53 protein-coding genes (1 of these 53 running past the window's edge) are annotated in these 57,671 nt (G+C 45.8%); 46 read left to right on the plus strand and 7 right to left on the minus strand.

Annotated elements, in window-relative coordinates; all coding sequences use genetic code 11:
* Together tnpA and MKY28_RS00010 are read left to right on the plus strand one after the other, a co-directional pair.
* The coding region (gene tnpA, locus MKY28_RS00005; protein ID WP_340934267.1) for an IS200/IS605 family transposase at window positions 1-412 on the plus strand (412 nt) is incomplete at its 5' end.
* A gap of 281 nt (window positions 413-693) precedes the next feature.
* Window positions 694-1,749 carry a serine hydrolase domain-containing protein gene (locus MKY28_RS00010; protein WP_340028323.1) on the plus strand — a complete coding sequence of 352 codons (1,056 nt, stop codon included), beginning with the start codon at window positions 694-696 and terminating at the stop codon, window positions 1,747-1,749.
* A gap of 85 nt (window positions 1,750-1,834) precedes the next feature.
* Here the strand turns inward: MKY28_RS00010 and MKY28_RS00015 are convergent, their stop codons facing one another.
* The 4 genes from MKY28_RS00015 to MKY28_RS00030 form a co-directional block, all read right to left on the minus strand.
* A complete protein-coding gene (locus MKY28_RS00015) occupies window positions 1,835-2,512 on the minus strand; it encodes a succinylglutamate desuccinylase/aspartoacylase family protein (RefSeq protein ID WP_340937783.1) in 678 nt (225 codons plus the stop codon).
* A 96-nt stretch (window positions 2,513-2,608) separates the two neighbouring features.
* A complete protein-coding gene (locus tag MKY28_RS00020; protein WP_340937784.1) occupies window positions 2,609-3,577 on the minus strand; it encodes an ABC transporter ATP-binding protein in 969 nt (322 codons plus the stop codon).
* Window positions 3,578-3,599: 22 nt separating this feature from the next.
* Window positions 3,600-4,400, minus strand: a complete 801-nt coding sequence (locus MKY28_RS00025; protein WP_047841615.1) for an ABC transporter permease — start codon at window positions 4,398-4,400, stop codon at window positions 3,600-3,602.
* Complete coding sequence (locus MKY28_RS00030; protein WP_036606839.1) at window positions 4,397-5,173, minus strand: ABC transporter permease; 777 nt, start codon at window positions 5,171-5,173, stop codon at window positions 4,397-4,399. Before MKY28_RS00030 ends, MKY28_RS00025 begins: the two co-directional genes overlap by 4 nt.
* A gap of 305 nt (window positions 5,174-5,478) precedes the next feature.
* Between MKY28_RS00030 and MKY28_RS00035 the strand changes: the two genes are divergently transcribed.
* From MKY28_RS00035 to MKY28_RS00080, 10 genes are all read left to right on the plus strand, one after another.
* Complete coding sequence (locus tag MKY28_RS00035; RefSeq protein ID WP_076319685.1) at window positions 5,479-6,330, plus strand: DegV family protein; 852 nt, start codon at window positions 5,479-5,481, stop codon at window positions 6,328-6,330.
* Window positions 6,331-6,533: 203 nt separating this feature from the next.
* A complete protein-coding gene (locus MKY28_RS00040; protein WP_370739113.1) occupies window positions 6,534-7,199 on the plus strand; it encodes a response regulator transcription factor in 666 nt (221 codons plus the stop codon).
* The gene (locus MKY28_RS00045; protein ID WP_076319683.1) at window positions 7,196-8,128 is read left to right on the plus strand and encodes a sensor histidine kinase; all 933 of its coding nucleotides are present in this window, start codon (window positions 7,196-7,198) and stop codon (window positions 8,126-8,128) included. Before MKY28_RS00040 ends, MKY28_RS00045 begins: the two co-directional genes overlap by 4 nt.
* A 127-nt stretch (window positions 8,129-8,255) precedes the next feature.
* Window positions 8,256-9,179: an ABC transporter ATP-binding protein gene (locus tag MKY28_RS00050; protein WP_076319682.1), complete on the plus strand. Its 924-nt coding sequence runs from the start codon at window positions 8,256-8,258 to the stop codon at window positions 9,177-9,179.
* Complete coding sequence (locus MKY28_RS00055) at window positions 9,172-9,870, plus strand: ABC transporter permease (protein WP_076319681.1); 699 nt, start codon at window positions 9,172-9,174, stop codon at window positions 9,868-9,870. Before MKY28_RS00050 ends, MKY28_RS00055 begins: the two co-directional genes overlap by 8 nt.
* Window positions 9,871-9,975: 105 nt before the next feature.
* On the plus strand, window positions 9,976-10,788 hold the full coding sequence (gene thiD, locus MKY28_RS00060; RefSeq protein ID WP_017692191.1) for a bifunctional hydroxymethylpyrimidine kinase/phosphomethylpyrimidine kinase: 813 nt from the start codon (window positions 9,976-9,978) through the stop codon (window positions 10,786-10,788).
* Window positions 10,789-11,037: 249 nt separating this feature from the next.
* Window positions 11,038-11,718: a response regulator transcription factor gene (locus MKY28_RS00065; RefSeq protein ID WP_036606855.1), complete on the plus strand. Its 681-nt coding sequence runs from the start codon at window positions 11,038-11,040 to the stop codon at window positions 11,716-11,718.
* Window positions 11,715-13,463, plus strand: coding sequence for a sensor histidine kinase (locus MKY28_RS00070; protein ID WP_076253553.1), 1,749 nt, complete (start codon window positions 11,715-11,717; stop codon window positions 13,461-13,463). Before MKY28_RS00065 ends, MKY28_RS00070 begins: the two co-directional genes overlap by 4 nt.
* Window positions 13,464-13,484: 21 nt before the next feature.
* The gene (gene pssA / locus MKY28_RS00075; protein WP_036606859.1) at window positions 13,485-14,030 is read left to right on the plus strand and encodes a CDP-diacylglycerol--serine O-phosphatidyltransferase; all 546 of its coding nucleotides are present in this window, start codon (window positions 13,485-13,487) and stop codon (window positions 14,028-14,030) included.
* Window positions 14,031-14,043: 13 nt separating this feature from the next.
* Entirely contained in the window at window positions 14,044-14,529 is a 486-nt protein-coding gene (locus MKY28_RS00080; protein WP_036606861.1) for a DedA family protein, read from the plus strand.
* 519 nt (window positions 14,530-15,048) lie between these two features.
* Here MKY28_RS00080 and MKY28_RS00085 read toward each other — a convergent pair.
* On the minus strand, window positions 15,049-15,702 hold the full coding sequence (locus MKY28_RS00085; RefSeq protein ID WP_076319680.1) for a transcriptional regulator: 654 nt from the start codon (window positions 15,700-15,702) through the stop codon (window positions 15,049-15,051).
* 199 nt (window positions 15,703-15,901) lie between these two features.
* The gene (locus MKY28_RS00090; protein ID WP_076319678.1) at window positions 15,902-17,092 is read right to left on the minus strand and encodes a cation:proton antiporter; all 1,191 of its coding nucleotides are present in this window, start codon (window positions 17,090-17,092) and stop codon (window positions 15,902-15,904) included.
* A gap of 375 nt (window positions 17,093-17,467) precedes the next feature.
* Here MKY28_RS00090 and MKY28_RS00095 point away from each other — a divergent pair, with 375 nt between their 5' ends.
* The 6 genes from MKY28_RS00095 to MKY28_RS00120 all read left to right on the plus strand — a co-directional run bounded on the left by MKY28_RS00095 (window position 17,468) and on the right by MKY28_RS00120 (window position 21,151).
* Window positions 17,468-18,040 carry a DUF420 domain-containing protein gene (locus tag MKY28_RS00095; protein WP_074096493.1) on the plus strand — a complete coding sequence of 191 codons (573 nt, stop codon included), beginning with the start codon at window positions 17,468-17,470 and terminating at the stop codon, window positions 18,038-18,040.
* 73 nt (window positions 18,041-18,113) lie between these two features.
* Window positions 18,114-18,857 (plus strand): 2,3-diphosphoglycerate-dependent phosphoglycerate mutase, encoded by a 744-nt coding sequence (gpmA, locus tag MKY28_RS00100; protein WP_047841607.1) that lies wholly within the window; start codon window positions 18,114-18,116, stop codon window positions 18,855-18,857.
* A 215-nt stretch (window positions 18,858-19,072) separates the two neighbouring features.
* Entirely contained in the window at window positions 19,073-19,243 is a 171-nt protein-coding gene (locus MKY28_RS00105; protein WP_339191346.1) for a hypothetical protein, read from the plus strand.
* A gap of 180 nt (window positions 19,244-19,423) precedes the next feature.
* Entirely contained in the window at window positions 19,424-20,332 is a 909-nt protein-coding gene (locus MKY28_RS00110) for an aldo/keto reductase (protein ID WP_340028332.1), read from the plus strand.
* A gap of 85 nt (window positions 20,333-20,417) precedes the next feature.
* The gene (locus MKY28_RS00115) at window positions 20,418-20,744 is read left to right on the plus strand and encodes a thioredoxin family protein (protein WP_047841605.1); all 327 of its coding nucleotides are present in this window, start codon (window positions 20,418-20,420) and stop codon (window positions 20,742-20,744) included.
* Window positions 20,745-20,968: 224 nt separating this feature from the next.
* Window positions 20,969-21,151, plus strand: a complete 183-nt coding sequence (locus MKY28_RS00120; protein ID WP_124118151.1) for a hypothetical protein — start codon at window positions 20,969-20,971, stop codon at window positions 21,149-21,151.
* Window positions 21,152-21,416: 265 nt separating this feature from the next.
* Here MKY28_RS00120 and MKY28_RS00125 read toward each other — a convergent pair whose 3' ends face one another.
* Window positions 21,417-22,226 carry an undecaprenyl-diphosphate phosphatase gene (locus tag MKY28_RS00125; protein ID WP_445670876.1) on the minus strand — a complete coding sequence of 270 codons (810 nt, stop codon included), beginning with the start codon at window positions 22,224-22,226 and terminating at the stop codon, window positions 21,417-21,419.
* A 214-nt stretch (window positions 22,227-22,440) separates the two neighbouring features.
* Here MKY28_RS00125 and MKY28_RS00130 point away from each other — a divergent pair, with 214 nt between their 5' ends.
* From MKY28_RS00130 to MKY28_RS00265, 28 genes are all read left to right on the plus strand, one after another.
* Entirely contained in the window at window positions 22,441-23,073 is a 633-nt protein-coding gene (locus MKY28_RS00130; RefSeq protein WP_124118149.1) for a TetR/AcrR family transcriptional regulator, read from the plus strand.
* 114 nt (window positions 23,074-23,187) lie between these two features.
* Window positions 23,188-24,039 (plus strand): substrate-binding periplasmic protein, encoded by an 852-nt coding sequence (locus MKY28_RS00135; protein WP_340028333.1) that lies wholly within the window; start codon window positions 23,188-23,190, stop codon window positions 24,037-24,039.
* A gap of 32 nt (window positions 24,040-24,071) precedes the next feature.
* Window positions 24,072-24,716, plus strand: a complete 645-nt coding sequence (locus MKY28_RS00140) for an amino acid ABC transporter permease (RefSeq protein ID WP_017692207.1) — start codon at window positions 24,072-24,074, stop codon at window positions 24,714-24,716.
* A gap of 16 nt (window positions 24,717-24,732) precedes the next feature.
* Entirely contained in the window at window positions 24,733-25,479 is a 747-nt protein-coding gene (locus MKY28_RS00145) for an amino acid ABC transporter ATP-binding protein (RefSeq protein ID WP_340028334.1), read from the plus strand.
* A gap of 275 nt (window positions 25,480-25,754) precedes the next feature.
* Window positions 25,755-26,177 (plus strand): OsmC family protein, encoded by a 423-nt coding sequence (locus MKY28_RS00150; protein ID WP_340028335.1) that lies wholly within the window; start codon window positions 25,755-25,757, stop codon window positions 26,175-26,177.
* Window positions 26,178-26,505: 328 nt separating this feature from the next.
* Complete coding sequence (locus MKY28_RS00155; protein ID WP_036668069.1) at window positions 26,506-28,296, plus strand: sensor histidine kinase; 1,791 nt, start codon at window positions 26,506-26,508, stop codon at window positions 28,294-28,296.
* Window positions 28,289-29,887 (plus strand): response regulator transcription factor, encoded by a 1,599-nt coding sequence (locus tag MKY28_RS00160; RefSeq protein ID WP_340028336.1) that lies wholly within the window; start codon window positions 28,289-28,291, stop codon window positions 29,885-29,887. The genes MKY28_RS00155 and MKY28_RS00160 overlap by 8 nt, the downstream gene beginning before the upstream one ends.
* 175 nt (window positions 29,888-30,062) lie before the next feature.
* Entirely contained in the window at window positions 30,063-32,972 is a 2,910-nt protein-coding gene (locus MKY28_RS00165; RefSeq protein WP_340028337.1) for a glycoside hydrolase family 2 protein, read from the plus strand.
* A 278-nt stretch (window positions 32,973-33,250) separates the two neighbouring features.
* A complete protein-coding gene (locus MKY28_RS00170; RefSeq protein WP_036606891.1) occupies window positions 33,251-34,234 on the plus strand; it encodes an ABC transporter permease in 984 nt (327 codons plus the stop codon).
* A 15-nt stretch (window positions 34,235-34,249) separates the two neighbouring features.
* On the plus strand, window positions 34,250-35,152 hold the full coding sequence (locus MKY28_RS00175; RefSeq protein WP_036606894.1) for a carbohydrate ABC transporter permease: 903 nt from the start codon (window positions 34,250-34,252) through the stop codon (window positions 35,150-35,152).
* 187 nt (window positions 35,153-35,339) lie between these two features.
* Window positions 35,340-37,028, plus strand: a complete 1,689-nt coding sequence (locus MKY28_RS00180; protein ID WP_100529848.1) for an ABC transporter substrate-binding protein — start codon at window positions 35,340-35,342, stop codon at window positions 37,026-37,028.
* Window positions 37,029-37,405: 377 nt separating this feature from the next.
* Window positions 37,406-39,109, plus strand: coding sequence for an ABC transporter substrate-binding protein (locus MKY28_RS00185; protein WP_036606898.1), 1,704 nt, complete (start codon window positions 37,406-37,408; stop codon window positions 39,107-39,109).
* A gap of 321 nt (window positions 39,110-39,430) precedes the next feature.
* Window positions 39,431-41,128: an ABC transporter substrate-binding protein gene (locus tag MKY28_RS00190; protein ID WP_405142209.1), complete on the plus strand. Its 1,698-nt coding sequence runs from the start codon at window positions 39,431-39,433 to the stop codon at window positions 41,126-41,128.
* Between the two features lie 189 nt (window positions 41,129-41,317).
* Window positions 41,318-43,699: a glycoside hydrolase family 95 protein gene (locus MKY28_RS00195; protein WP_340934280.1), complete on the plus strand. Its 2,382-nt coding sequence runs from the start codon at window positions 41,318-41,320 to the stop codon at window positions 43,697-43,699.
* Between the two features lie 16 nt (window positions 43,700-43,715).
* A complete protein-coding gene (locus MKY28_RS00200; RefSeq protein ID WP_340934282.1) occupies window positions 43,716-45,077 on the plus strand; it encodes a GH1 family beta-glucosidase in 1,362 nt (453 codons plus the stop codon).
* 360 nt (window positions 45,078-45,437) lie between these two features.
* Window positions 45,438-45,701 (plus strand): hypothetical protein, encoded by a 264-nt coding sequence (locus MKY28_RS00205; protein WP_036606904.1) that lies wholly within the window; start codon window positions 45,438-45,440, stop codon window positions 45,699-45,701.
* 318 nt (window positions 45,702-46,019) lie between these two features.
* Window positions 46,020-46,994, plus strand: coding sequence for a ubiquinol oxidase subunit II (gene cyoA / locus MKY28_RS00210; RefSeq protein WP_076253565.1), 975 nt, complete (start codon window positions 46,020-46,022; stop codon window positions 46,992-46,994).
* A 21-nt stretch (window positions 46,995-47,015) separates the two neighbouring features.
* The gene (locus MKY28_RS00215; RefSeq protein ID WP_036606909.1) at window positions 47,016-48,986 is read left to right on the plus strand and encodes a cbb3-type cytochrome c oxidase subunit I; all 1,971 of its coding nucleotides are present in this window, start codon (window positions 47,016-47,018) and stop codon (window positions 48,984-48,986) included.
* Window positions 48,987-49,607, plus strand: coding sequence for a cytochrome o ubiquinol oxidase subunit III (gene cyoC, locus MKY28_RS00220; protein WP_036606911.1), 621 nt, complete (start codon window positions 48,987-48,989; stop codon window positions 49,605-49,607). It abuts the gene before it with no gap.
* Window positions 49,608-49,937, plus strand: coding sequence for a cytochrome o ubiquinol oxidase subunit IV (cyoD, locus tag MKY28_RS00225; protein ID WP_036606914.1), 330 nt, complete (start codon window positions 49,608-49,610; stop codon window positions 49,935-49,937).
* A 224-nt stretch (window positions 49,938-50,161) separates the two neighbouring features.
* Window positions 50,162-51,145, plus strand: a complete 984-nt coding sequence (locus tag MKY28_RS00230; RefSeq protein ID WP_076319666.1) for a zinc-dependent alcohol dehydrogenase family protein — start codon at window positions 50,162-50,164, stop codon at window positions 51,143-51,145.
* A 71-nt stretch (window positions 51,146-51,216) separates the two neighbouring features.
* Window positions 51,217-51,789, plus strand: a complete 573-nt coding sequence (locus MKY28_RS00235) for a biotin transporter BioY (protein ID WP_036668056.1) — start codon at window positions 51,217-51,219, stop codon at window positions 51,787-51,789.
* Window positions 51,790-51,866: 77 nt separating this feature from the next.
* Window positions 51,867-52,676 (plus strand): energy-coupling factor transporter ATPase, encoded by an 810-nt coding sequence (locus MKY28_RS00240; RefSeq protein WP_036668055.1) that lies wholly within the window; start codon window positions 51,867-51,869, stop codon window positions 52,674-52,676.
* Window positions 52,661-53,524: an energy-coupling factor transporter ATPase gene (locus MKY28_RS00245; RefSeq protein ID WP_036668054.1), complete on the plus strand. Its 864-nt coding sequence runs from the start codon at window positions 52,661-52,663 to the stop codon at window positions 53,522-53,524. The genes MKY28_RS00240 and MKY28_RS00245 overlap by 16 nt, the downstream gene beginning before the upstream one ends.
* A 2-nt stretch (window positions 53,525-53,526) precedes the next feature.
* On the plus strand, window positions 53,527-54,330 hold the full coding sequence (locus tag MKY28_RS00250) for an energy-coupling factor transporter transmembrane component T family protein (RefSeq protein ID WP_036668053.1): 804 nt from the start codon (window positions 53,527-53,529) through the stop codon (window positions 54,328-54,330).
* Between the two features lie 83 nt (window positions 54,331-54,413).
* Window positions 54,414-56,078 carry an adenine deaminase C-terminal domain-containing protein gene (locus tag MKY28_RS00255; protein WP_340934290.1) on the plus strand — a complete coding sequence of 555 codons (1,665 nt, stop codon included), beginning with the start codon at window positions 54,414-54,416 and terminating at the stop codon, window positions 56,076-56,078.
* Window positions 56,078-57,580, plus strand: a complete 1,503-nt coding sequence (locus MKY28_RS00260; RefSeq protein ID WP_340934291.1) for an AMP-binding protein — start codon at window positions 56,078-56,080, stop codon at window positions 57,578-57,580. Before MKY28_RS00255 ends, MKY28_RS00260 begins: the two co-directional genes overlap by 1 nt.
* Window positions 57,577-57,671, plus strand: the start of a protein-coding gene (locus tag MKY28_RS00265; protein WP_340934292.1) for a thiolase family protein. It continues 1,084 nt past the right edge of the window; 95 of the gene's 1,179 nt are visible here — the first part of the coding sequence; it begins with the start codon at window positions 57,577-57,579; the stop codon falls past the right edge of the window. The genes MKY28_RS00260 and MKY28_RS00265 overlap by 4 nt, the downstream gene beginning before the upstream one ends.

The following is a 57,671-nucleotide window of genomic DNA, read 5'->3' on the forward strand; positions in this document are numbered from 1 at the left end:
CACCCCGAAGTATAGACGGAAAGAAATCTATAATCAAGTGAGAAAAGATTTAATCGAAATTTTCAAACGTCTGTGTAAGTACAAGGGAGTAGAAATTATAGAAGGTCACATGATGCCCGATCATGTTCACATGTTGGTAGCGATTCCACCGAAAATGGCAGTCTCCACGTTCATGGGATATCTAAAGGGGAAAAGTTCACTAATGATATTCGAGAAGCATGCCCAGCTCAAGTATAAATATGGAAATCGAAAGTTTTGGGCAGAAGGGTACTATGTGAGTACAGTGGGTCTAAATGAAGCAACGGTAAGAAAGTATATTCGTGAACAAGAAGCACATGATCAAGCGTTAGATAAGCTGAGTGTAAAAGAATACGAAGATCCATTCAGCAGTAATCGGAGCAAAAAGAAGTAAAACCAGTTTAACTGGTGAGTGAAAGTGACAAATAACACTGAGCCTGAACAGCCCTGCTGTCAGGCTAGCGTCTTTAGGCGCAGTTTGGCAACAGGGGGTTATACCCCAAGAGCAAACCACCCGTTGGACGGGTGGTCCTGATTTAGGAGAAAACAGGCGTGGACTATTGAGCAGGGAATCGGAGATTTAGAAAGAATACATAGTGTAGTTTGCCAATACATAATGGTGGTTAACGTGATTTCAATAATGAAATTCACACCACAAGAGGAGTAACATTTTCTATGAGGGATTTACAAGGTTTTGTATCCGATTACATCAAAGGAAAGAAACATCTGCATCTTGAGATTGGCATCATTACAAAGGGAGATATCGAATATCATTCATTGGGCAATCCCAAAAAGAAGAGTGTGGCTGCTCCTGAACATAGGTTGTTCGAAATCGGCTCTGTAACCAAACTTTTTACATCGATCCTTCTATTAGAATTGGAGCGTCAACAGCAGCTTTCCGCGGATGACACGGTTGGCAAGTACATACACAACGGTAAAAACGATTATTTGAATAAGGTTACCTTAAAAAGTCTTGCAACGCATACCTCTGGATTACCCGGAGTTGCCACAAACCTGTCCTCGAAGAAAAATCGATACAATCCGTATTCAAATTATACGGAGGATGATTTACTTGCTTTTTTATCGGATGCTGACTTTACGGATCAGATGGGTTCATTTGAGTATTCCAATACCGGCGTGGGCTTACTTGGTTATATCCTATGTAAAGTATCAGGCAGTACATATGACGATCTGCTGAAAAAAAATATCACAGGTCCATTAAACATGACGGAGACAGCTGTTATGCTGAATGCAGAACAGAATGGCAGATTTGTGGATGGACATACGTCAACGGGGAAAAATATGCCTCACTGGGATACTGGTGTACATGAAGGGGCAGGGGCAATCAAGTCATCTCTTTACGATATGTGTTTATTTGTACAGGCCAATCTGAATGAAGATCATCCGCCAGCCTCTGCAATGCAACAAAGTCACATGCCTGTAATGATTGGAGATTCGACTCATCATTACGCCTGGTTTAGTGATAACATCTCAGATCAGAATATACTCTGGCATAACGGTGGCACATTTGGTTTCTCCAGTTATTTGGCTATAAACAAGGAACAGGGTATAGGCATCGTATTATTGTCCAATTATTGTTTTGGATCAGCCTCAATTGTGGATGAGTATCTGGATGCGATATTCAAGTTTATAACTAAAAAAGACCTTTATCCACTCATGCCGCTGGATCCCGTGGGTAATAAAATACTGGAAGCCATGATGCAGAGATAAAAAAAACCTCCAATAGAGATCGCCTGAGGATGTACTTCGGCGCTCTCTGTTGGAGGTTTTTTTCGTTCTATCTTAATAGTCTTGATCATGACATACCCGCTTCACGCAGAAAATGGTGCACAATCTTCGTCTGATACTTGATACGGGTTGAGCGTTTCAGACTCCAACAGGTCTCCACCGTGACGGAACGGGCTTGTAATAGTCTTGAAGCCGCTGTACGGGCAGATCCCGGCAATTCATGCTGCTTGAGGTTAAAATGACGATCACGAATGGCAATCGACCGATTCATCCGTTCGATAACTCTTCTGCAAGCTGGAATCGTCCCACTGCCGGGATTGGTGATCAACGTCTGTCCAAGCACCCGTGAACTAAGCTGTGACAGGCCGTTGACTTCATGCAGATCAACCCACCAGTCGGCCCGATGTTCACGCGCCAGCTGAAAAACTGCCGCAGCGAGCGGATGCTTGGCCTTGCCTGACATACGGCGTGGAAACGTACGATTCAGATCTGGCTTGCCTCTGATTTTCTTAGCGTAGGCTTGCTGGTTCACGCGTGGCATGATAATTAACAGCCCTCGCTGAATGGCGTGACGACCTGTCGCAATATCATCTGCGAGTTTTTGCGCAGCGGCCATACTCGCCGTTTCATTCCCGTGAACCCCGGATGTAATGAACATCACGGGTCCCGGCATCATGCCACGTACAATGAAGTAGGGAGTAGCGTGTACGGTGGATGCTAGAAGGACATGTTTGGTCACAAGAATGACGCTTCACCTCCGTTATTACAGTACGCCATGTCCCTCTTTCATGTAACGGCGTAAGAACAGGCCTTCATCCTATTTCCTCACAAAATGGGCCGACTAATACACCCGATGAATGATATCTTCAAAATCAGGTTCTTTCATCTCTACATCTTCAATCTCACCCCAGTGCTCCAATTGTTTCAGAATGTCCATTGTGCTCCATTCCTTCCGGTTCACTTCGACGGTGACAATTTGCCCTTCCACTCCTGTAATATGTATCGCGGACGATATAACATCCGGGATGTGAAACGCTCCTCGGAACGTTACCCGAATCAGCGTAGGTAGTCCGATGGTTTCGCGAAGTGACGAGATCGTGCCGTCATATGTCAGTTGACCATGGTTAATCACCATGACCCGGCTGCATAACTGCTCAATGTCGTCCATGTCATGTGTGGTCAGCAAAATCGTTTTGCCAAACGTTTCATTTAATGTTCGTAGAAATTGACGAATGTTCCGCTTTGCGTTCACATCCAGTCCAATCGTTGGTTCATCGAGAAAAAGCAGTTCGGGATCATGCAGCATGGAAGCTGCGAGATCGGCACGCATGCGTTGCCCAAGCGAGAGCTTGCGGACAGGCGTGGCCCAGAACGATTCAAGGTCCAGCAGCTCGGCGAACTGGGACAGTCGTTTCTTTTTATCCTCGGCACTGACACCGTACATCTCGGCTAGAATATCATATGAATCTTTCACGGGCAGATCCCACCAGAGCTGACTGCGCTGTCCAAACACAACGCCCAGTCGACCAACGGTCCTGCGCCTGTCCTGATGCGGGTTCATACCGTCAAGCCTTACCTCACCCGAGGTTGGGTGCAGAATACCTGTCAGCATTTTGATCGTGGTAGACTTGCCAGCCCCGTTCGGACCGATGTAACCCACAAACTCCCCTGGGCCGATATCAAAACTGATATCGCGTACCGCTTCCTTGGACACATACTCACGTGAAAATAACGTACGTAGACCGGAGAAACGTCCTTCGCGAATAACAGGAGTTTTGAATTCCTTTTGCAGATGCCGTGCTGTGATCATGTTCATGATTCGTTTCGCCTCCTTAGCTACCTGTACTTTGATATTTGGTCATGCCGAATTGCCAGAAACGCAGACTTGCAGCCAAACTCAGTACGGCAACCGCCGCAACAGCAACAAGAATCCACGCTCCTCCTTCACCCCGTAGTAGGTAAAGTGACGGAATGTAGTTGACGAATCCCACCGGAATCACCGTTAGCAGAATGCCAGACATCCATTTGGGATATAACGTTAGCGGATATTGGGCAGCTGTTCGTGCTGCATCCTCAGTGATCGTCTGTAATTCCTCGATACGTGTGGTCCAGAATCCCAGTGTGGCGGTAGCAAGTCCGATGGAAAAGAGAATGACTGCGCCCGTCAGGATAATGAGCAGTGAGAAGGGAATGGCGATCCAGCCAATCTGTCCGCTATGCATCATGCCTGCCACTGACCAGCAGAGAATGAACCCGCCTTGCAGGACTTCCCCAGCCATGATGCGGAAGTTTTGCGGCAGCAGTGCCAGCAATACGGGCATGGGACGTGTTAACAGTTGATCAAGCTCACCATTAACCAGATATTTTTCCAGATGATGAACTTCGTTTCCGAATGTTCGATACAGTGTTTTGGATAACGTCATGATGGCGAAGAGATAACCGATCTCATGGAGGGACCAGCCTTTAATTGCTCCGAATTTGTGCAACACGAGAGCAACCATCAGAAACTCGGAGATCTGAATTAAAGCGGCCAGTACGGACGCCATGATGAAATTGAACTTGTATTGCATCCGACTGCGGATGCTTGTTCGAATGAGCATTTTATATAAATTGAACCAGGAAGTTCGCTTCATCCGCCTTGTACCTCCACTTTACGACGTAACACTTGGGTGATTGCAAGACAGATCAACGTCATAAAGACACACCAAAGCAAGGTTCCCCATAACAAGGAGCCATCTTCGAAACCAAGATAGATTCGGGTAGGTACATAGAGCAGGAAAGGGTAGGGTGATATCCAGGCAAGTTGTTCAAGCCAGTTCGGTAGCCATTCCAGCGGAATGAAAAAACCAGCCAGCAGATTCATCATCGCGTGATTTCCCCAGTGAAGCCAAGAGGACTCCGTGGTCCACATCGACGTGGCACCAATGATGTAGTTCATACAGATGGACAAGTATGCGGCGCCGGCAAGACCAAGTGCGGCATAGAATAGTGTTGAAACGTCTGAGGGCCAATGCAGGGAAAAGACAATGGAGAAGAGCAGGTAGATCGGAATACTTTTGTACACGAACTGGTAGGCAATCTGCCCCCATTCGCGTGCCATCAGGTGGGTGAACAGATGAACAGGCCTCATCAGATCCAGTGCGATCTGCCCTGTCCTGACGGATAAGGGAATACCCAATCCGTTCGTGAGAAAACCCGAGATCCAGAGAGAGGATTGCGTGAACGCAATATAACTGATCATTCCCTGTGTCCCATATTCTCCGAGAGTATGGTCGGCCCCGATGCCGATCCAGAGGCAGGCATACATGTAACCAAACATGGCGCTTGCCAAGTTATGTACCATGTGTGCCCCGCGGTATTGCAGATTCCGGGAGTAGGCTTTGGAAGCCAGAGTGAAATAAAGCATGTGACACCTCCGATAAGTGGATTGAACGGCGTTTCCGTTCACTTCAGTCAAGGCGAAAAAGAGAGAAGGACAACAGCATACCAATTTATTCCTTCACAGGCAAGACATTTTTTTAGCTAATAATGGTATTAACAGGGGTGTTCATGATTGCGCCACAAGACAACGGTCTGTCCGTTCATTTATAATTGAGAGGTAGTATCGCAAACGTTTACAATGTGAAATATTCAAATTTTAAATAAACCGCCGGGCTTGTGCTTGACGATTGAGGATACAGAACGAACAATCCGGCAAGAGAGAAGGATGTCATGAAGAAAATTGCATGGGTCACCGATAGTACCAGTACACTGGATCCCGTTTTTGCGGAGCAAAATCATATCTACATCGTACCGCTGCGCATCGTATTTGGAGAGGAATGTTACCGGGAAACCGATGACATTACATCTGAAATGTTCTATGAGAAACTTGCGGAGGCTTCACGTGCGAGCAGTTCGCAGCCACCCATTGGCGAATTCATTGAACTGTATGAGTCGCTCAAAGACAAGTACGATGAGATTATTACGATTCATTGCTCTACAGAGCTTAGCGGAACGCTGCATACGTCCATGCAGGCTGCAGAGATTGCAGGAGTGACGGTGACCGCAATTGATTCGAAGGCAGGTGCCTATCCTCACCGTGAGATGATTATGCAAGGACTGGAATGGCAGAAGCAGGGATGTTCCGCTGCCGAGATCAAAGTAAACATTGAACAGATGATTGATAACATGTCCTTTTACCTCATACCGGCCAGTCTGCAGCATCTTCATCGCAGTGGACGGGTGTCCGGCACACAGCTGATCATCAGTCAACTGCTCAAGATCCACCTGTTGCTTCGATTCGAAGAGGGAAAAGTGGTTGTGAATGAGAAGATTCGCACGTTCAAGCGGACAAAAGATCGTATGCTGGATATGCTCAAGCTGGATATGGAGAAAGTAAAACATGTGTGCATTATGCATGCGAACAATCAGGAAGAAGCCGTTACAATCAAAAAACAGATTGCAGCTCTGCTGCCTAGATTAAAGACCGAAATCATGCCGTTTATCCCTGTGGTGAGTATTCATGCAGGTGCAGGAACCATTGGACTGTGCTGGATCCACAGTGAGAACGGATATAGAGACTAGAAGCACCAGCATTGATCTACAGACACTCATAGACCTGGCAGGAAACACACTTATACCAAAGTGGTGCTCCTGTCAGGTTTTTTCGTATGTCATTGCCAATTCAAACAAACTGTGAGGTAATAAAGAAAACTGTTCATGTTGGAGGGAAGCATGTGTTAAGTCACCGCTTGTTGCTTGTTGAAGATGATCGTTCAATTAGTGAGATGGTCGGGCCGTACTTGGAAAAAGAGGGCTACGACGTCACTTATGCATATGACGGCTTAGAGGCAGAACGTCAGTTCAGCCAGTCACAACCCGTGTATGATCTGGTTATTCTGGATCTGATGCTGCCCCGCAAAAGTGGGATGGATGTGCTTCAAACCATTCGGGCAGTCAGTCTGGTCCCTGTGCTCATTCTGTCTGCGAAGGATGGGGAGGTGGACAAAGCATTAGGTCTGGGCTTCGGTGCAGATGATTACTTGAGCAAACCTTTCTCGTTAATAGAACTGACTGCCCGCATCAAAGCTGCGATTCGCCGCGCCAATTATACTACTCAGCCTGTGGCTGAAGTGGCTAAAGATCAACGTATTCACATTGGAGGACTCGTAGTTGACATGGAGACGTACGAGGTGGAACGTGAAGGTACACCCGTCAAGCTGACATCCAAGGAATTTGGAATTCTGAAGCTATTGGTTACCCATCCTGGCAAAGTGTTCACCAAGGCCCAGATCTACGCTTCCGTCTGGAACGATCATTATTATGGAGACGAAAATATCATTAACGTACATATGCGTCGTCTGCGTGAGAAACTGGAGGCAGACCCTTCGGCTCCCCAGTATATCAAGACACTCTGGGGCATCGGATATAAGCTGGAGGCGGAGCAGGGATGACACTGATTTTTGCCAGTACAACAGCTATTCTGGCCATTGTAGTCATTGGGTTGTGGATGAGATTGCGGAAACGCAGTCAACACCTGTCCTATATTCATCACAAAATATCCGATATCCTGGATCAAGGCACCTTTGAGCGCTTACTCGTATTCAACAGTGATGATCAAGTTAGCCAGCTTCTGAAAGATATGAACCAGCTGCTGGACTATGCGCACCGCGCGAAGGCTGGTTATACGAACCAGGAGAAGGAGATGCGTAATATGCTCTCCAACATTTCTCATGATCTGAAAACGCCACTCACGGTTGTGATGGGTTATAGTGAGACCTTGCTGCACAGTTCATCACTGACCGATCAGGAACGTAAGATTATGACGGAGAAAATACAAGATAAGGCGCAGGAAGTGCTGCGTTTGATCCATTCCTTTTTTGATCTGGCAAAGCTGGAATCTGGAGACACGGAGCTAGTGCTTAGTCGAGTGAATATAAGCGAATTATGCCGGTTGAAGATGCTTTCCTTTTATGAAATGTTGACGAATCTGGGGTTGCACGTGGAGCTGGAGATACCTGATGGTGATCTCTTCGTGCAAGCGAATGAAGAAGCATTGGACCGTGTGCTGGATAATCTCATTACCAATGGAATGAAATACGGGGCAGATGGTAAGGTACTGGGGCTTTCACTGGATCATTCGATAGGTGCACCTGTGACGCTACAGATCTGGGACCAGGGAAAAGGGATTCCTGAGAGCGAGCATAGTCGTGTGTTTGAACGAATGTATACACTGGAGGATTCCCGCAATCGACTCTATCAAGGCAGTGGCCTTGGTCTGACTATTACGAAACGGCTAGTTGAGCGGATGGGTGGAAGTATTCACTTGCATAGTGTGCCACATCAACGGACTGTATTCTCGGTTACCTTAAAGGCATGTTAGACCCTGCGTTGGCGTGTCCGGTCAGACTTAAGGTATTTGTAAGATTTGATTAATAAAAAAGAAGACTTTTCTCTTTACAATATAGATATAGGAACCCGGACAGGGGACGTAAAGGAGAACAAGGACGATGAATTATATCGCACGAACAATAGATGTGACCAAAGTATATGAAGGGGTGGAGGTTGTATCCAACGTCAATATGAATATTAAGCAAGGTGAGATCTATGGATTCCTCGGTCCAAATGGTGCTGGTAAAACAACCATCATGAAGATGCTCACCAATCTCGTCAAACCAACCACAGGGGAGATAGAACTGTTTGGGGAGAAGCTTACGCCGACCTCGTATGAAGTGCTGAAGCGAATGGGCAGCATTATTGAATATCCTTTTTTCTACGATAGACTGTCTGCTCGCGAGAATCTGGAACTTCACTGTGAATACATGGGATTCTACAACAAAAAGATCATCGACAACACGATGGAAATGGTAGGGCTGAAGGATACGGGCAAGAAACCGGTCAAAGACTTCTCCTTGGGCATGAAGCAAAGGCTCGGACTGGCTCGTGCACTAATAACCACACCTGAACTGCTCATTCTGGATGAACCGATCAACGGATTGGATCCTGTAGGGATTCGGGAGATGCGAGATTTGTTCAAGCGCCTTAGCAATGAGTATCGCATTACCCTGCTGGTCTCCAGTCACATTCTTGGCGAGATAGAGCAGATTGCGGACACAGTTGGTGTCATTCGCGGCGGTCGCTTGGTGGAGGAAGTATCGATGGAGAGCATTCGTGGAAGTCAAAATGAGTACATCGAGTTACAGGCGGTGGATATCCGCAAAGCGACCTATGTCATTGAACACCAGCTTGGTTTGAGTAATTATAAACTGGTTGATAACCAAACGTTACGCATCTATGATCCGGGAATCATTCCATCGGAACTGAACACCAAGCTGATTCAGCATGGCATTGAGATCGAATCGATATCCAAACGGGCTCATTCCCTGGAAGAACACTTCATGAAGCTTGTGAAAGGGGATGAAGACGTTGCTTAAACTAATCAGACTTGAGATGCGGAAGCACCGTTTTGCACGTAATTTTGCAGGTGCAGGTATTGCCAGCATAGCCATTCTTCTTTTCCTGATCATGATTGGATTCGTGGATGTGGGAGCAGAAGATTATGCCTATGCCGATTACCAGACCGCCTTTATGATTATTGATACGTTTGTGAGAGCGACCTTTATCATATTTGCAGGAGCTTTATTATCCAAGCTGGTGATCAGTGAGTATAGAAATAAAACGATGAACGTCATGTTCACCTATCCCATCCAGCGTCATAAAATCATCGCTGCCAAATTGATTATCGTGTTTGGTTTTACATTTGTGATGATTATGGTTAACGATCTGTTCATGGGCTCACTATTGTTGATTGTTAATCAATTCTACTCCTTCATTCCTGAATCACTGACGAATCGGGATATATTGGGACTTCTGGTGAAGTACAGTATAAGTTCTTTATCGGCTGCGTGTATGGCACTCATTCCCCTATTCTTCGGTATGCGTAAGCATTCTGTTACAACTACAATGGTCTCGTCCATTTTGCTGGTTTCGATTGTCTGCTCCGGATTCAACGGGTCGGAAGTTTCCATTCATTCGCTTATTATTATCCCTCTGACCCTTGGAGCAATAGGGATATGGATTGCTTCGATGTCCATGGTTCGTCTGGAGACAAAAGATGTGAACTGAATCATTCGGAAAACCATGCTCTGTATGGCTTCAGATGCCATTGACATCCGCTCGTACAAGGGATAGGATAATGTCAACTGAGACACGAAGGAGAATGCAACTACCATGACGATTCCAAAAACATTAACAATAGCTGGTTCGGACACGAGCGGCGGTGCAGGTATTCAAGCTGATTTGAAAACTTTTCAGGAGCTGGGTGTGTATGGCATGACCGTACTGACTACGGTTGTGGCAATGGAGCCCGAAACATGGGATCACCAGGTCTTTCCTGTTGAATTAAATGTGGTTGAAGCGCAGCTTCGCACGGTTCTGGACGGCATCGGTTTCGATGCAATGAAGACAGGTATGCTCGGTTCTGTAGATATTATTGAACTGGTAGCAAAACATATTCGCCGCAGCGGTCTGCCACAGATCGTTATCGATCCGGTAATGGTCTGCAAAGGTACAGACGAAGTACTGCAACCGGAAAATACGGAAGCGATGATCGAATTCCTGTTGCCAGGTGCTGATCTGGTTACACCTAATCTGTTCGAAGCATCCCAACTGGCGAAGAGCGGACCTATTCGCTCCAAGGAACAAATGGAAGCAGCGGCAGCAGCAATTCATGCCCATGGCTCGAAACATGTTCTGATCAAGGACAGAGGTGTCATTAGCCCGGGTAAAGCAATGGATCTACTCTATGATGGAACCAACTACGAATGGTTTGAAGCCGATGTTGTCGGCTCCGGATATACTCATGGTGCGGGCTGCACAACGTCTGCGGCGATTACCGCAGGATTGGCTCGTGGTCTTTCAGTGAAAGAGGCTGTTCGTGAAGGTAAAGCCTTCGTGACCAAAGCGATTGCCGGCGGATTCCCGCTGAACCGTTTTGTTGGCCCGACACTGCATGTGGCACACCGTCTGGAGCAACAACGTTAAGTGTTGCCAGGGAGCGCGCAGTAGCGCATCAATTCTGGATAACACACTTCGATTTCATTCAAGTAGCTGTCAATGAGCAGGAGCTTGCTCGTTGATGGCTTCTTTTTTATGCGAATTTTTATAAAAATTAGTAACTTTTGGCTTATATTAATCGTATATATCATGGGAGCATTCCAAAACATGTGTGGACACATGAACGACACATGGAATAGGTATGTTATCATCAGAAATCTAAAAGGAGAGTCGGCCATGATCAGAACAGTGCTTCTGGTGGAAGATGAAAGCCGCATTCGTGAGATTGTGGCCGATTATTTCATAAAAGAACAATGGAACGTCATAGAAGCTGAACATGGAGTACAGGCACTGGAACTGTTGGCTCTGCATGAGGTAGATCTGGTTATTCTGGATGTTTTGATGCCTGAAATGGATGGATGGACGTTATGTGGGCATATTCGATCCCAATCCACCGTACCTATTATCATGCTGACTGCACGGTCCGAGGATGACGATAAAATTCATGGATTTCAGCTGGGCGTAGACGATTACGTTACCAAGCCGTTTAGTCCACGTGTGCTGGTTGCACGTGCAGAGACATTAATGAAGCGTGTTGAAGGTGCATTTGGACGAGAGCAGGGTGTGATTCGCTTCGGACAGGTAACCCTTGATCCATGGGCCAGACGTCTGGAGAAGGACGGAATTGAAGTGGAACTTGCACCAAAGGAATATGATCTGTTGCTTTATTTGGTACGTAATGCAGGCATTGTGTTGTCCCGGGATGCCATTTTGAATCGGATCTGGGGATTTGATTTTGAAGGGGACTCACGTGTTGTAGATACCCACATCAAGAAGTTGCGCAGCAAACTGGGTGATGAAGCCAAGTGTATCCGGACGGTGATTGGCACTGGATATCGTTTCGAGGCAGAAGCATGAGAAGAAATGGCGTAACGATGAAGCTTTTCCTAGTCATGGCAGGATGTCTGGTTCTTTTATATGGGACGACGGTTTTTGCCCAGTTGTTCTGGTTCCCTGACTTCTATCAGCATCAAAAGGTTAGCAGTATGAAGAAAAAGCTGTCCAAGTTCGAACAGCAATATTCCAATGGACATTGGAGTGATTTACAGCTAGCCAAGGAGACCGGGAAATTCATGCGTCAGAATCAATCACATCTGGTCATTTTGACGAATACCGGAAGATTGGTTAATGACCCGTTCCACATTACGTTGCTTCAAGAGGATGGAAGTCACGTGAAAGTGTCCTTGTCCTTGTTTATCAATAGTGAGAATGCTGGCTGGATTACATCCCATCTAAAATATGGGCAAGAACTGACGGTGAAAGGTCCGGCCAGCGAATCCATGGTCTATCCTTTCAAAATCCAGGATGCCACTTCCGCCGCATGGGGAACAGAAAGCTTTCAGGAATCAATTGAACCGGTAAAGGAATGGTCAGGCGTATTAACCGAGGTCGTTCTTCCCAATCTGGCAACGTGGAGTCAAAGGCAGGGACTGCTGGTGCAAGCACTGGATAGCCGGTTCCCATTATCCACCGAAGACCAACTTGCCTTGGCGAATGGCAAAATGCTCAATGAAGAATGGATGGATAGCTGGAGCGGTGTTCGCAATGTCATCACCATTGCTCCAGTGCATCGTTCCGGACCCGAGCAACAACTGATCTTTTCGCTCACCTCTCTACAGGAGATGAGGGAAGCGAATGAGGCAACACGTTTGTTCTATGCGTATTTTGGCATAGGGGCATTTATATTGATTCTGTTGCTGGCGTTGCTCCTGTCCCGAATTATAACGAAGCCGCTTTTGGCCTTGAACCATGTCGCCAAGAAAATGTCTACGCTGGATTTCACGGTGAAATCACCCATCCGGCGTAATGATGAGATCGGGAGTCTGTCTAACAGCCTCAATGCCTTATCGGGAACCTTGGGTCAGACACTGGAAGAGCTGAGGCAGGCCAACACGCAGATGCGTACAGATATGGAAATGAAGCAGGAGATTGAACAGCGTCAGCGCAAGTTTTTTGCCGATGCATCACATGAACTTAAGACACCAATCAGCATTATTAAGGGATATTCTGAAGGGTTGAAGGATGGCGTCAGTGAGAGCAAACGTGAGCGTTACATTGAGATCATTGCCGATGAGACGATCAAAATGGAAACGATGGTTGAAGAGATGCTGGATCTGGTGCGACTGGAATCCTCAGCGGTTCAATTGAATACGGATGCTGTTGCACTGGCTGACATGATTGAAGATATCGCTGGCCGTCTGGGTCCGCAACTAAAGGACAAAGGATTGGATGTGGTGCTTGTATCCACAACAGAACAGACGGTTGAGGGTGACCGAAGCAAGCTGGAGCAAGTTATTTTCAATATCATGATGAATGCTATACGTCATGCGATACCACATACCGATATAACTATTGAGATTAGCAGGCGTGAAGGTTTTGTCCATATTTCCATTGAAAACAAGGGTGAGCACATTGCTGAAGCTGAGCGGCAGTATATATGGGAGAGGTTCTATCGGGTAGAGCGCTCACGTAATCGTAAAATGGGGGGGACCGGGCTTGGTCTGGCCATTGCGAAGCAGATTCTTGATCTGCATGGGTGCAGTTATGGAGTGGAGAATACACCGGATGGAGTCCGTTTTTATATTATTTTTCCTAAAGCCTAGTACGAAAGGGAGTCAAATATTATGAAGTCTTTACCATCGATTTTAACCTTGGGGAATCTGAGTTCAGGCATGCTGGCAGTCATTATGGCTATTCATGGTGAATTTGCCCTGGCTGTGATGATGATATGGGTAGCGATGTTCTTTGATCTGTTTGACGGGTATGCGGCTCGTAAATTGCATTGTGAGGGTGAGTTCGGCAAGTCCTTGGACTCGCTTGCGGATGTAGTTTCATTCGGAACAGCACCCGTGCTGATTCTGTACCTGAATTCCATGATTGAAGTGAGTGTGCTGGGGATGGCACTGACTGCATTGTTTCCGATTTGCGGTGCTTTGCGTCTGGCCCGTTATAACTGTCAGAAGACAGCAAGCAGTGGTTTTGTCGGAATGCCGATTACATTTGCGGGAGGTCTGATGTCCTTTTTCGCACTCTGGAGTCCTTATTTCACACATGGTGTAGCCTATCTTGTCATTATTGTATTATCCGGTCTCATGGTGAGCCAAATCCGATTCCCGTCTCTAAAACAAGTGTTAGCCTCACATGAGAAGGATATTGTGGAACCGAAATAAGGAGCGAGTCAGTATGGAATTTGCAAAAGAATTTATTGGTCAATATGGTTATTTCGCAATATACGGACTACTGGCTCTCGGCGTTATTGGCATGCCGATTCCGGATGAGGTGATGATGACTTTTGTCGGTTATCTCGCCTCCATCTCGGTATTGAATTACTCCGTATCCATCGCCGTCAGTTTTGGTGGCGCATTTACCGGGGGGCTGCTTAGCTACATGATTGGCAAAAAAGCGGGCAGGCCGCTGGTTGAAAAATACGGCAAGTGGGTTGGCGTTAATGCCAAACGATTCAGCAGGGTGGAGTCGTGGTTCCTCAAATATGGGTATTGGTCCATCATCCTGGGTTACTTCATTCCAGGCATTCGTCATCTGATGTGTTGTTTCTCCGGAATTAGCAAGATGGCAATTGGCAGGTACGTAGTTGTATCGGGCATTGGTGCATTCGTCTGGTGTGTTGTCTTTATCTCGATTGGTTTTTATGTTGGCGTGTTAACTTAAAATGGGACAGCCTGTTGTAACAACAGGAAAAGATCGAAGACCTCTTGAGTGTAAGGTGGTCTTTTTTTGTTTTTCTATATATGGTCGGGGACCTCATTTTAAGTGATTTAATCGACTACAAGTAATTTATTCTTGGAGTTGTAGGCTAGCCCGCAAGCTATTTAAAGTAAACTCAAGCTCAGAGCTATTCCTCCGTTTAAATCTCCATGTAACTCTCGATGTAACTCTCCATGTAACTCGTTAGTGACGCAAGTATCTGACACTCCAGTAGCTAAAGTGGTTCGCAATTAGGTTTAATAGTAGTAACTCCAAAAGTTTCGGAGTCATTTCTAAAATTCTAACGAACTCAGGTGAGCTTATTATCGAGATAAGAGGCATGTTGGAATTCTAACGAATCCCAGCAATCTTATTTCTCGAAAAAGCCCGAAAAAGTGCCCTGATTTACTCCATATCATCACAATAAGGTGTCCTGAGTTCGTTAAAAAATGGATATGTACGATATCGGCGAAATAGAGTGTCTCATGTTCGTAAGATATACGTTCGATATCGTTGAGCGCCACTAGCGACATGTAATACTTGTTGATCGATCAAGCTGTGAAGAACTCTTCGAGCATGTTGATCCGTGATTCGCAGGTGTGTTGCTAGTTCCGAGGGGGCAAATGGACGGATGATGCGTCTGGCATAACGAACAGTCTCGGCTTCTAGCCAATTTAAGGATGTGGGAACGTCCGTAGCAATGAATTTTCCCATAAAAGAGAGCACAAGCTGTTGGCACCGTTTTGGTTCGTCTTTAATGGAGAGATACGCGATCGGCAGAAAAATCCAATCATCAAGCGTTAGCAGACAATGCCGCCAGCATAAATCTTTAAAACGCCGTACATCCAGATCACGGGCATGTGGCCCGTATCCTTGGATTTCAATACCTCCTTTAACGCCGTTACCTGGCATATATGCAAGATCCAGATACCGATAGCCGTTATGAAAGTCCCGTACCTCCCATTCCGGTTGCAAATGATTAAAGTTTTTCATCACCGGAAACCAGACTGAACGCAAAAATTCAAATGTGCCATGTTCAAGTCCATTTTCTAGTCTGGACAGCACTCTGGGGTTCGTTTCCTTCTCCAGAAGGGAGTGCATCCAAACTTCGTAAGCCTCCTCAAAATCAATGCTCATCGTCTTCATCTCCTCTAAAAATAAAATAAACGAACGTGAACAGGCTTCAGGTCGTCATGTCAAAATACAAAAAGCCGCTCTGACCATTTCCAACCTTCGCGTTGAAGGGGAGAATGGATCAAAGCGGCGTGTGCTTCACGACCGATTTGTTACATTTCTAGATCAAGTATAGCTTTAAATATGGAATGATTTCAATACCTCACCCGTTCAAATGAGAGTCTTCAATTCCTTTTTCAACCCGCTGCTCCCCTTTTTTACGTGCAAAGGTGATTTTGAGGAGTGGCGGAGTAACCAGTGTAGTCACAATAACCATGATCACAACGCTGGTAAAATACTCTGAATCAAGCAAGCCCGAAGCAAGTCCGGTCGAAGCAATAATTAGAGCAACTTCCCCTCTGGAGATCATGCCTGCACCAATAGCAATAGAAGAGGAACGGTCGAACCCGGTCAGCCGGGCACCAGCTCCACCACCGATAAGTTTGGTAACAATGGCGATGAGGCTTATAACAACAATAAACCAAATCTGTGAACCCACACCATCAAAGGTGACATTTAAGCCGATACTGACAAAGAAAACCGGGACAAATATTCCGTAAGCAATCGGCTCGATTTTAGTTTCAACCTCATGTTTGAATTTGGTTTGGGAGATGGCGATACCAGCGGCAAATGCACCTATGATTCCAGCAACACCCATCCACTCTGCAAAATATGAGAAGAGGAAACAGATAATGAGTCCTGTCGTAATCACGGTTTCCGTGACCCGCAGTGGGGCCATCCATTTCATGACCCGTGGCACAAGCCACCAGCCTGCTGCAAAGATGATGACAAAGAACAGAAGTTTCTTACCAATCAACAATCCAATAGAGACATCCCCTGCACCTGTGCCGAGCAAGCTCATCATCACGGCGAGCAGAACCACAACGAGCACATCATCCACAACGGCTGCACCCAGAATGGTGGTACCCTCCCGTGAACTCAGTTGATTCATATCCTTCAACGTTTGCACTGAGATACTCACTGACGTTGCACAGAACAGTAGTCCAAAGAACAGCGCATGTGTCTGTGACATACCAAAGGCTACGGCCGAACCGTATCCTCCGATAAAAGGCAAAATAATACCGCCGACTGCTACGGCAAAGGCCGCCTTCCAGTTTTTCTTTAACTGCTCCAGATCGGTTTCCAGTCCGGCAATGAACATTAACAGCAATACCCCGATCTCAGCCATATAATGCACGAAATCACTTTGCTGAACCCAACCGAGAATTGCAGGTCCGAGGATGACACCGACAATCAGTTTCCCCAAAACGGATGGCTGACCCAATCTTACGGATAGATCACCAGCGAGTTTGGTAAAGATTAAAATAAGTGCAAGAACCAAAATAAATTCCATAGGTGTTCTTCCCTCCAGTAGTAGCGTATATAGGGTAACCAACCCAAGGGCGATCCATCCTCCGCTTCAAACAGACAAAAAGGCACAGAACGGCATTAACAGAGTGCCGTTCTGTGCCTGAAAAAGACAAAGAGGGGCCCTTGGTGACAGGCTCCTCCAGTTTCAACGCGTATGTGATTAATTGCGTTAATTATACCACAAATGAAGGATTCGGTAAATGGGAGCCGGATTGGATTTGAGTGAAAATAGCCGCAAAGGGGCATTTTATAGGGGAGTGAAGCGGTTTTTGTTCAGAGTGTTGTCACTTAACAGCCCGGAATTGGCGAGATATAATGATATAGAACATAGAAGTTAGGATATGAGGAGGATTTTGCATTGGGCAAAAATAACAAAGGGGAGCCGAACATTCAGTCCCCGACGAGTAATAAAAATTTCGCAGGCATCATTATCACGATTTCCATTCTCGCTAATGTCATTATTTTATTATTGTTCTTCGCACCGTCGATTGGTTACAAAGGTGATGTAACCTTTGATATTACGGTGTTGCCGCGGTTTAATGCCGTGTTTAACAGCTTTACCTTCATCTTCCTGCTCGCAGCGCTTATTGCGATTATCAAGCGGAATGTGAAGCTGCACAAACGATTTATTCTTGCTGCATTCTCAACGACACTGTTATTCCTCGTGACCTATCTGACGTTTCATTACCTCTCACCAGAGACGTCCAAATACGGCGGCGAGGGCATCATTCGTTCGATCTATTTCTTCATTCTGATTACCCATAGTATACTGGCGGCCCTGATTGTTCCATTGGCGTTGTTCACACTTGTGTGGGGTTGGACGAATCAATTGAAGAAACACCGCAAAATTGCACGTTGGACGATGCCAATCTGGCTGTACGTCAGTTCTACAGGTGTCGTGGTATACCTGATGATGGCACCATATTATTAATGTGATGAACGTTTCACTGTGCTAATTAGTTTGACTTGCGGGTAATGTTTCCATGGAAGGAGGGTTCACATTTATGTACAGAGTTGTTTTGATTCGCCATGGACAGAGCATGTGGAATGTAGAGAATCGTTTTACCGGATGGACAGATGTGGATCTGACGACGGATGGTTACGCAGAAGCACGTAAAGCAGGTAAGATCATGAAGGAACAGGGATTTGATTTTGATTACGCCTATGCATCCGTGCTGAAACGTTCTATCCGAACACTCGATATTGCGCTGGATGAGATGGACCTCATGTGGATTCCCATTACGAAGACCTGGAAGCTGAATGAACGCCACTATGGTGCACTGCAAGGACTGAACAAACAGCAGACTGCTCTGAAGTATGGGGAAGACCAAGTAAAGGAATGGAGACGCTCCGTTAGCGTATCTCCCCCGGCACTGGACGAAACCGATGACCGATATGTGCAGGATCTGGACAAGTATAAGCGGCTCGGATGCACCATCCCTTTTACGGAGAACCTAATGGATACCTCGAAGCGTGTACTGGAGTACTGGAATGCGGAGATTAAACCGATGGTGTCTGCTGGCAAAAGAGTGCTGATCTCTGCGCATGGGAACACGCTCCGTTCACTCGTCATGCATCTGGACCAATTGTCCGAAGCAGACGTGATGGCGCTCAATATCCCAACGGGCATTCCGCTTGTCTACGAATTGGATGAAGATCTGCATCCCATCGGACACTTTTATCTGACCGCCGATGGTTCGACCTACAAACATGAAGAAATGACCCATGTGGCAACGCCATCTGATTAATTGGACATGGACGTATGTCTTGATTGTACGAAAGCTTGTATGATTTATTTCGTTCGGTTGATGTTTCAACAGGAGGATTGAAAGATGACCGCTGAATTGAATTCGGAGGTCATCTTTTTTTCTGCGATCAAGCCTGTACTTCGTTTCGTTTTGCTCCCACAGGGTAATTGTCAAACAAGACACGATGTACATTTATCCTGAAGGAGGAGAAGCACATGTCTAAAAGAAGAGGAATTATCATGACGGCTATCGGCGCAGGTGTGACTTATCTGATGAGGAACAAACAAGCAAGAGATAAGCTGTTTAGCACTGTCTCGGGTATGATGAAAAACTCCAATTCGTCCAATGTAACAAGTAAAACCAGACCACGTGTGGAAGTGAAATAGATTGCGATAGTTCGTTTATCGATTGAATTTAAATGATGATCATGATAAACCTGGAGATGAAGTCGTTCCAGGTTTTTTTGTGCAGTTGAAAACTACCTTATGTTTCGGTGAGGCATGCGATTTTTGCCAGTAAGAATGATACAATGGATACTTGCAGAACGTATGGAGGGAGATGCACATATGAAGAAAAATCGTCTGGGTACATCCGAACTGATGGTGTCTGAGATTGGGCTGGGATGTATGTCACTTGGAACTGAAATGGAGCACGCTGTGGGCCTGGTTCATGAGGCTCTGGATCATGGGGTCAATCTGTTGGATACAGCCGATCTGTATGACGAAGGGCGTAATGAAGAGATTGTAGGACAAGCTATTAAAGGGCGTCGGGACCAAGTCATTGTGGCGACCAAAGTAGGTAATCGTCGTCTGCCTGGCAAAGAGGGCTGGTCATGGGACCCGTCCAAAGCCTACATTAAGCAGGCTGTACATGAAAGTCTGAAGCGTCTGCAGACCGATTACATCGATCTGTATCAGCTACATGGCGGGACCTTGGACGACCCCATCGAAGAGACGATCGAAGCGTTTGAGGAACTGAAGAAGGAAGGACTTATCCGATATTACGGAATTTCCTCCATTCGTCCCAATGTGATTCGGGAGTATGTAAAGAGGGCATCCATCGTCAGTGTGATGAACCAGTACAGCATTGCTGACCGCAGAGCGGAAGAAGAAGTGCTGCCTTTATTGGAACAAAAGGGGATCAGCGTAATTGCCCGCGGGCCCGTAGCTAGCGGTGTGCTTGCTGATTCCGGATCTGCCAAGGCAGACAAAGGTTATCTGGACTATACGCCAGAGCAACTATATACCATTCGGCAAGGGCTAAGTCGTCTTGTTACAGACCAACGCAGTATGGCTCAGACAGCTATCCGCTACGCGTTATCCCATCCTGCCGTAGCAACTGTTGTCCCTGGTGCCAGTTCAAGAGAGCAGTTGCTGCACAATATTGCTGCTTCGAATTCGCCTGCACTCACCGCTGCGGAAACTCAGGAAATACGAGAACTCAGTCCCGCTAATCTGTACAAGCAGCATCGTTAACTCCATTAAGCCTATTTTCAATTGTAACTATACGAGGTACAATGAAGATCAGCCAAAAAAGGAACATATAAGGGAGAGAAGACATATGGAAAGAATTCAAAGTGAACAGCAATATTTGGATACAATTAACTCTGATGGTTTTACCGTCATTAAATTTGATACAACCTGGTGTCCGGATTGCAAAAACCTGGATCGTTTTATCGGGGATGTTATCGACCAACATACGGACAAAACCTTCTATGCGCTGGATGCAGAAAAGTTCCAGCCGTTTGCTGAAGAGAATGGTGTACGCGGCATTCCAAGCCTGCTCGTCTTCCAGAACGGCAAGAAAGTCGCACATCTGCATAGCAAATGGGCTAAAACACCTGCTCAAATCTCCGAGTATCTGGAGACGCTTGAATCCAAAGTTTAAGTGTACAAAGGCATCAGCAGTTTGACTAATTAATTTAGCTAAGGAGACCTCTTCTTGTCCTGCGACAGGAAGGGGTTTTTCTGCTTCATCCCAGCACGCATGATGTGCATTCAAATGTGCATTTGAATAACTGAAGTTGAGAAACAACGCTTGTTTAGAATTTGTTCAGTGCTCCCATGTATACTGTGAGAACAAACTGAATATTTGGAGTGAACAAGATCCGTATGAAGAATGAAATTTTTGAAGAAATGCACCAATTAAGTCACAATGATGACCGAAGATACCGATTGTTGATGATTGGAGTGAAACAACTGCTGCAGGAACAAAAGGAGAATAGATATAATCTGCGTGAGAGATTGAAGAATCGAAAGAAACACCGGAACTTTCAAGTAAAAGAGTGGTATTAGACAGGCTTCTTCTCAGAAGTGAACATAAATATGGTTGTCCATGATACATAGTAAACCTAGTTGGCATCACAAGTGAACCAACCCAGCAAAGAAGGAAGTAATGAAGAGTCAAACTTCTTCTAATTACAGAAATTCCTGTCTCTGAAGCAGCAACAGAAACATGAAGTAACGGAAGTATAGCAATATAAAATATGGCGGCCTCGCTTCCCAAGGGAACGTGAGGCCGCCATTGATTTTGCCTGTCTAATTACTTGAATTGTAATGATTACATCAAAATAATAAAGAACACGGCTGCCAAGACAAAGCGATATACAGCAAAGACGGTCAGGCTCAATTTTTTCAAAATGGAGAGGAACGTCTTGATCGCAAGCATGGCGACGATGAAAGCAGCGATGAATCCAATCGCAAAGATCGGGAAATCACTGCCGTTCAGGTGATCGATACTTTTGTACAGGTCATATCCCGTAGCACCAATCATAATTGGCACAGACACGAGGAATGTGAACTCCGCAGCGGCTACACGGCTTACCCCTGCAAAGAGACCGCCTGAGATCGTTGACCCGGAACGAGAGAAGCCTGGCCACAATGCCAAGATCTGAAATATACCCACCGCGAATGCCTGTTTGTAGGAAATATCATCGACATCATGGGTAGTAATCCGCCCACTATTCCGACTCCAGCGTTCGGCTACGATCATCAATATACCACCTATAACGAGGCTGTACAGCACTGTTTCCGGACCAAACAAATGTGCTTTGATCCAGTCGCGGAATACAAGTCCGATGACTACGGCAGGAACCATCGCCAGGAAGATATGTCCCAGATTGAGGCGGCGAGAGTAAGGTCTGCTCCCTCCGGTGAAGCGGAACATATCAATGAATTTGTTCCAGTACAGTACAACAACAGCAAGTACAGCTCCGAGTTGAACAACCACCTCAAACGTTTTGACTGACTCGTTGTCCTCCGATAAACCCAGCAAGTGGGCAGTCAGAATCATGTGTCCAGTAGAGGACACGGGCAAAAACTCAGTCAAACCTTCGATGATGCCCATAATAATGGATGATATAATGTCCAATTCTCTTCCTCCTTGAAATGCAGGTGACAGCACAGGCTGTCCTGCTTGACCATGCCTGTTCATTTGAACAAGGCTATCACCTATTATGATCACAAATGCACTCAACTTCAACTTATGCTTGTAACCATTTGTTTAAAACTATATTGACAAAAACCTAGTTATCCCATAGGATATAAATTAACTGACTGACTGATCAATCGGGAGGGTTACATGAATGACCAAAATTAACGGTTTGGAACCCGGTGAAGAACGCCGGGACCAAATAATACGCATAGCGATGGAGCGTTTTGCAACCCAAGGCTACCATCAGACGAAAATTTCCGATATCGTCCGTGAGGCTGGTGTGGCGCAAGGGACGTTCTACTGGCACTTCAAGAGTAAAGAAGCCATTGCTTCGGAGATTGTCTTAACGGGCAAGGAGGAGTTGCTTGAGGCGATCGGACAAGGGTACCGCAAGGATGCCGGGTCGGTAGAAGATATGGTGAAAGCATCGGAAAGGCTGTTCACTGACTTGTTTTTGTTTGCCGCGCAGAATCGTTATTTTATGGAACTGTTACTCAAAGGCATCGTGACGGAAGAATCCGTACAACGCCTGGTTGAGGAGACACGTAATGCTGTGGAAACGGCGTTTCGTCACAATATGGAACGTGCCATCGAACTCGGCATGTTGCCTAAGGGCATGGATGTACCGCTCCGAGCAGCGTTATTGGTAAGCATGATTGAAGGAATGATATCACGCTGGTTGTTCGGTTCCGATGAGTTGCACAGCAAGTTCTCAGCCATGACAGCTTCATCGTTGGCAGCTGAAGCAGCAAGCTTTGAGTTTTACGGACTATTGGGCACATAAGATTCACATGATTAAACAAATAGCAGGGAATAATGGGTACAACTGCGGTTTAGTCACAATAAAGTAACCCAATGTACATCCAGATTAATACACGACTGAGAGGAAGTTAACGTAATGAACAAAACATATGGATCGAAAACTCGTAAAGGCTGGTCTTTGACAGCAATTCTGCTGATGACCGTGCTGGTACTTAGTGCTTGTGGAAGTAAAGCAGCAGACAATGGAAGTACAAATGGTGCACAGGCAAGTAATGAACTGGAGCAAATCAAGTCTGCTGGCGTTATCAAAGTGGGCATGATGGGCACATACGCACCGTACAACTTCCTGAACGATAAGAAAGAAATGGACGGCTATGATGCCGATATCGCACGTGAAGTTGCGAAGCGTCTGGGTGTAGAGGTTGAATTTGTATCCCAAGAGTTCTCCGGTTTGACACCAAGTCTGCAAGCGAAGAAGCTCGATGCCATTATCAGCCAGATGACGATTACCGATGATCGTAAGAAAGTACTGGATTTCAGTGATCCGTATATTACGAACCAAGTTAAAATTATTGTAAAAGAAGACAATAACGATATTACCAAGCTGGAAGACTTCAAAGGTAAGACGATTGGCGTAGGTCTGGGTACAAATGATGAATCATATCTGCGTAATGAAGTGTTGCCAAAAGTGGGAGACTTCACGATCAAAACCTATGACGATGTCATCTCTTCACTCAAAGATCTGAATGCTGGACGGATTGACGCAACAATCAACAATATGTATGCACTGAAACCGATTGTGGATGCCAACGGATTGAATATCAAAGCTGTAGGTGAAGCTATTAAGAGTGACCAGGCAGGTATTGCTGTTCGCAAAGACAATCCGGAACTTGTAGCAGCATTGAATGATGCTCTCAAAGGCATGAAAGATGATGGCACGTACAATACCATTTTCAAAAAATGGTTTGGTGAAGAGCCTGCGCAATAATGAACCTGCAAGGCGAAGGGAAGATTTGACCCATGGAACTGGTATTTGAGAATATCCCCTTCTTTCTGAAGGGGGCTTATTATACGCTGTATGTAACTGTGATCTCCATGTTTTTTGCGTTCATCATCGGGGTGCTTGTTGCGATTGCTCGTCTGAAGGGACCGATGTGGCTTAGGTTGATCGCAAGGTTTTATGTATCCATCATGCGGGGAACCCCGCTGCTGGTGCAATTATTCGTTATTTATTACGGATTGGTCGATTATGGAGTGACCTTGGGATCGCTCACCGCAGCGTGTCTGGGACTGAGTCTGAATGCAGGTGCGTTTCTATCGGAGACGTTCCGTGGAGCCATTCAGGCTGTGCCTAAAGGACAGACGGAAGCTGCATATGCAACGGGAATGACCCCGGCTCAAGCGATGAGACGGATTATCTTCCCGCAGGCTGTGCGCATTGCGATTCCGCCGATGGGGAACACCTTTATTGGCATGTTGAAGGAAACATCACTTGTGGCGGCGATTGGTGTTACCGAGTTGTTGCGTTCAGCACAACTGCTGGTATCACAATATGCATTGAACATGCCATTTTATCTGGCGATTGGTGTGATCTACTGGATCATGAGTATCGGCTTCTCGGCCATTCTGGAACAAGTGGAGCGCCGGTTGGCCCGGGCTTACTGATGGGAGGAGAGAACCGATGATTACAACAACTGGACTTACCAAACGTTTTCAGCAAAATGAAGTACTTACGAACATCGATCTTCATGTCGATGCCAAAGATATTGTTGTATTGCTCGGCCCAAGTGGTTCAGGCAAAAGTACCTTGCTGCGCTGTCTGAATGGACTCGAAGAGTTGTCCGGAGGACAGATCGAAGTGAACGGCATTGTGGTCAACAGCGCAGATCCGCTGCGAGTCCAACGTGCCCGGGTACTGGAGATTCGTCGCCAGACCGGCATGGTATTCCAGCAATTCAATCTGTATCCGCACAAGACAGTGCTGGGTAATGTGATGGAAGGTCTCGTGACGGTAAAAAAAATCAAGCGTGACGAAGCGGCTGAACGCGGCCGAATTCTTCTGGATCGGGTTGGCTTGTCAGACAAGCAGGATGCGTATCCATCCCGATTATCGGGTGGACAACAGCAGCGGGTCGCCATTGCACGTGCACTTGCAATGGAGCCGGAAGTGATGCTGTTTGATGAGCCAACTTCAGCTCTTGATCCTGAACTGGTCGGAGAGGTACTTTCCGTCATGAAGGAGTTGGCAGAGGAAGGCATGACGATGCTGGTTGTGACGCATGAATTGAAGTTTGCCCGTAATGTGGCGAACAAAATCGTCTTTATGGCGGATGGATCGATTGTAGAAGAGGCAAGTCCACAGGCCTTTTTTGAACATCCAACGCAAGAACGCACCCGTCGTTTCTTGCAACAAATTACTGAATTTTGATAAAGATAACAGCGATCGGAAGAACGAACGAACCCGGAGCGGGTATTTAAGGTCGTGACGATATCAGTTCAACTAAACTTTTGCACAAGAACGGAGAGGACAGAAGAAACCTGAAGAAGCGGAGCGTGCGCCTTTATCCCCTGATATTCCCTTGAAGAAGGGAATCAAAAAAATCTGGGGATAACAGCGATCGGAAGGTTATTCTGTCATCGGATTGGCAAGTGCAAACCTTTTTCGCTTGAACTTAAACTATTGTGAGAAAGAAGGATAACATCATGAATGTAACAACCGTATGGAAAGGCAAACGCGCGTTTACTTCCGAAGGACCCTCTGGCTACGCCGTTGGCATGGATGCCACTGCTACTTATGGTGGTGACAGCAAGGGAGCTACCCCGATGGAATTGTTACTGGCGGGTCTCGGCGGCTGTATGGGAATCGATATTACGATGATTCTGGACGCTTTTCTGGACAAAATTGAGTCAATTGAGATTGAAGCGCAAGGTACACGCAGTGAAGAGATGCCTAAAGGGTTCACATCCATTGATCTGATCTTCAAAGTCGATGGCGATATCCCGGATTATCGCATCTGGAAAGCCATCCAGATGGCTGAAGAAAAATATTGTGCAGTCTCCGCTTCGCTAAACGCCGATATTCATCCTAAACTGATCCTCAATGGGGTAAGTACACCTCGTCCTTAATAACATATGAGTAAATCTCTGATACTGAGAAGGCACTTCCAATCGTGGGAGTGCCTTTTTTGGCTTTTCCAACACTTCAACAGGGATTTCGCCCATCTAGGAGTCACTAAACTTCTGTCAGTAGAAAATAATTCGGTAAGCCCAGTCGCCATGTTAATGGCGGCCTCTTCTACTAGAGGTAGCCTAGCTTGTAGCCTGGAAATATATTACCCATTGCAATGACAATCCGAATTCTGGCGGTTATGTGGTATGATTAATTCTGAGGACAGAACATCCTGATCCTGCTGTTTGTATGTAAGCGCTTATACAGATGACGGAAGGTGCAGACATGTTGAAAAGATTGATACGAACCACTAATAATCTCAAATTAAAGCATAAATTGCTCATTTCCTATGTACTGGTTGTCATGATTCCGGTCCTGATTGTTGGTCTTGCTGTGACCAGTTATTTTCGCCAGCAAGCCCTGGACAATGCGATAGGACAGACGATCATCAATGTGGACAAGATCAAGAGCCAGACGGCAACCATGCTTCGTGTACCAACCGATATATCCAATCTTTTAATGTTTAATGCGGATCTTAAGGAGATCGTAAATAAACGGTACAAGAGCGTTGTGGAGTTAACCTCAGCGTATCTTGCATACAAAGACTTTCAGGAGTACAGGCGTTTGTACCGTGAGATAGCCGGCATTCGTTTTTACTCGACTAACCCAACATTGATCAACAACCTCGAATTCATCCCGGTAGACAAGCAGACGGAAGAGAGCTACTGGTACCAACAGGCACTGAAAACAACCAGCATCGGGTGGTTCTACATTCCGGACAAGGAAGATAATCCTGTACACAAGCTCAGCCTGGTGCGCAAAGTACCTTTTGCCGAGTATCGGACCGAGGGCGTGTTGATGATTGTGATCAATCAGGATGAGCTGAATGGATTGTTGCGTCAGGAACAGTTTGAGACGATGATTACGGACGAGCAGGGGTATGTGGTTGCGGCCAAGAATACCGAGCTGGTGGGTAAAACGCTGGATGAGCTTGATTTTGGCGTTGATCTGCAGAATCAGGCGAAAGGCACCATAGAGGGGGATTTCCGAGGGGAACCATCTAATATTGTTATTGATGAGTTGGGCCCTGGATCGAGTATGAACAGCCTGAAGGTGATTTCGGTTTTTGCCACCAAAAATATCGTCAAAGACGCTAACACCGTCAGCTTGATCGGCATGATTTTCATTATCCTTGTGCTGGTGATCGCCCTACTATTCGTATATATCATCTCGTTCCTCACTTCGAATCGATTGCTCCGGCTGAGTAAACACCTCAACAAGCTGGCATTAGGAGACCTGAACGTGACTTCACGGATTGATGGAAACGATGAGATTGGGCAACTGTCACGACAGTTCAACTATATGGTGAAAAGTATCAATGAACTCATGACGCAGGTGGTAGAAGCGACCGAACAGAACAATCAATTGGAAATCGCCCAAAAAGAGATTAAATTGAAAATGATGGCGAGCCAGATCAATCCTCATTTCTTGTTTAATGCACTGGAGTCCATTCGGATGAAAGCGCATATCAAGGGAGAAGCAGAGATTGCCAACATCGTCAGGCTGTTGGGCAAGCTAATGCGCAAGAGTCTGGAGATTGGCAGTGGAAAAACAACCTTCCGGGCTGAACTTGAAATGGTACGTTCCTATTTGGAAATTCAGAAATTTCGTTACGGCGACCGCCTTGCATTCCAGATCCATATCGATCCTGAGGTGGAGAAGATGTACATTCCGCCTCTAATTATTCAACCTTTGGTTGAGAATGCGATTGTCCATGGTCTGGAGAACAAAGAGGGCACAGTCCGTGTTCATATAAGTATTCGTTTAGTAGAGAACATTTTGCAGATCCGTGTGGATGACAATGGTGCAGGCATAACGCCAGAACGACTGGCTGAGGTGATGCAGTTTATCTGTGGACCGGAGGAACAGGAGAAGAGTCGGATCGGCATGCGTAATGTACATCAACGCTTAACCTTGACGTACGGGGAGCCATATGGGTTACAGATTACGAGTGTATATGGGGAAGGAACAGAGGTTTCTTTCACTTTGCCAGCAGGAGGGGACCAACATGTATAAAGTGTTTTTGGTGGATGACGAACCGAGCATACGTGAGGGACTGACAACCATTATCGAGTGGGAAAAATACGGATTCCAGGTTATCGCTACAGCTGCCAGCGGGCGTGAGGCCATCTCCCGGTTTGAGGAATTGGAGCCTGATCTGACGATTATTGATATTCGCATGCCCGGTATGACCGGGCTGGATGTGATTGAAGAAGTGCGCCGGAATCATCCGGATTCGCACTTTTTGATATTAAGTGGTTACGCAGATTTTGATTATGCCAAAAAAGCCATCAGTTTTGGTGTGGATGGTTATCTGCTCAAACCGGTGGATGAAGAAGAGATTATTGGTGAACTGGAGCGTATTGCTACAATCCTGACCCGTGAACGGGAGACAATGGCACGTCATGCTGGTGAAGATACCGTCTTTAGGGAGCATCAGATCGAGGCTTTGCTCTTTGACAGTCTGGAGGGTGCGGGTAGCACGGAAGAAGATAGCCTGGGGCTGCACTGGCCTCACTATCAGATTGTGCTGCTTGAGATGCATGTAACCCCCGACCTGCAACGGGGAAGTGTTATGAAACGCAAACTGATTGAAGCATTTGACCATAAAGACCGAGGCATTGTATTCTCGTTCCATTCTGGTCTGGGGCTGTTAAGTAAGGAAATAATCACATCCGAGTCATCTGCAAGAAATCTGTATGATGAGCTGGAAGGACTTCTTGGAGAATGGGAGGTTCATATGTATGGTGCTGCAGGTGAACCCGTACATTCCACTTCTGAAATTGCCCGGTCATACACGCAGGCGAATCGTATACTCGGTGAACGCTTTTTGTTCACGGAGAAACGTATCATGCTGTGGACTGAAGGTAGCGAAGGCGAAGAGGTTGTTAAGCCAGGAGTTGAAGCTGTGGACGGAACACATGAGCCAGTTGAGGACGAACTCGCGGACAAGCTGTATTATGCGTTAGACATCCGCAGTAGTGAGTCAGTCATGCGGGTACTGGGTGAGATGGAAGAGCGCTTGGTTCCATATCACCGAACAGAGCAAGCGATTAAGACGGCGTTCTCACAGGTATTTTCCCTGGCGTTCAACAAACTTGCAGCGACGAATCAACATATGCACTCCATTATGCAGGAACATTCGGTTCTGATTAATGAAGTCTATCATCAATTTACGATGTCTGATCTCAAAGTTATAGCAGCGGAACATTTTAATCGACTTATTCAACGTATGGGTGGGGGAAGCAAGGATACTGTATTGAAACAGATGATTGAATTTATCCAGCGTAACCCTGGCGAAAATCTCAAACTCGAAGTGCTGGCAGAAGTGTTTAACTATAACAGCAGTTACTTGGGTAAGTTGTTCAAGAATCATACTGGAGAATATTTCAATGCATTTCTGGACAAGGTTCGTATGGAAAAGGCCAAGGAATTGCTGGACGAAGGACTGAAGGTCCATCAGGTCGCGGCGAGAGTGGGATATGCTAATGTGGACTACTTCCACGGTAAGTTCAAGAAATATGTAGGGGAATCCCCATCCGCTTACAAACAGGCCAGAACCCAATCATCAATTAAAGGAACGGCTACGGATATAAACGAGGAATAAGTACGGAGTGCTGGGCTTTGCCCCTACCTATTGTGTAAAACGTTTTCGGTATTCCTGAGAAGTTTCCAGATTCATCATATTGTCCATGCACTTCCCATGATAAGCAATGGTCACCGAATGCTTCACATTTTAGACTGGATTTACAAGTATCCAGATGAAGGGATGGCTATACGATATGAATTTGTCTGATATAGGCGCTGTGCGTCATACATTGAACTTAAATGGAACATGGCAGTTTTGTTTGGATCTGGAGTCCGATATACTCGTTGAACAAGAGATATTACCGCCATCACAGTGTGAAAATACATCATGGGAGACCATTCAAATTCCCGGTTCATGGGAAGAGCAAGGGTACGGAGATGAGCCTGAATACGAACGAATCGATACTTGGACCAAGGTACGTGAGTATGAAGGCTCAGCCTGGTATGCTCAGGATATTCATGTTCCATCAGATGATTCTGGCTGCCAGTATGTATTCAGGTTGGAAGGGGTCCGCTGGACAACGCATCTCTGGATCAATGGACAATATGCAGGGCAGCAGGATAGTCTGGTGAGTCTACAGAAGTGGGATGTTACCTCTCTGGTGAAGCAGGGGGAAGTGAATCGGATAGAGATTCGCGTGGATAATACGATGAAACTTCCGCTGGCGGGTAGCCATATTCATTCATTGCATACGGCCACAGCCTGGGGTGGAATCACGGGTGGTGTTTATCTGGACAGTCTGCCCCCATGCCGACTACAGACGTTACGTATTCAACCAGATGCTGAGAACGGAACCATTCTGGTTGATTGTACTGTAAGCGCTCCCGCAGATGATTCTGCTAGATCGATGCAATTACATGTGGATATCCAGCATCCGGATGGCACATGGCTTGATCGATATAGTTGTAATGTGAATCTGAGTGATCCATCACATGTGGAGATAAGCTCAGCAGGTGTAACTGAAAGCAACGCTGTAATAGATCAGTGGCGATTGGAACTTGGAACAGAGAAGTCTATCGCAAGATGGTCGGATGAATCCCCTGAATTATACAAGGCGGTGATCCGTCTCTATGACGGTGAACAGGAACTGGATCGGCTGGAGCAATCATTTGGTGTACGCTCCTTTGCAACAAACGGGAAGCAGCTTGAGTTGAATGGGACACCAGTATATTTGCGTGGATACGTCGATTGCTGTATCTTTCCACTGACGGGTTATCCCGTCTGGGACAAGGAGCATTATCTTCAGCAATTTCGAATCGCCAGATCGTATGGCTTCAATCATGTCCGACTGCATGGGTGGAGCGCGCCGGAGCCTTTCTGGGATGCTGCTGATGAAGCAGGCATGCTGGTGCAGGCAGAACTTCCCCATTGGTCTCGTTTCTTTGAGCAATCGGATCAGTCTGCGCCAGCTGAAGTATTGTCCTATCTGACACAAGAACTGGACGGGTTGCTTCAGTCGCTGCATAGACATCCTTCATTCGTCATGTTCTCCATGGGGAATGAACTCATTGGTCCGAATGGCCACCCTGAACTCAATGCATTGGTCTCAAGGGCAAAGGATATGGACCCGACCCGGTTATATACGGACAATACAGGTTTTGGACAGCTTCCGACGCAAGGGCGGGAAGGTGATTATTATATTCAGTCGTTGAACTGGCATCCCCCGTTGGAATCCGCATATTCTGCTGTGCCGGATACCACGCTGGACTATCATGCAGTCACTCGGCTCGCGGAGCATCCCGTCATTGGGCACGAACATGCACAGTACACCATGTATGTGCGGCCCCAAGAGCGAGCGAAGTATACTGGCGTATTGCGTCCTAGCTGGTTACGACCGATCGAAGAATCGTTGACAAACAAAGGTATGATGGGGGACCTGGAGCATTTTCAACAGGTCAGTGGTACCCATCTGGTACGTTCCTTAAAAGAAGCTATGGAGCGAATTCGGCGAACACCCGACGCTGCGGGCGTACAGCTTCTGGACATTCGTGATTTTCCAGGGCAGGGACATGCTACGACGGGCATTCTGGATGTATTTTGGGATGACAAAGGCATTACAACACCAGAAGAATTCATGTGTTTCAACGCAGATGTGGTGCTGTTGTTAAGCTGCAAGGAGCGTACATTTTACGCCGGAGAACCCATTCATGTCGATGTACGCATCTCTCACTACGGTAAGGAGCCGCTTGAGGACGCGGTCATTCAGTGGAGGTTAATAAGCGATGATGTGATGCTTACTGAAGGGGCATGGAAGACCGGAGATATCCAATGTGGGTCTGTCATGTCACTGGGAAGCATCGTCGCTACCGCTCCTCATGAAGGGGCAGCATCTTTTCGGATTGAAGCGGAGCTGATATCAGGCGATTCGGAAAGAACTGTAGCGAATGTATGGCATGGCTGGTCGTTTCCTTTTTATCAGTCTCATCCTAGTTCAAATCGGTTCTGGAATACCGTGGCAGAGTTGAAGCCATTATTGGGTGAAGCGCATGATGATTGCGTAGATCGCATCGATGGATTCCAGTTGTTGAAAAATCGGGAGATTGACTTGGTTATCGTTCAGTCGTTAACACCCAATGTCGTTGATTATGTGGTCAACGGGGGGAGTGTTTGGCTGCAGCCAACCGCAGAAGGGTTATATGATTCAGTGGAGACCAAGTATCTGCCTGTATTCTGGAATTACCTGATGTTTGCTACACAGCCTGGTGCAACGATGGGCATGTATTTGAGAGAACAGCTAGCACTACTAGGCTCCTTCCCGCATGATGGGGCTTCGGACTGGCATTGGTATCACTTGGTGAACGGTACACCAGCGATATGTTTGGATACGTTGCCCGGGGTGGAGCCGCTGATCGAAGTGGTGGACCATTTCCATCGGGCCAAACGACTTGCTTATGCCTTTGAGGCAAAAGTAGGGAAGGGCAAGATTTTGATCTCCTCACTTCCGTTTGCCAATCTGGCTGTAATGAAGCGTTCGGAAGCCGCCTACTTATTTCAGGAGATGCTTGCGTATCTGAATGGAGATCAATTCCGTCCAGCAACCTCCATATCCGTAGCGCAATTACTCGGCATCGTTAAACTGCAAACCATTCAGTTTACATTGTAATCAAAGGGACCCGAAAGGGTCCTTTTTGTATGCCATGTAATTGAAGTAAACGATTACTATAAAACGTTTTCGATAATTACCACTTTCAAAAGTATTTTACCTTAATATTACTTTTATATCATTTAAAAGTATAATTTATCACTGATTTTAACGAATTAATGTCTGATTATATATGTCTATATCTAATTTTTATATGATTTTCTCTAAAATCCAGATGGTATTTTGAAAACGCTCTATCGAGTATGATTATTTTATAAAACAGAGGAGGGGGAACGGAGATGGAAACGCTAACAAAAAAATCCGCTTCCGCGAACAGAAGCAGTGACCCCAAACCGCCTTTAAAGAATCGGCGGAACGGAATTTGGGACAGAATGAAACAGCAGAAATATCTCTATCTCATGTCATTGCCATTCGTAGCTTGGGTTTTCGTATTTAACTATCTGCCACTATGGGGATGGACGATGGCTTTCCAAAATTATAAACCTGCCAGATCGTTTGGTGATCAAGAGTGGGTTGGTTTTAAACACTTTGTAGAACTGTTCAGTGATGATCGATTCTATCTGGTACTTCGAAATACGCTTGCAATGAGCTTGATGGGACTGGTTGTCGGTTTTATCGTACCGATATTCTTCGCTATTCTCCTGAATGAAATGAGAGGCATGTTCTTCAAACGTGCCGTGCAAACGGTATCATATCTGCCTCACTTTGTATCCTGGGTTGTTGTAGCCGGGATCATTACGAAGATGCTCTCCACCGATGGAGGGATTATCAATGATCTATTGGTAGGACTGAACATTATCGATCAGCCGATCCAATTCATGGCCAAGGGGAACTTGTTCTGGTACATTGTAACCGCTTCAGATATGTGGAAGGAAACCGGTTGGAATGCCATCATCTATCTGGCGGCGATTACAGGTATCGACAATGAGTTGTATGAAGCTTCCCGTGTAGATGGAGCCAACCGCTGGAGACAGATGTGGCATATTACGCTGCCTGGCATACGGACCACGATTTCTGTACTTTTCATCATGTCAATTGGACATCTGATCAGTATCGGTTTCGAGAAGCAGTTCTTGCTTGGCAACAGTCTGGTCACAGACTACTCGGAAGTACTTGATCTATATGCGCTCAATTATGGTTTGAATATGGGACGATTCTCATATGGTACAGCCATAGGTATATTCAACTCCGTTGTCAGTATCATCCTTCTGTTTACTGCGAACGGCTTGTTCAAAAAATTCACAAAAGAAAGCATCATGTAGGGAGGGGACGACATTATGGCGAACAAAGCATTCAATGCTACTCGGGGCGATAAACTGTTCGATATATTCAACATCCTCGCGATGACCATGGTGCTGGTTGTAACACTTTATCCATTCCTTAACGTACTAGCCATCTCACTCAATAACTCGACAGATACAGTACGTGGCGGAATTTACTTGTGGCCTCGCGAATTCACATTACAGAACTACAAAACGATTTTCCAATATGATGGATTGTTACAAGGTTTGCAGATCTCCATTCTGCGTACACTTGTAGGTACCGTGCTCGGATTGATCAGTTCATCCATGATCGCCTTTACACTGAGCAGACCTGATTTTGGACTTAGAAAATTTGTTTCCACAACGCTCGCGCTCACGATGTATTTCTCCGGTGGTCTGATTCCGGTGTACATTCTGATGCGTGACTTGAACCTGATCGGTACATTCTGGGTATATGTATTGCCTGGCATGATCAGTGCATTTAACGTGTTCATTATCCGTTCATTCATTGATGGCCTGCCATACTCATTGCAGGAATCCGCGAAGCTGGACGGAGCGAATGACTTTACAATCTATTACAGAATCATCTTGCCACTGTGTAAACCAGTGCTTGCTACCATCGCATTGTTCCTGGCTGTAGGTCAATGGAATGCGTGGTTCGATACGTACCTGTATAATGGTTCAAAGGCACATTTGACCACGCTCCAATATGAGCTGATGAAAGTATTGCAAAGTACACAGCAGGGCTCAGGTGCTGGACGAAATGCCAATGATATGGCGCAGCAAATGACACAGATTTCACCGGAATCGATCAAAATGGCGATTACGATCGTTGTAACGGTTCCAATTCTCATTGTATATCCGTTCCTTCAGAAGTACTTTGTTGGTGGTATGACACTGGGCGCAGTAAAAGGTTAAACAAGTGGGTACAGGCTGCCACATAGAGCGGCCGTACATCTACAAATGAAGCATCAGGATATCCGAAGCGCAGCCATGTGGTCTGCGCTTCACCGTATAGGGCTGCGGTGTGGTATTCATGAAGCTATAGACAGGGACAAAAAAGTCCCGGATAAGACAGACATATGAAACAGGGAGGATTACCATTATGGCAAGTTCCAAAATGAAGATTGCACTGGCACCAGTGCTTGCAATGTCTTTACTCGCAGGTTGCGGTGGAGGAAGCGGCAGTGATACGTCGTTCAAGGATACAAGCGCAGAGACAACTCCACTTACTTTTGATTTCTTCAGCGTTGACCCCAGTCCGAACTGGAATGGCATGAAGGATGAAGTAGGTAAAGTCCTTACGGAAAAAACAGGGATAACCCTTAACGGTGAATTTGCCGTTAGTGGTGGTCAAGATAAAATATCCTTAATGGCGGCGAGCGGAGACTATCCGGATATTGTCTCCCCCAAAGGAGAACTCAGCAAACTGGTGGATGCCGGAGCAATGCTCGATCTGACAGATCTGATCGACCAATATGCTCCCAATCTGAAGAAGCTGTATGGTAATTACATGGACCGGTTGAAGTACAGTAATGAAGATCAGGCTATTTATGTGCTGCCAACGTATTATGCGGTAGACCAGAAGTACTTTGATGCAGGTGGTGGATTTGGCGTTCAGCATCGTGTACTGAAAGAACTCGGATACCCGGAAGTGCGCACACTTGAGGATTACGAGAATGTACTGAAGGCGTACAAAGAGAAACACCCAACGATTGATGGTCAGCCAACGATCCCGTTAACACTGGACGCGGATGATTGGAGAATCATGATTACCGTAACGAACCCGGCCTTCCAGGCAACAGGTGCACCGGATGATGGTGAATACTACATCGATCCAGAGACGTATGAAGCAAGTCTGCATTACAAACGTCCAGAGGAAAAAGAATACTTCCGCTGGTTGAACCATATGTACAACTCTGGATTACTGGACCAGGACAGCTTTATCCAGAAAACAGACCAATACAAATCCAAAATTGCAAGTGGACGTGTTCTTGGTGTCATTGACCAGGATTGGGGTTACTCCGATGCAGAAAATGCATTGAAATCCGCTGGTAAGACTGAAGCAACGTATTCACACTTTCCAGTAACCCTGTCCGAGGATATCAAGGATCATGCCTACCAAGACCCTGGTTTTGTATCCGGTTGGGGTGTAGGGATTACAACATCGAATCCTGACCCGGTTCGTACGATCAAATTCTTCGATTACCTGGCTTCTGAAGAAGGGCAAGTGCTGATGAACTGGGGGATTGAGGGCAAACAGTATGAAGTGCAGGACGGCAAACGTGTCATTCCTGCCGACATTCTGGATCAGAAAACCAATAATGCAGCCGTATTCCAGAAAGAAACGGGTATTGGTCTGTACACCAATATGTCTGGTCACTATGGAGACGGTGTGAAGGATTCAACGGATAACTACTACACTACGAATTTCCCTGAACAGATCGTGGCAGCATATTCCGATGCAGAGAAAGAAACACTCAAAGCTTACGGTGCTACGACGTGGAAAGATCTGTTCCCGAGTGAAGACGAGTTCCCAATCAAACCATGGGGAGCAGCATACAATCTGCCAACACCAGGTGACTCCAACTACAACGTCATCTTCAAGAAAACACAGGATATCATCCGGAAGCGTATCCCGGAAGCCATTCTGAGTACTCCTGAACAGTTCGATGCGATCTATGACGGCATGATTACAGAAGTGAACCAAGCAGGCGCAGAGGATATGGAGAAACAATACACAGAACTCGTTCAAAACCGTGTTCAATTGTGGAGCGGTGAAGAAGCTAAATAAACGATTAGCAATTCAGATCTAAAACGAAAAATAACCCAGATATTCTGGGTTATTTTTTTATCTAAAACGTTTTCTAAAAAACGTTTTCAATTTTATAAATTCACTATTGACAAGGGATATAGGAGCGATTATTATTCAAGTATGAAAGCACTTACATTCACTTGTACAACACGTGCCATACACCTGAATCTCAAAGTAAACATTTGCAGAATGAAGAGGAAGTAAAGCAAGAGAAGAACATTTGTTTATTTTTCAGAAAACGCTTCTAATGTTATAAAAACAAGAAAATTACATTTGTTTCATCTGGTCACGGTATGTGCAGGTCAGCCTGTTATACAAATATACAGCTTCATTAATATCCATAAGGGGGATTACACATGAAGGGCAAAACACCAAAAACATTCGCAATGCTTCTGTTAGCCAGTGCTCTTGCAATTACAGCAGGATGCAGCGGCAGTGGAGGAGGAACTAACGCTTCAGAGAAACCGGTTGATTCCGGAGATACAACCAGTCCAGTGACCTTTACATTCTTTGGTGCAGACGCGAGTCCGAACTGGAATAACATGAAGGATGCTGTCGGTCAAGAAATTACTAAGGCAACGGGAGTTACAATTGAAGCTGAGTATGATGTGAATAATGGTGGTGACCAAAAGATTCCTTTGATGGCTGCCAGTGGTGATTACCCTGATATTATCTATCCTAAAGGCAATTTGTCTAAGCTTGTGGATGCAGGCGCGATGCTGGACCTGACCGATCTAATTGAGGAGCATGCTCCCAACTTGAAAAAAATCTATGGTGATCAGATGAACCGTCTGAAATACAGTCTGGAAGATCAAGCCATTTACACGATCCCGACGAATATGGGTGTAGATAACGTTGAGTTTGACGCTAGGGGCGGATTCGAAATTCAACAAAGAGTATTGAAAGAGCTTGGCTACCCTGAAGTAAAAACGCTTGAGGACTACGAGAACGTATTGAGAACGTATTATGAAAAACATCCAACGATTGATGGTCAACCGACGATTCCGTTAACATTGAATGCAGATGACTGGAAAATTATGATTACGGTAACGAACCCTGCATTCCAAGCTACGGGTGGACCGGATGACGGTGAGTATTATATCAACCCTGAGACGTATGAAGCCGTTCTACACTACAAACGTCCTGAAGAAAAAGAATATTTCCGTTGGTTGAACAAAATGTACAATGAGGGTCTGCTTGATAAAGATACATTTGTTCAAAAGGATGACCAATACAAATCCAAAATTGCCAGTGGCCGTGTACTTGGTCTAATTGACCAAGAGTGGAACTATGGTGAGGCGGAGAATGCTTTGAAATCATCTAACGGTGGAGACAAAACATATGCCCACTTCTCCGTATCCCTGAACAAGGATATTGTGGATCATACGTTCCAACCGACGGGATTTGACGGTTATGGTATCGGAATCACAACTTCGGCCAAAGATCCGGTACGTATTATCAAATTCATGGATTGGCTTGCTTCCGATGAAGGTCAGGTCCTGAGAAACTGGGGCGTTGAAGGCCAACATTACCAAGTCGAGAATGGGAAACGCATCATTCCGGCTGACGTACAAGATCGCAAAACCAATGATAACTCTGCTTTTACCAAAGAATCAGGCGTAGGTATGTATAACATATTTAGCGCCAGATATGGTGATGGTGTGAAAGATGCCACGGATAACTACTATACAACGAACTTCCCTGAACAGATTCAAGCTGGTTACACTGCCGCTGAGAAGGAAACGTTGAAAGCCTATGGTATTACAACATGGAAAGATTTCTATCCTTCCGACGATGATCTGAAGCTGAAAGATTGGGGCGCAGCATACAACATGCCTGTACCATCTGACACGGATTACAACGTAACGTTCCAGAAAACACAGGATATCGTACGTAAACGTATTCCAGAGGCGATCCTTGCCAAACCTGAGAACTTCGACAGCGTATATGATAGTCTTCTGGCTGAACTCGATAAAGCGGGTGCAGTGGAGATGGAGAAACAATACACGGTTTGGATCAAAGAACGTGTAGCTCTCTGGACTGGAAAAGATGTGAAATAAGCTTGAAAACCAAGCATGAAAGCTATTGATTTTCATAGCAAAAAAAGCCCTTGAGAAAGGGCTTTTTTTGTTGTTGACGTGAGGTGATGGATAGCCTATAATCTATCATGTAAGCACTTTCAGTAAGCGGTTTATTCCATTTACGAAAACGTTTTACGTTTGTTAGAAGAAGAATCTTTCTTTTGGCAGAATCGAAACGTCAGCTTCAGTAAACACGTCGGAATGAACGATATCGAAAGCGCATTCAAAAAAAGTGGTATCCTCAGGCATAAAGCCTGTTATACAGATAAAACCTTCATAAATAATAGGGGGAACTAGACAATGAGAGGCAAAATGAAAGGCAATACACCCAAGACGTTTGCAATGTTGATGCTCGCAAGTGCAATGTTGGTTACAGCTGGTTGTGGGAATTCGGGAACCAAAGAGACTTCGGAGTCCAGCGGAACCGAACCGATCACAGTTACATTCTTCGGGGCGGATGCTAGTCCAACCTGGAACAAGATGCAAGATGCTGTTGGTAAAAAGATTACGGAGCAAACAGGCGTTACTCTTGAAGCAGAGTATGATGTAAACGATGGTGGTAACCAGAAGATTGCACTAATGGCTGCCAGTGGTGACTTTCCTGATATGATCTACCCTAAAGGTAACTTATCTAAGCTTGTGGATGCAGGCGCGATGCTGGATCTCACGGATCTGATTGAAGAGCATGCTCCCAATCTGAAAAAAATCTATGGAGAACAGATGAACCGTTTGAAATACAGTTTGGAAGATCAAGCGATCTATACCATTCCAACCAATATGGGTGTTGATAATGTTACGTTTGACGCTACAGGTGGATTTGAAATTCAGCAAAGAGTATTGAAAGAGCTTGGATACCCTGAAGTGAAGACACTTGAGGATTACGAGAATGTACTCAGAGCCTATTATGAAAAACATCCAACCATTGATGGTCAACCAACCATTCCATTAACATTGAATGCAGATGATTGGAAAATCATGATCACGGTAACGAACCCGGCTTTCCAGGCAACAGGTGCACCGGATGATGGTGAATATTACATTGACCCTGAAACGTATGAAGCAAAATTGCACTACAAACGTCCAGAGGAAAGAGAATATTTCCGCTGGTTGAATAAAATGTACAATGAAGGCCTACTGGACAAAGATGCCTTTGTTCAAAAGGATGACCAATACAAGTCCAAAATTGCCAGTGGTCGTGTCCTCGGTCTGATTGACCAAGAGTGGAACTATCAAGAAGCGGAGAACGCGCTTAAATCATCAGGTAAGGATGATGCCACATACGCTCACTTCTCTGTATCACTTAACGATGAGATTGTGGATCACACGTTCCAACCAGCCGGATTTGACGGTTATGGCATCGGGATTACAACTTCGGCCAAAGATCCAGTGCGTATCATCAAATTCATGGATTGGCTTGCTTCCGATGAAGGACAAGTTCTGAGAAACTGGGGTATCGAAGGTGAACATTACAACGTAGAAGATGGTAAACGCGTGATTCCAGAAGACGTTCAAGACCGCAAAACGAATGACAACTCCAATTTCAGCAAGGAAACAGGAATTGGGATGTATAACATATTTAGCGCAAGATACGGTGATGGTGTAAAAGATTCTACGGATAACTACTACACAACAAACTTCCCTGAGCAGATTGTAGCTGGTTACACGGCTGCAGAGAAAGAAACGCTGAAAGCTTACGGTATCACGACTTGGAAAGAGTTCTATCCGGCTGAAGAAGATCTGCCAGTTAAGGATTGGGGCGCAGCGTATAACATGTCCGTACCTTCCGGTACAGACTATGAGGTAACTTTCCAGAAAACGCAGGATATCATCCGTAAACGGATTCCGGAAGCTGTTCTGACTACACCAGCCAACTTTGATGCGACCTATGATGCTTTACTGGCTGATTTGGACAAAGCGGGTGCAGTTGAAATGGAGAAACAATTTACGGTTTGGGTTAAGGAACGTGTCTCTCTGTGGACAGGAAAAGACGTAAAATAATATGGATCGTCTGTGATCCATGGTTACACAAGGAAGGGGCCCTATATGGGGCCTTTTTTTGTGGAATAATGTGATGATTTGCATTGACGCAAATTTTGAAATCACATATAATTTTATTATTGTAAGCACTTACCGAAAACGTTTTACATCATGAGAAATATACAGCTGATTCAGGAACAGGAGCTAATCATGTCCCAACACAATAAACAAACTAAAATCAATCGTCTATGGTATCAACAACCGGCAAAACGCTGGGAAGAAGCATTGCCCATCGGAAACGGCCGTCTTGGAGGCATGGTGTACGGTGGCGCAGCAGATGAACGAATTCAGCTCAATGAAGATACATTATGGTCAGGGTTTCCACGGGATACGATTCAATACAGCAGTCAGCGGTATTTGAAGCAGACGCGAGAGTTGATCATGTCTGGGAAGTATGGTGAGGCTGAGGATTTGTTGAACCGTGAAATGCTTGGTCGTGATGTGGAGGCTTACCAGCCGATGGGTCATTTTCTATTGCACCATGAGGGTCTGGATGATCTTTCATATGATGCATTTGAACGGGAGCTTGATCTGGAATCGGGTATTGCAACCACAACCTACTCATTGGAAGGAACTCAATACGTACGTGAAGTGTATTCAAGTGCTTCGGATGATCTGATGGTCTGCACATTAACTGCTGATCAGAAGGGCGCTGTGAGTGTAAGTGTTACGCTAGACAGTCCCCATCCTTATCGCGTTGAGACTTCGGGAGATGCTCTAACCATGTTCAGTCGGTGCCCAAGTCATGTGGAGTCCAATTACTTCAGAGATCACCCGGAATCCGTCCTCTATGAAGAGGATCGGGGAACGGCTTATGCTGTCCGTGTAGCATTTACGGCATCTGGCGATCAGATGAAGGTCTCCAATCTGGAAGGCAAGTTACATATTCAGGGTGCTAATGAGGTTGTGTTTTATCTGGCAGCGGCTACCTCCTTTGAGAGTTACGATGTGTTACCTGTGAAGGATCATCTTGTATTGGAAGAGGAATGTAAGGAGATGATCTCCAAAGCGACCACACATGGCGCGGAAGCGCTTCGTGACCGACATATTCAGGATCACAGCGCGTTGTTTAACAGAGTCTCTATTGATTTAGGGGTATGGGCTAACGCCGAATTACCTACAGATGAGCGGCTGCAGGCTTATCAGGCAGGGCAACAAGACCTTGGACTGGAGGCGCTTTATTTTCAATATGGAAGATATCTGTTAATGGCTAGTTCGCGTCCGGGCAGCCAGCCTGCCAATCTGCAGGGAATCTGGAACCATCAGGTAGAGCCGCCATGGCACAGTGATTACACAATCAATATCAACACGGAGATGAATTACTGGCCGGCAGAAGTCTGCAATCTTAGTGAGTGTCATGAGCCGCTGTTTGATATGCTGACCGATCTCAGTGATACAGGACGAAGAACGGCGCGGATTCTGTATGGAGCCCGTGGATGGACTGCCCATCATAACGTGGATATCTGGAGAACCTCTACACCGACAGGTGGAGATGCAAGCTGGGCTTTTTGGCCGATGGGTGGCGTGTGGCTGACCTCGCATCTATGGGAGCATTACCAATTTACCGGGGATCAGCGTTTTCTTGAGGAACGTGCGTATCCCATCATGAAAGAGGCGGCGCTGTTCTGTCTCGATTGGCTGGTGGAAGGACCCGATGGTTATCTGGTTACGATTCCGTCCACTTCACCAGAGAACAAGTTTCTCACAGATGCTGGGGAGGCACGCAGTATATCCATGGCTTCAACGATGGATATGACGTTAATTCGTGAACTGTTCAGCCGCTGTATTGGGGCCTCGAAGCAACTAAATATAGATGAGTCGTTGGCAAGCGAGTGGAGTGAGGCTCTGGAGAAACTCTATCCATTCCGAATTGGAAGCGAAGGACAATTGCTGGAGTGGTTTAAGGATTTTGCCGAATCCGAGCCAGGGCATCGTCACGTCTCCCATCTGTATGGACTGTATCCGGGAGAGCAGATCAATCGAGTACACACACCGGAATTGGTAGAAGCAGCACGGGTATCACTTGAACGTCGTATCTCACAAGGTGGCGGGCATACAGGATGGAGCTGTGCATGGTTGATCAATCTGTATGCACGACTACTGGATAGCAGCCAGGCACATCAGTTTGTGCGCACGTTGCTGGCCCGGTCCACACATCCGAATCTGTTTGATGACCATCCACCATTCCAGATCGATGGTAATTTTGGAGGCACGGCTGGCATGGCCGAGATGTTGTTGCAGAGTCACTTGAACGAGTTACATTTACTTCCGGCACTGCCTGAACTCTGGACTCAAGGTCATGTTGAAGGGCTTCGTGCAAGAGGTGGTTATACAGTGGGCATAACTTGGGCGGACAACAAGCTTGCGTCAGCGGTCATCAAAGCAGACCGAAGTGACTCGCTGACCATTCGCAGTGCTTATCCGCTGCGTGTAGAAGGACATGAACAAGCCAAGGCAGAGCTTACGCCTCAGGGCGATTATGTAATTATTTTAACCATGACCGCAGGACAGACGATCCGCGTGTCATTATGAGACGGAGGAGCCAACCATGACCATTTTTAAATTTCCGCAAGATTTTCGCTGGGGAACAGCAACAGCTTCCTATCAAATAGAAGGAGCGGCACAGGAAGGTGGACGCGGGGCATCCATCTGGGATACGTTTGCGCGCACACCTGGCAAGGTATATAACGGAGACAATGGGGATGTCGCGTGTGACAGCTACCACCGTTACGAGGAAGACATCGAACTGATGAAGAAACTCGGGATTAATACATACCGGTTCTCCATTGCCTGGCCGCGTATTATTCCTGACGGAGATGGTGAGATCAATCGGGAAGGTCTGGACTTCTACCACCGCTTCGTGGATGCATTAATCGCAGCTGGAATTGAACCGTTCCTCACACTGTATCACTGGGATCTTCCGCAAACGCTGGAGGATGACGGAGGCTGGGGCAACCGCAGAACTGTGGATGCTTTTGTGAAATATGCCGAAGTGATCTTCAAAGAATTCTCGGGCAAAATCAACTTCTGGCTGACATTCAACGAACCATGGTGTATCGCGTTCCTGTCGAACCTTCTGGGGATTCATGCGCCAGGAAACAAAGACCTGCAAACTTCTATTAATGTGGCACATGGATTACTGGTTGCTCATGGTAAAGCCGTTCAATCCTTCCGTCGCTTGGGAACAACCGGTCAGATTGGTATTGCTCCGAACGTGTGCTGGGCTGAGCCGTACAGCAAATCTCCTGAGGACCAAGCTGCGTGTGACCGATCAATTGCGCTTAATACCGATTGGTTCCTTGATCCAATCTACAAAGGTTCATATCCGCAGTTTATGGTGGATTGGTTTGCAGAAGCGGGTGCTACCGTACCAATTCAGGAAGGCGATATGGAGATCATCTCGCAACCAATCGATCTGCTCGGCATTAACTATTACACGATGGGGATCAATCGCTTCAATCCTGAGGCAGGTGCTCTGCAATCGGAAGAAGTTGATATGGGCCTCACCAAAACTGATATTGGCTGGCCTGTGGAATCACGTGGTTTGTATGAATTTATGCATTACTTGCAAAAGTACGGCAATGTGGATGTATATATCACAGAGAATGGTGCCTGCATCAATGATGATCTGGAGAACGGAAAAATTAACGATGATCGCCGGATTTCATATTATGAGCAGCATTTGGCTCAAATTCACCGCATCATTAATGACGGCATTAACCTGAAAGGGTACATGGCATGGTCACTGATGGATAATTTTGAGTGGGCAGAAGGCTACCGTATGCGTTTTGGTCTTGTTCATATGGACTATCGTTCACTCGTGAGAACACCGAAGGAGAGTTATTACTGGTATCAGAACGTCATCAAGAATAATTGGTTGGAGACACGGAACGAACATAATCCCCAATAGTTTGGGTGGCAGGTTTCAAGGGTAAAGCAGGTCCTCATTATATATGGTTCCCTTATTAAAGCTGAGAACGACGGTAACATTGGAGTATTCCAATGTGCCGTCTTTTTTTGTGTTTTTACCGTTGGAAATGAGTAGTTCATAAAGGTTTCATAAGGTCAAGTGCAGTTCCTGTTATGAAGAGACGTTTTTTGGGTTATAAGAAGTATGAAAGAATTTAATAATGCTTTGTCAATGGTCGAAATGAAAATAAAGTGTCCAAATTGCGAATAAAATTTGAACATTTGTTGACTAAAAATCATACTGATGTGGTATATTGGTATAAGGAAAGCACTTACAAAAAGGGAAAAGGAAGTGTTTACTATGGCATCGAAGACAGCAATGGTTAGCCAATTGGAGCGCAAAGACAAAAATATGCGGCGCGCCGTCTTGACGATGACAGTTCTGGCATGGGTCGCACTCATTACGGGAGTGATCATGTGTCTGATCAATCTGAACGAATTTAATGATCGTAATCTTGGCTTGATGGTTGGTATTGGATTCCTTGTAGGTAGTGTGTTTATTTACGTTATTGCCAAAGCGATTGGCCTTGTTCATACACGCCGGGAAGACGAAGGCGCCGATTGATTATAATCCTGCGTTAATTCGTTCATAATAAGACTGGATGAGTTCCCGGAATCCAGTCAATAAAGCCCTTTGCGGATTCGTTGACACTGTTCAACGGGACTGCAAAGGGTTTTATTTTGTGACTTGATGTGTAAAGATTACGAAGTACAAATATCAAGCATGCAAGCGATTTGTGAGAAAAAATTCACACATTTAAGGTGTAAAATCGACAAATTTGTTAACAAGAACAAAAAAGTTGTTCATTTCTGATATCTTTAGTAGGAAGAGAGTAGTATACTGATTTTTCAGTATGAGCGAATTTAAGGAGAGGGGATCAAAATGAACAAGAAACCTAGGTCGCTAATCCGGATTATCATTCCGGTTGTCCTGACGTTGGTTACAATTGCATTGATTGTCTGGCCAATGCTGGCAGGCGGACAGTACGTTGTTCTGGATCCGAAGGGGCCAATTGGCGCTTCGCAGAGAGATTTGATTGTCATCTCGACAATTTTGTGTGCTGTCATTATTGTGCCAGTACTCATTTTGGCTGCCGTAATCGTATGGCGTTACCGTGAGAAACCGGACAACAAAGCAGCATATGAACCTAACTGGGCTCATAGCACCAAAGCGGAGGTTGTATGGTGGACCATTCCAATTATTATTATTGGAATACTTGCAATTGTAACGATTCGTTACACGTATGTTCTGGAACCTTCGAAGCCGTTGGCTCACGAGAAAGCACCAATTACCATCCAAGTGTCTTCACTGGACTGGAAATGGCTGTTTATGTATCCAGAACAAGGAATTGCAACGGTTAATACGTTGAATATTCCGGCAGACCGGCCCGTGAAATTTGAACTCACTGCGGATTCACCGATGAACTCATTCTGGATTCCGCAACTTGGAGGACAGATTTATACGATGTCGGGTATGGCGATGACCTTGTATCTGCAGGCAGATCATGAAGGCAAGTACTGGGGTTCAGGCGCTAACTTCACAGGTGAGCATTTTGGAGAAATGCGTTTTGATGTGAATGCTACATCGGACGAAGATTTTGACAATTGGGTAGCTGAAGTGAAACAGAGTTCTCAGGCGTTGACTACAGAAGGTTACAAAGCACTGGCTGAGCCAGGCACAAGCAACGTTGCTTATTATTCTGCCTTCCCAGAAGGATTGTTCCAAAATATTGTGACCAAGTATGTAGTAGATGGTCAAAGTGCTCACAGTAAGCATGGAACTTCAAAAGAAGCTTCTGGAGCCATTCAAAATGCAACTGATACGTCCAATCAAGACGAGGACGAGAGTGCTAACTAAAGATTCGAAAGGAGGCCCCCAATGTTAGAGGGACTTAAAGAGTTTGCATCGGAGTTTTTCGTAACCGGTGATCCGCTCATTTATGGTGCGATGGTAGCTATCGGAATTACCATGATTACTATTGTAGCGGTGCTAACTTATTTCAAAAAATGGGGCTGGCTCTGGCGTAACTGGTTAACGACTGTCGATCACAAAAAGATCGGTATCATGTATATCATTGCTTCCATTATCATGTTGTTCCGTGGTGGTGTGGATGCGCTAATGATGCGCCTTCAGCTAGCTATGCCTAACAATGAATTTCTGAATCCTGAGCATTATAATCAGGTCTTTACAACTCACGGTACGATCATGATCTTGTTCATGGCGATGCCATTTATGTTTGGTCTATTTAACGTTATCGTGCCATTACAGATCGGAGCAAGGGACGTTGCGTTCCCGTTCCTGAATGCACTGAGCTTCTGGTTATTCTTCCTGGGAGCAATGCTGTTTAACCTGTCATTCGTTATCGGTGGTTCACCGGATGCAGGATGGCTGAGTTATCCGCCTCTATCGGAGCTGTCACACAGTCCGGGGGTAGGACAGAACTTCTATATATGGGGTATACAGATATCGGGTATCGGTTCCTTGGCTACCGGTATCAACTTCCTGGTTACCATCATTAAAATGCGTGCGCCAGGCATGAGATGGATGAAAATGCCGATGTTCACATGGTCGGTATTCTCCACTTGTATCATTATCTTGTTTGCTTTCCCGATCTTGACCGTGACACTTGCATTGTTATTCCTCGACAGGTTTGCCGGGGCGCATTTCTTCACACTTGATCTGGGCGGTAACCCAATGATGTATATCAACTTGATCTGGATGTGGGGTCACCCTGAGGTATACATTGTCGTCTTGCCGGCATTCGGTGTTTTCTCCGAGATTGTAAGTACCTTCTCTCGGAAAAAACTGTTTGGCTACAAATCGATGGTATTCGCGATGTTGATCATCAGCTTCCTGTCCTTCTTCACATGGGCGCATCACTTCTTCACGATGGGTTCCGGAGCAGACGTGAATGCATTCTTCGCCGTAACCACGATGTTGATTGCTATTCCAACAGGGGTTAAGATATTCAACTGGCTGTTTACCATGTATCGAGGAAGGATTCGCATGGCGACTCCGATGATGTGGACACTTGCCTTTATCCCGTGCTTTATTGTCGGGGGTATGACAGGCGTTCTGTTATCCGTTGCTCCTGCTGACTTCCAGTTCCACAACAGTTACTTCCTGATTGCCCACTTCCACCAAGTATTGATCGGTGGCGTTGTCTTCGGATACTTCGCAGGTCTGTACTACTGGTGGCCTAAAATGTTCGGTTTCCAACTCGAAGAGAAACTGGGCAAATGGGCATTCTGGACTTGGAATATTGGTTTCTATGTCTGCTTCATGCCGCAGTACGCTGTCGGTCTAATGGGTATGACACGTCGTCTGAGCACATACGGCTGGGATACTGGCTGGTGGGAACTGAACTTCGTATCCACAATCGGGGCATTCCTGATGGGTGTCGGATTCCTGTTCCAAGTTGCACAAATCGCAGACGGTATTCGCAAATACAAATCACTTAAAGCTTCCGCCGATCCATGGGATGGCCGTACGCTGGAGTGGTCGATTCCTTCACCAGCTCCTGAATACAACTTCGCCGTTACACCGCGCGGAGATGATATTGATGAGTGGTGGGAAGAGAAAGAACGTCGTGCCAAAGGCATCTATCCGCCAGAGCAACCGCTTGAGCCGATTCATATGCCGAAGAACTCTGGAATTCCGTTCATCATGTCTGTCTTCTGGTTCATCGCCGGTTTCGGCTTTGTCTTCGGATGGTTGTGGATGGCAATTCTCGGACTCGCTGGCGTAGGGATCTGTATGATCGCCCGTTCATTCTCATATGATACGGATTATTACATTCCGGTTGACGAAATTAAACGTACCGAAGCGTCGTTAAGGGGGTCGGTATAGATGGCTCAAGCAGCCGCTAAGCACGGTGAGAATCATGCACATGGTCACGACCATGGACATCATGATCCACAGGAAATGAAAATTCTCGGTTTCTGGTTCTTCCTGATTTCCGACGTTATCCTGTTCTCCGTATTGTTCGCAACCTTCATTGTGTTGCGTGACAATACGGCGGGCGGACCGATTTTGTCTGAATTGATCAAAATGCCTGGTGTTATTGCCGAAACGTTTATCTTGCTCACAAGTTCATTTACGAGCGGACTAGCCGTACTGGCGATGAATCAAGGCAAAGTAAAACAATTAATCAGTTGGCTGGCAGTTACAGCCGTTCTGGGTGCAAGCTTTATCGCACTGGAAGTATATGAGTTTATTGAGTTGATTCACGAAGGGTTCAGCTTTACAACGAGTGCTGCTTCTGGCGCATTCTTCACCCTTGTGGGAACTCACGGACTTCACGTATCGCTCGGTCTGATCTGGATGATTGGACTTATGTTACAACTGAAAAAACGTGGTATTACCGATGTTACTCGCGGTAAAATTAACGTCATCAGCTTGTACTGGCACTTCTTGGACGTCGTATGGATTTTCCTCCTGTCGATCGTCTATCTCATGGGGGTGATGTAGATGTCAGAGCACAACTCACATGATTCCCACGGTCATGAGCAACATGGTTCACTGAAGTCTTATGTCATCGGCTTCATTCTGTCCGTCGTTCTGACAATCATTCCACTTGTGGTGGTTCTCAATGATATGATGGAAAGAACAGGAACACTCATTGTTGTTCTTGGCACGGCAGCACTTCAGTTTGTGGTTCAACTCTTCTTCTTCATGCATATCCGTGAAACAGAGAAACCACGCTGGAATGTGATGGCTCTTATCTTCGGTTTGCTGATTATGATGACCATCGTAATTGGTTCGATCTGGATTATGCTTAACAATGCTGTTGCACATTAATTGATATGATGAAAGAGCTTCACGACCTTGGAATTCAAGGTTGTGGGGCTCTTTTTTTTCTAAGCAGAAGTTATCGCATATTTTAATGAAAAAAAAGTTGGATTATATCATAATAAGTCGTTGATGAAATAATTTACCAGTGATACTATTGTTATACACTCTGGAAATATATTCAATATTTTAGTTAGAGCAATTTTAGCAAAATTATTTTAGGAGATGTACTAATGAAAGCAAGGGTAATCCGTTATTATCGTTTTGGCGAACCAAGTGAAGTGTTATGTATGGAAGAAAAAGATGTGATACCCCCTGGCCCCGGTGAATTAGCAGTGAGGATGTATGCTCGACCTATTAATCCCTCCGATATTATTCCTGTTCGAGGAGCTTACCCGCATCGTACCCGATTACCAGCTGTTCCCGGGTTTGAGGGTGTGGGGGTGGTAGAAGCAGTAGGGCCGGGAGTTTCCAATCAAATGTTGGGTCGCCGTGTCTTGCCACTAAAAGGTGAGAATACTTGGCAGGACGTCGTGAAGACTTTGGAGCAACATACGATTATTGTGCCGAATGATATCGATGATCACTCAGCAAGTCAGCTCTATATTAATCCGGTTACGGCTTGGTTGATCTGTACAGAGGTGCTTAAGCTTACGTATGGTGATACCCTGATTGTGAATGCAGGGGGATCTGCAATCGGGCGAATCTTTGCACAGATCTCAAAAATCTATGGATTTAAATTGATTGCGCTTACGAGAGATGATCGTCATACTGCTGAACTGTATCGTCTTGGAGCAGTATCTGTTATCAATACAACGAAAGAGTTGCTCCAGGCTAGGATCACGGAATTAACAGAGGGGTGCGGTGCTGATGCAGCCGTGGATTGTATTGGAGGGACAGATGGGGAACAGTTGGTGAGTTGCCTTAAGCCAAATGGAACGGTCATCAGTGTAGGACTGCTTTCGGGGATCACACCGTTATGGCATGAAGTTACCCGGGGAACACAAGTTCATGTGAAACTTTTCTGGTTAAAACATTGGGTGGAACGCTGTACGCAAGAACGCTGGGAACAGGTATTTCATGAGGTAATGGAGTTGGTCAGAGCAGGGAGGCTTGTCATGACAAACATTGGGGCGACGTATGAACTAACGAATGTACAACAGGCTATTGCAGCGGCTGAATCGGGTATCGAGGGGAAGGTTCTCTTAATACAGTAGTACATAAGACTTGGAAAAACTCAACATAAAGGATGCGTAGTTAATAACTAATTCATATTGGGGGCCTTGTTGTGAAGATTAAAGATATGATGTTTACTGCGATTATGGCAGCTGTTATTGCAGTACTTGGACTGTTACCTCCGATTCCACTACCATTTATACCTGTGCCAATTACAGTCCAAACGCTGGGCGTGATGCTGGCAGGCAGTATCCTTGGTGCTCGATTGGGAGGGGTAAGTCTCTTGCTCTTTGTTGTTCTGATCGGTTTAGGAGCTCCATTGTTGTCCGGTGGCAGAGGGGGCTTGGGTGTTCTGGTTGGACCTACAGGCGGGTATGTTCTTAGTTATCCGATTGCTGCTTTTGTGATTGGGTTGTTAGTTCAACGTACATCCGTTGCAGGCATTAAATTTTGGAACTTTCTACTGAGCAACATCGTGGGCGGAATCCTTGTTGTGTATGCAGTGGGTATTCCATTCCTGTCCTTTATAACGGATGTACCAATTACACAGGCTATCATAGGCAACCTTGTTTTCATTCCAGGTGACCTGCTCAAAGCAGTGCTTGCTTCACTTATTGCTGTTAGAATTCTCAAGGTAAGTCCTACAATGATCCAGGATACGAAAAGGCAAACTCCGGGGGTCTAACATTATGATATTCAGAGACTGCACATTCTTAAGCACTTCTATACAAGTAAATCGCGCCAAGTGATGGAGGTACTACAGTGATTCATTTTTCCAATGTAACGTTTGGTTATGCAAACCGAGCAACAATGTTAAACGATATTAACCTTCATATTCGTTCTGGTGAATATGTGGCGTTTGCTGGAAGGAATGGAGCAGGGAAATCCACCATAGCTAGGTTAATGAACGGGTTACTCCTTCCAACCACAGGCCAAGTAACTTTTAATGATTATGTGACATCCAATGAAGATGATTTAAGTATCATTCGTCAGAGAATTGGAATGATCTTTCAAAATCCAGAGAATCAAATTGTGGCATCTACAGTGTTTGAAGATATCGCCTTCGGCCTGCAAAACGTTTGTGTCCCTACTGAAGATATCGAGCGTCATGTAACAGAGGCATTGAGCCAAGTGGGGATGCTGGATTATTATAATTCTGATGTATATTCGTTATCAGGAGGGCAAAAACAGCGTATCGCTATTGCGGGAGTTCTCGCTATGGGACCAGAAGTTATTGTTTTTGATGAATCTACCTCAATGCTCGACCCGGAAGGCAAAGATCAGATTGCATTGCTGATGGGAGAGTTGCATAAACAAGGAATTACGATTGTAACAATTACGCATGACTTAGAGGAGATTGCAGCATCTTCGAGGGTTATTGTACTTGATCAGGGTGACATTTGTTATGATGGATCGCCCGAGGCCTTGTTTCAGGGCGAATACTGGCGTTTTCCCGGGATAACGGCTCCTTTTATTGTCGAGGCAAGAGAGGCACTGAACCGGAAGGGGCTACACTCTTCTTCGGCACTCACTCTGGAAGATTTGGTGGATGATTTATGCAAATTACACTAAAAGAAGTGGACTTCTCGTATCATGTTGGAACACCACTGGAGAACAACGTATTGAGCAACATTACACTCACCATGGGCGATAATCGCATTTTTGCTGTTGTGGGAAAAACGGGATCTGGCAAGTCAACTTTTGTACAGCTGCTCAATGGGCTTCTGCAACCTACAAATGGAACAGTTGATATAGGGGATTTTCGAATGACAACCGATCGAAAGAAAACGTACGTTCTCTACGATAAAGTGGGTATTGTATTCCAATTTCCGGAGCATCAATTATTCGAGGATACGGTAATAAAAGACATATCCTTTGGTCCCAAGAACTTGGGCTGGTCAGCTGAAAAAGTTCGTAGTACATGCTTGGATGCATTACACATGGTAGGTCTGGACGAATCTTTCTGCAATAGATCACCGTTTGAATTAAGTGGCGGAGAGAAGCGGAGAGTGGCAATTGCAAGTGTGTTAGCGATGAACCCGGAGGTGCTTATTCTCGACGAGCCAACCGTAGGGTTGGATTCGGAAGGGAAAGAGCAGCTGATGGAACTCTTTTGTTCCTGGCAGCAGGAACAGGGGAGTACGATCATTATGGTGACGCACGATATGGAGACTGTTGCCGAGTACGCCGAAGAAGTGATTATATTTGAACGTGGTCAAGTGCAAAGACATACGACTCCTCTCCAATTGTTCACTGAATATCAAGTTGAGTTGAAAGATATGGGATTAAAGCTGCCTAAAGCGCTCCAGCTCGTGGAAGCCATAAATGTAAAATTGAACGTTGAATTGCAGCTGGAGTCGGTAAAGAAAGAATGGATTTTGTCATATATTGCTGATTTTTTTCAGAGGAAGGAATTGTAGTTATGTCCTTATCTCAATCCTTTATCATTGGTCAGTATGTCCACAGAAACTCCATCATTCACCGGCTTGATCCAAGAGCTAAACTCGTCATCGCGTTCCTGTTCATGTTGTCTGTCATGCTGTTGAACTCATGGCTTTCATACGTATTGTCTGCGGTGTTTGTGGTGTGTGTAGTCACTATATCGCAAATACCACCCTCCTATATTGTTAGAGGATTGAAACCTGTTTGGCTAATAGTCATTGTCACATCTGTGTTTCACATTTTTCTGACACAAGGGGGGCAGTTATGGCTTGAAGCGGGAGTGTTTTCGATCTACGAGGAGGGTGTCATTAAAGCAGGTAATATAGCCATTCGCATCATTCTTCTTCTCGTCATGGCTTCATTGTTGACACTTACGACAAAGCTGGGTGATCTCGCACAGGCTATTGAAGATCTGTTGAAGCCTGCCAAGCGGTTGGGTGTTCCTACACAGGAATTTGCGTTGATGATCTCGTGGACGATCCGCTTTATTCCAATCCTTTTGAATGAAACCGACAACGTGATGAAGGCACAGCGGGCAAGAGGTGTTCGTTTTAATTCCGGTAATATCGTTCGTCGTCTGCAAAGTTTTATCCCAATTGTAGTCCCTATCCTTCTGTTAGCATTCCAGAAAGCCGAAAGCGCTTCACTGGCCGTTGAGGCACGCGGATATAGCCCTGGCATGAATCGAACGCAACTGAGAACGTTAGCTTTCAAAAAGCTCGACTATCAAGTGCTGATCATATCTATTTTTTGTTTCGCACTTTTGTTGGCATTACGAAAGTGAGGTAAGCTATGAGGATTTACCCGACAAATCTACATGAATATCACAGACTCATTTCAGTATCTAAAGGTGATCAGCCTGCGACAATGTGGTTTAGACAGGCATCTTACTTGAACGTATACACAGGGGAAGTTGAACAAGCGAATATCTATCTGTCCGGAAGTCGTATTGCCTACGTTGGAGCCAAGGAACTACCCACTTCAGACCAGACCCAGGTCATTGAATTGGAGAAAGATCATGTTGTTGTTCCAGGATATATTGAACCTCATGCACACCCATGCCAAATGTACAATCCTTATACATGGGGAGAAGCTCTGTTACAGAAGGGTACGGTCTTGTCCATTAATGATAATCTGTCTTTGTTAACGTTTCTAGGAACTGAAGCTTTGTCATTCATTGAGGAGCTGGAGGAGACAAGTCACCATATGTTCCTATGGTGGTGTAACATTGACCGTCCTGATCGAGCTGATCCAATGACTATGGACAAGTGGCTACAACATAACCTTGTGATACAGAGCGGGGAACTGACCGAATGGCCCAAACTGCTGGCGAACGACGAAGTATTGGTAGAGCAACTTTATCTAACGAAGGCTCATCATGGGATGAGGGCGGAAGGACATTTGCCGGGCGTATCTTATGAAAAAATAAGTACTATGGCTGCAGCGGGCATCACAGCTGACCACGAAGCTCTCCATGCCGAAGATGTACTTAGACGATTAAAAGCGGGGCTATACGCCTCTCTTCGATACTCATCTATTCGTCCTGATTTGCCATACCTCCTTAAAGGGATGAAAGGTGATTCCCGGTTCAATATGAACCGAATGATGCTTACCAGCGATGGCCCGTCACCAAACTATGTGGAGAGGACGAGCTGTGCCAGCATGATCAAGATCTGTATGGAGACGGGAATATCTGTAGCGGATGCCTATCGTCTTGCTACCTTAAATCCGGCAGTATATTACGGTCTGGATGAAGACTTAGGCGGGATTGCACCAGGCAGACTGGCTTGTTTGAACGTCTTAACCTCCATAAATGAACCTGATCCACTGCATGTCCTGCAACGAGGTGAGTGGGTGGTCCAAAATCAAAGGCGAGTAGTAGAGCCAGATGAAGCAGAGATACACACTTGGTTGCGCTCCACTTTTCCGTCTCGTCGAACGATCGTTAACCTGAGGCTGGACCAGATGGAAACTCGAACCGACATCGGTATTGAATTGGTGAACGATGTCATCACCCAATCGTACCATTTTGATCCCCGAGCGGAATTGGAAACGGATGAGAACTGGATGACATTACTGGATGTTAACGGAAGTTGGGTGATTAACACCCGAATCAAAGGTTTAGCGTGTGGGATCAAGGCATTAGCAAGTACGTACAACGCTTCGAACGATACACTTTTACTTGGGCGATCTCTGTCTGTCATGCGCGAAGCATCTCAGGAGTTGGAAGTTCGCGGGGAAGGAATATTAGTATATTTCGTGGATGGGGAGCAACTGTACATTCCTCTTCCTCTCAGTGGAGCTATGAGCTTGGAGAGCGTGGCATCAATCGGCGCTAGTGTGGATCATTTCAATGAGAAAATGCGTGTCCACGGTTACCGATTTGGTGATCCTCTGTATTCTCTTTTATTTCTGACAGCTTCACATTTGCCGCATATTCGTGTATCGGACAAAGGGTTGTATCTGGTTAAAACAGGTGAGATAGTGCTCCCGGCTACCCCCTTAGTTAATACAGTAAGGAAGGTGAAATGATGTTACTGGCTGATGCGATACGCATGCATGCTTCCCAGAATCCTGAGAAAACTGCCATCTTTGATGATGCCCGGCAGATTTCGTACGCCGAGCTATACCATGGAATAAAGCTGGCAGCAAATACAATTCTGGCTACTGAGGAAGATTTCGAAGCCGATGAACTTCCTCTTGTCGGCCTGCTGATGAACAATAGTGCCGTGATGATCGAATACTTTCTTGCAGCCACCAAATTTGGAATGTGTGCTGCTGTATTTGATCCCAAGTGGAGCGATGCAAATCTGACGGAGGTTATTAATGAATGTGAACCTCGTGTGCTTGTCATAGATGTGGAGTTTAAAGCCAGAATACCTCATATTCCATCGTCAACAAGGGTGATTACTGTGGATACAGGTGAACCTCGTTCTCTCAGAAGGGAAGAAGCCGAACCACAGCGATCCTCAACTGAAGATAGCCTGTTCTACATGGGATATACCTCCGGGACGACCGGACGACCGAAAGGCTATCTCCGTTCTCAGCGTTCATGGATCGAGAGCTTTGCATATGCGCGTGAAACATTCGTGCATGATGCAGGAGACCATGTATTGGCGCCGGGTTCTTTGGTCTATTCACTTACGTTATATGCGTGCATTCAAACTTTGTATATTGGCGGGACATTCCATCTAACAAGCAAATTCCGAGCGGAATACGTATTGGAGACGTTAGCAACACATGCGGTTACACATCTTTATCTTGTACCTACGATGTTTGAAGCACTCTACAAAGCGTTCATGGCTTCTGATTCAGTTATTGCGCTGCCATCTGTCAGATCTCTCATTACGTCAGGTGATAAATGGTCGCCAGAATCCAAACGGAAGGTGACAGAGGTATTTGAAAATGCAGGTTTGTATGAATTTTATGGTGCCTCCGAGCTAAGCTTTGTCACAGTACTTGATCCGGAAGGAAATCGGTATAAACCTGATTCAATCGGTAAACCGTTTGCCGGTGTGCAGGTATCCATTCGTGAAGCGGATAGTACGGAAGTAACCGAAGGCGCAGTAGGACAATTGTTTGTGAAGAGCCCGATGATCTTTGCCGGATATTATGGTTCCGAGGAAGAAACCAGCCAAGTTGTACATGGTGAATGGGCAACTGTGGGAGACCTTGCAACACGAGATTCCGAAGGCTATTTATATCTGGTTGGTCGAAAGAAAAACATGATTATTAGCGGAGGGCTTAATATATATCCGGAGGAAATCGAGAAGCTGTTGTTAACATTGGAAGGCATTGAGGAGGTCATCGTTGTAGGTGTACCCGATGTATACTGGGGCCAAAAGGTGACTGCACTTATCAAGCTCAGAATGGGTAGCGAGGTTAGTGATGATGAGATTGTATCATTGTGCCGTCGTGAGCTTGCTACCTACAAGTGTCCAAAGGAAATTATACGGGTGGATGCCTTCCCCTATACAACGAGTGGAAAGATTTCGCGAACAAAACTGAACGAGTTACTGAAAATAAAGATATGAACAATATGTTGATTCCTGTTATTCTTTCCGCGAAGCGAACTGCAATCGGCAAATACGGGGGGATGTTTAAGGAGACACCGCCGGAGATACT

It is taken from the genome of Paenibacillus sp. FSL R5-0473, from assembly GCF_038004565.1.
Classification (GTDB): domain Bacteria; phylum Bacillota; class Bacilli; order Paenibacillales; family Paenibacillaceae; genus Paenibacillus; species Paenibacillus amylolyticus.

Excerpts from the sequence above, each read along its gene's own strand:
- MKY28_RS00090 (WP_076319678.1), bottom strand. The coding sequence starts at position 17,092 with ATGGAATTTATTTTGGTTCTTGCACTTATTTTAATCTTTACCAAACTC.
- MKY28_RS00030 (WP_036606839.1), bottom strand. The coding sequence starts at position 5,173 with ATGCTTTATTTCACTCTGGCTTCCAAAGCCTACTCCCGGAATCTGCAA.
- MKY28_RS00130 (WP_124118149.1), top strand. The coding sequence starts at position 22,441 with ATGACCAAAATTAACGGTTTGGAACCCGGTGAAGAACGCCGGGACCAA.
- MKY28_RS00025 (WP_047841615.1), bottom strand. The coding sequence starts at position 4,400 with ATGAAGCGAACTTCCTGGTTCAATTTATATAAAATGCTCATTCGAACA.
- MKY28_RS00070 (WP_076253553.1), top strand. The coding sequence starts at position 11,715 with ATGAGAAGAAATGGCGTAACGATGAAGCTTTTCCTAGTCATGGCAGGA.
- MKY28_RS00160 (WP_340028336.1), top strand. The coding sequence starts at position 28,289 with ATGTATAAAGTGTTTTTGGTGGATGACGAACCGAGCATACGTGAGGGA.
- MKY28_RS00150 (WP_340028335.1), top strand. The coding sequence starts at position 25,755 with ATGAATGTAACAACCGTATGGAAAGGCAAACGCGCGTTTACTTCCGAA.
- cyoA (WP_076253565.1), top strand. The coding sequence starts at position 46,020 with ATGAACAAGAAACCTAGGTCGCTAATCCGGATTATCATTCCGGTTGTC.
- MKY28_RS00200 (WP_340934282.1), top strand. The coding sequence starts at position 43,716 with ATGACCATTTTTAAATTTCCGCAAGATTTTCGCTGGGGAACAGCAACA.
- MKY28_RS00185 (WP_036606898.1), top strand. The coding sequence starts at position 37,406 with ATGAAGGGCAAAACACCAAAAACATTCGCAATGCTTCTGTTAGCCAGT.
- MKY28_RS00105 (WP_339191346.1), top strand. The coding sequence starts at position 19,073 with ATGTCTAAAAGAAGAGGAATTATCATGACGGCTATCGGCGCAGGTGTG.
- MKY28_RS00175 (WP_036606894.1), top strand. The coding sequence starts at position 34,250 with ATGGCGAACAAAGCATTCAATGCTACTCGGGGCGATAAACTGTTCGAT.
- MKY28_RS00085 (WP_076319680.1), bottom strand. The coding sequence starts at position 15,702 with ATGAGCATTGATTTTGAGGAGGCTTACGAAGTTTGGATGCACTCCCTT.
- MKY28_RS00010 (WP_340028323.1), top strand. The coding sequence starts at position 694 with ATGAGGGATTTACAAGGTTTTGTATCCGATTACATCAAAGGAAAGAAA.
- MKY28_RS00205 (WP_036606904.1), top strand. The coding sequence starts at position 45,438 with ATGGCATCGAAGACAGCAATGGTTAGCCAATTGGAGCGCAAAGACAAA.
- MKY28_RS00080 (WP_036606861.1), top strand. The coding sequence starts at position 14,044 with ATGGAATTTGCAAAAGAATTTATTGGTCAATATGGTTATTTCGCAATA.
- MKY28_RS00050 (WP_076319682.1), top strand. The coding sequence starts at position 8,256 with ATGAATTATATCGCACGAACAATAGATGTGACCAAAGTATATGAAGGG.
- MKY28_RS00140 (WP_017692207.1), top strand. The coding sequence starts at position 24,072 with ATGGAACTGGTATTTGAGAATATCCCCTTCTTTCTGAAGGGGGCTTAT.
- cyoD (WP_036606914.1), top strand. The coding sequence starts at position 49,608 with ATGTCAGAGCACAACTCACATGATTCCCACGGTCATGAGCAACATGGT.
- MKY28_RS00170 (WP_036606891.1), top strand. The coding sequence starts at position 33,251 with ATGGAAACGCTAACAAAAAAATCCGCTTCCGCGAACAGAAGCAGTGAC.
- MKY28_RS00135 (WP_340028333.1), top strand. The coding sequence starts at position 23,188 with ATGAACAAAACATATGGATCGAAAACTCGTAAAGGCTGGTCTTTGACA.
- MKY28_RS00195 (WP_340934280.1), top strand. The coding sequence starts at position 41,318 with ATGTCCCAACACAATAAACAAACTAAAATCAATCGTCTATGGTATCAA.
- MKY28_RS00115 (WP_047841605.1), top strand. The coding sequence starts at position 20,418 with ATGGAAAGAATTCAAAGTGAACAGCAATATTTGGATACAATTAACTCT.
- MKY28_RS00190 (WP_405142209.1), top strand. The coding sequence starts at position 39,431 with ATGAGAGGCAAAATGAAAGGCAATACACCCAAGACGTTTGCAATGTTG.
- MKY28_RS00180 (WP_100529848.1), top strand. The coding sequence starts at position 35,340 with ATGGCAAGTTCCAAAATGAAGATTGCACTGGCACCAGTGCTTGCAATG.
- MKY28_RS00145 (WP_340028334.1), top strand. The coding sequence starts at position 24,733 with ATGATTACAACAACTGGACTTACCAAACGTTTTCAGCAAAATGAAGTA.
- MKY28_RS00230 (WP_076319666.1), top strand. The coding sequence starts at position 50,162 with ATGAAAGCAAGGGTAATCCGTTATTATCGTTTTGGCGAACCAAGTGAA.
- MKY28_RS00155 (WP_036668069.1), top strand. The coding sequence starts at position 26,506 with ATGTTGAAAAGATTGATACGAACCACTAATAATCTCAAATTAAAGCAT.
- MKY28_RS00250 (WP_036668053.1), top strand. The coding sequence starts at position 53,527 with ATGTCCTTATCTCAATCCTTTATCATTGGTCAGTATGTCCACAGAAAC.
- MKY28_RS00165 (WP_340028337.1), top strand. The coding sequence starts at position 30,063 with ATGAATTTGTCTGATATAGGCGCTGTGCGTCATACATTGAACTTAAAT.
- MKY28_RS00260 (WP_340934291.1), top strand. The coding sequence starts at position 56,078 with ATGTTACTGGCTGATGCGATACGCATGCATGCTTCCCAGAATCCTGAG.
- MKY28_RS00245 (WP_036668054.1), top strand. The coding sequence starts at position 52,661 with ATGCAAATTACACTAAAAGAAGTGGACTTCTCGTATCATGTTGGAACA.
- MKY28_RS00215 (WP_036606909.1), top strand. The coding sequence starts at position 47,016 with ATGTTAGAGGGACTTAAAGAGTTTGCATCGGAGTTTTTCGTAACCGGT.
- MKY28_RS00255 (WP_340934290.1), top strand. The coding sequence starts at position 54,414 with ATGTGGTTTAGACAGGCATCTTACTTGAACGTATACACAGGGGAAGTT.
- MKY28_RS00035 (WP_076319685.1), top strand. The coding sequence starts at position 5,479 with ATGAAGAAAATTGCATGGGTCACCGATAGTACCAGTACACTGGATCCC.
- cyoC (WP_036606911.1), top strand. The coding sequence starts at position 48,987 with ATGGCTCAAGCAGCCGCTAAGCACGGTGAGAATCATGCACATGGTCAC.
- MKY28_RS00065 (WP_036606855.1), top strand. The coding sequence starts at position 11,038 with ATGATCAGAACAGTGCTTCTGGTGGAAGATGAAAGCCGCATTCGTGAG.
- gpmA (WP_047841607.1), top strand. The coding sequence starts at position 18,114 with ATGTACAGAGTTGTTTTGATTCGCCATGGACAGAGCATGTGGAATGTA.
- thiD (WP_017692191.1), top strand. The coding sequence starts at position 9,976 with ATGACGATTCCAAAAACATTAACAATAGCTGGTTCGGACACGAGCGGC.
- MKY28_RS00110 (WP_340028332.1), top strand. The coding sequence starts at position 19,424 with ATGAAGAAAAATCGTCTGGGTACATCCGAACTGATGGTGTCTGAGATT.
- pssA (WP_036606859.1), top strand. The coding sequence starts at position 13,485 with ATGAAGTCTTTACCATCGATTTTAACCTTGGGGAATCTGAGTTCAGGC.
- MKY28_RS00020 (WP_340937784.1), bottom strand. The coding sequence starts at position 3,577 with ATGATCACAGCACGGCATCTGCAAAAGGAATTCAAAACTCCTGTTATT.
- MKY28_RS00045 (WP_076319683.1), top strand. The coding sequence starts at position 7,196 with ATGACACTGATTTTTGCCAGTACAACAGCTATTCTGGCCATTGTAGTC.
- MKY28_RS00120 (WP_124118151.1), top strand. The coding sequence starts at position 20,969 with ATGAAGAATGAAATTTTTGAAGAAATGCACCAATTAAGTCACAATGAT.
- MKY28_RS00040 (WP_370739113.1), top strand. The coding sequence starts at position 6,534 with ATGGTCGGGCCGTACTTGGAAAAAGAGGGCTACGACGTCACTTATGCA.